Genomic DNA, 55,583 nt, shown 5'->3' on the forward strand with positions numbered 1-55,583 from the left:
GGGGTTGTGCCCAGTGTGTAGCCCCCGCCCGCGCCCCGCGGGGCGCCGCCACCACACACCGCGCCACCCCCCCCGCCCGCGCCCCCCCCCACCCCCACCCCCGGGGGGGGCGCCGCCCCCCGGCCCCCCCACCCAACCACAGGGCGGCCCGGGCAACCGCCCCCGCCCCCCCCTTTCCCGTCGGGTCCCTCTCACAGGGGTGTCAGATGCCCCGGGTTCGTGAGATGTCCCGGGTCCGGCTGGTTCGGGATCAACGAGGGCGCGTACTTGGCGGCCTCGGCCTCCAGCGCCAGAACCGCGGCGACCGGGTGCTCGTCGTCCTCGAAGGGCTCGGGCGCGGCGGCGACGGGCTCCGGCGCCGACCGCGACAGCGTCACCACACCCCACGACGCGACTCCCGCGCCGAACGCCGCGAGCAGCAGGCCCGCCGGGCCTCCCTGGAGCTGCTCCCCGAGCAGGCAGAGGCCTATCACCGCGGCGGCGACCGGGTTGGCGAGCGTCACGACGGCCAGGGGGGCGCCGAGTCCGCCCCGGTAGGCGGTCTGCGACAGCAGGAGTCCGGCGGTCGCGAAGGCCGCCATGAGCAGGGCCACCACGACGACCTGGACGCTGAGGATCGGTCCTGACCGGTCCGTCACGGCCACCGTCACCGTCTGGGTGAGCGCGGAGGCGACACCCGAGGCGAACCCGGAGGCGGTCGCGTGCCGCAGCCCCGGCCGGGTGCCGGGCCGCGACAGGACGCCGATCGCCACGGAGGTGGCGGCGGCCACGGCCAGTGCCTGCGGCACGCTCAGCACGTCGTCGGGCGCCGGCCCGGACGCCGTGACCAGCAGCGCGGACAGCCCGACCAGGGTGAGCGCGGTACCGCGCCACTCGACCGCGCTGACCCGTCGCCCGGCCACCCGCGCGCCGAGCGGCACCGCGGCCACCAGCGTGAGCGCGCCGAGCGGCTGCACCAGCGTGAGCGTCCCGTATTTGAGCGCGGCGACGTGCAGCAGCGCGGCGGACGCGTTCAGCGCGACCGACCACCACCACGCACCGTTGCCGAGCATGCTCAGGACGCCCGGTTCGGTGGTCCGGGAGGCGAGCCGTTCCTGTGCCACGGCCGCGGCGGCGTAGGCGACGGCGGAGAACAGGGACAGCACGACGGCGGCGAGCGTGGCGTTCATCGTCCTGCCCCCACGAGCTCCGGTACGGACTCCTTGATGTCACCCGCGACGGCCCGCCCCTGCGCGCGCCCGGCCGTCGTCTCGGTCCGGTGCGGAAGGTGGATCACGGCCAGGGCGACCCCGAGCAGCGCGGCCGCGGCGACGGAGTCGAGCCAGTAGTGGTTCGCGGTGCCGACGATCACCAGCAGGGTGACCAGCGGGTGCAGCAGCCACAGCCAGCGCCAGCGGGAGCGCGTCGCGGCGATCAGGCCGATCGCCACCATCAGCGCCCAGCCGAAGTGCAGTGAGGGCATCGCCGCGAACTGGTTCGCCATCGCGTCGGCGGCCGGGTGCGCTCCGTACACCGTGGGCCCGTACACCTGTCCGGTGTCCACCAGGCCCGCGGCGGCGAGCAGCCGGGGCGGCGCGAGCGGGAAGGTGAGATGTACCACCAGGGCGGCGGCGGTGATCACGGCCAGGACCCGGCGGGCCCAGACGTAGTGCACCGGGCGGCGCAGATACATCCAGACCAGGAAGGCCAGCGTGGCCGGGAAGTGCACGGTCGCGTAGTAGGCGTTCGCCGTGTGCACCAGGGCGTCGCTGTGCAGCAGCGCGCCCTGTACGGCGCCCTCGCCCGGCAGGTGCAGGGTCCGTTCCCAGTCCCAGACGTGGCCGGCGTTGCGGAAGGCCTCGTCCGTGTGTCCGGTGGCCAGTTGCCTGCCGACCTTGTAGACGACGAAGAGCCCTGTGACGAGCAGGAGTTCACGGACGAGCGGCGGCCGCGCGGTGGTGTCGCGCCGCGACGGCCGCCGTGCGGCCGCGGTTGGCTCGGGTTCTGCAGGCTCGGTTCGGGAATCCATCCCCCGGCCCCTTTGCTGACGTTCTTGCGTGAGGTGGTGTGCGGTGAGCCCAGGACAGGCCCCACTCGGCGTCTGTTCGACAGAGGGGTGGATCCTGTCCAAGGCTCATCGATACGACAGTGTACCGATACGAGAGTGTACCGATACCAATGCGTTCCGGTACACTGGCGTATCGATTAGACTCTGTGAGACGGACCACCGCACGAGCGAGGAGAAGAGCCATGACGTCGCAGGCCGCGGAGGGACCGGAGTCGGTCGTCGCCTCGCGCCGCTCCAAGATCACGCCCGAGCGTGAGCAGGAGTTCTACGACGCCGTGCTCGAACAGATCCGTACGTGCGGATACGAGGCGTTCACCATGGACGGAGTGGCGGCGAGCACCCGCTGCAGCAAGTCCACGCTGTACCGGCAATGGAAGACGAAGCCCCAGTTCGTGGCCGCCGCGCTGCGCGCCAACCAGTGCCCGCGGTTCTCGGGAATCGACACGGGCTCGCTCGTCGGGGATCTGCGTGCGATGGCGCGGGCCGCCGGGGACTGGTCGAGCCGTGACACCCAGCTGCTCCAGGCTCTCGGCCACGCCGTGCTGCAGGACAAGGAACTGCAGGAGGCCCTGCGCGAGGCGCTCATCGAGCCCGAGATCAGCGCGGTCAAGGAGATCATCGCCCGCGGGATCGCCCGGGGCGAGGTGCCCGCCGACCACCCGGCGCTGGAGTTCATCCCGGCGCAGCTGTTCGGGGTCGTGCGGGTGCGTCCGGTTCTGGAGGGCGAGTACGCGGACGCGGCGTATGTCACACAGTTCGTGGAGGCCGTGGTGATCCCGGCACTGGGACTGACCTGAGACCCAGGTCGCCGTCCGCGGGATGACCGGACGTCGGCCTGCTCGCGCCGCACCGTGGGGACGGGGGCGGCGCGCACCCCCCGGCCGGGTGGGGCTCCTCTTGAGCGGAGAGGTGCTCCACCCGGCCGATCTGTGTCCGGGGGCGGGCGAGGGAGGCGCGGGCGCCGCGGTCAGACGTTCTGTCCGTCGCCGCCCACTCCGGCCGCCGCCTTGATGCCCTTGGTGATGTCGTCGATCACGGACTGCTGAGGGCCCTTGGGGCCGGCGTCGACACCGAAGCGGACGACGACCAGCGACTTGGGGTCGGCGGGGGAGGGAAGGACGAGCGATTCGACGTAGCCGTCGTCGCCCTTGCTGGTGACGACCTTCCAGCGGACGAGATAGCCCTTCTCGCCGGCCACGGTGACCGCCCGGGAGGCGAGTTCCGTGTGCGACGTGATCTTGCCGTAGCCCTTGCCGTAGGACTCCTGGGCGTTCTTGGGGATGTCCTCCTTGGCCGCCGCCTCCGGCGTGGTGGACTTGATGCCCTGGTAGCGCGCGGGCGCCGAGTACGCGCCGCCCCGCTGACACTTCTGCGAGGTGTCGCCGGGACACTTGTAGGTGTCCTTGGTCGACAGCACCGCGCTCCCCATGCCGCTCTGGCCGGTCCAGTCGTCGGGCACCGGAAGGCTGATGCCGCTGTACCCGTCCGTGGCGTAACCGTCCTCGGTCCGGGGCACCCCCGACCGGCCCGGCGCCGGGGTCTGCCCCTCGGAGCCGCCCGGGCCACCGGGTCCGCCCGAGCCGCCGGGAGCGCCGCCCGGACCGCCTTCCGGTCCGCCCGTGCCGCCGGATCCGTCCTGGCCGCCGGGCCGCTGGGCGCCGGCGCTGCTCCCGCCGTTCCCGTCGTTCTTGGTGAGGGCGTACACGCCACCCCCGATGCCCGCGAGGACCGCGATCGCGGCGACGACGGCTATGCCGGTGCGCAGCCCGCGCCGCCGAGGCCCGGGGGGAAGGACCGGGTAGTGCCCGGCGGCCGGCGGCTGTCCCGGGGGACCCCACGCGGCACCGGACCCGAGGGGACGGGTCTGCTCCGTCCATGCCCTGCCGTCCCACCAGCGTTCGGTGGCGGGACTGTCACTTGTCTGCCCGGGGTCGGGATACCAGCCGGGGGGAGTCACCTGCGTCATGGACCCCACCGTATGAGCCCTGGGTGAAAGGCGGATGAGAGGGCCCCGCCGCACCGTCCGCGCAGACCGGAACCCCTGCCCCGGATCCGTCGGTGCGCGCCGAGGCGGGGCCCGCCGCTTCGATCACGCCGTACGACGTCACGCGCGCCCGGCCGGCCACCCGACCCCGTTCAACTCCCCCTCACCGTACGGGGTTTCGACCGGAGGCCCACCGACCCCGACGACGGGGGGACGGCGGCGGCCGGCCGTCCGCGACCCTCCCGCCCCTGCTCGGCGCCGTGCCGCGTCGCCTTCGGGCGCGCCCCGTCACCCGTCCCGGCAACGGGTGCCCCGAGCCACCTCCGCATCGCCTCGGGGAAGGCTAGGCTCGATGTCTGTACGTCGTCCGTGCGGCCCGGGGAGGTAGCGGTATGACGCAGGCGCGGCCGGGACCGGCGGCCCCGGCCTCCCTCTGGGAGCGCGAGACGGAGATCGCCGATGTCGATCAGGCCGTGGAGGCGCTGCGCGCGGACGCCTCGTCCTCGGGCAGTCTGCTGGTGTTCGGCGGAGAGGCGGGCATCGGCAAGACCGCACTGCTCGCGGAGGCCCGCAGGATGGCCGAGGCCAGGGGCTGCACGGTGTGGTCGGCCCGCGGCGGCGAGACCGTCACCTCCGTCCCCTTCAACGTCATACGACAGCTCCTCCAGCCGGCCATCGTCTCGCTGATGCCGGAGGAGGCCCGCGAATACCTGGGCGACTGGTACGACATCGCCGGCCCCGCTCTCGGCATCGCCGAGCCGGGCGACCGCCAGGCCGACCCGCAGGGCGTGTGCGACGGACTGGTCGCGGCCGTGCGGCGGCTGGCCAAGCGCGAGTGGCCGCTCGTCCTGATCGTCGACGACGCGCACTGGGCCGACCAGGAGACCCTGCGCTGGCTGGCCGCGTTCGCCGAGCGCCTCGACGACCTGCCCGTCCTCGTCGTGGTCGCCCGCCGCCCAGGCGAGGTCACCGGCGAGCGGGCCCACCACCTCGACGCCGTCGCCGCCGCGGCCCGCCCGATCGTCACCCTCAGCGCGCTCACCCCCGACGCCACCGCCGGACTGACCCGCGCCACCGTCGGCGAGCACGCCGACGCCCCGTTCTGCCGCGAGGTGTGGGCGGTCACCGGCGGCAACCCCTACGAGACCGTCGAACTCCTCGCCAAGGTGCAGGACACCGAGCTCGCACCGGTCGAGGCGTCGGCCGCAGAACTGCGCGCGCTCAACCGCTCGGCGCGCGGCCGCGGACTCGTCGCCCGCCTCGAAGGGCTCGGCATCGACGCCACCCGCTTCGCCTGGGCGGCCGCGATACTCGGCACCGGCATCTCCCTCGACCTCGCCGCCCAGCTGGCCGGAATGCCACTCGACGAGGCCGAGCGCTGCGCCGAACTGCTCGGCGCGGCCCGCATCCTCACCGACGTCGAACCCGCGAGCCGCCAACCGGCCGCCGGCGAGCTGGAGTTCGTGCACCCGCTGATCGCCAGCGCCGTCTACCGCTCGATCCCCGACGCGTTACGCACCGCCATGCACGGCCAGGCTGCCTGGGCGGTCACCGAGTCGGGCCGCGGCGCCGCGGCCGCCTCCCGCCACCTCCTCGAAGTGCACCCGGACGACGACCCCGAGCTCGTCGAGCAGATGCGCGAGGCGGCCCGCGAACACCTGGCCGTCGGCGCGCCCGACGCGGCCCGCCGCTGTCTGGAGCGCGCCCTCCGGGAGCCCCCGCTCCCCGAGGTCCACGCCCGCGTGCTCTACGAACTGGGGTGTGCCACGCTCCTGACCGCGCCCGCCACCACGATCGGTCATCTGCGCGCGGCGCTCGACCGGTCCGGCCTGGCCGGCGATCTGCGGGTTGACGCCGTCTTCCGCCTCTCCCAGGCACTCGTCCACAACAACCAGTTGGACGAGGCCGTGCGCACCGTCGACGCGGAGGCCGCCCGGCTCGACCCGGGCCCCGCCCGCATGCGGCTCCAGGCCGTGCACCACATGTGGGAGGGCATCCACGCGGGCGAGGACCACGTGCCGGGACGCTCCCGTGGGCTCGCCGAACTCGCCGGGACCTGCACCGGGCGCGACAACTCCGAGCGGGCCCTGCTCATACTGCGCGGCTTCGACGCGATGACCCGGGGCGAGAACGCCGAGGAGGTCGTGGAGCTCTGCGACCGGGCCCTCGTCAACGGCCGTCTGGCCCCCGGACTTGGCTGGACCGACACCGAGTGGGGCGTCGAACTCCTCATGATGCTGGGCAGTTCGTACGTCTACGCGGACCGGCTCGACCGGGCCGAGAGCCTCTTCTCGGAGGCGCTGCGCTCGTACACGACCGCCGGCTGGAGCGGTGGACACCTCTCCCTGGCACACGCCTTCGTCGGTCTCGCCCACCGCAGGCGGGGCCGCCTGCGGGACGCCGAGACCACCCTGCGCGAGTCACTGCGCATCGCCGAGCGGGTCGGGCGCGGGCTGCCCCTGTACTGGTCCGCGACCTGCGGACTCGTCGACACGCTGCTCGCCCGCGGCGACGTCCGGGAAGCCTGGGCGATCGCCGAGCAGTACGGCTTCGCGCCGCCGTACCCGACCACGATCGTGCTGCCCGACACCCGCTCCGTACGCGGCCGGCTGCTGATCGCCGTCGGCCGGGTCAAGGACGGCATCAACGAACTGGAGGCCGCCGAGAAGGCCTCCGCGGTACGGGGGCACCACAACACGGTGATGGCGCCCTGGTCGATCGACCTCGCCCGCGCGCTCGCCTCGGAGGATCCGGTGCGCGCCGCCGCGCTGGCCGTCGACGCGCGGCGCCGGGCCGAGCGCTTCGGCACGGACACCGCCATCGGTGAGGCACTGCGCTGCGCGGCCGCCCTCGAATCGGGTCAGCGTGCGGTACGCCTCGCGGCGCAGGCCGTCGCCTATCTGGAAGCCTCGCCCTGCCAGTACGAACACGCGGCGGCCCGAGTCGAGTACGGCATCGCGGCGCGCTCTGTCTCGGAGCTCAACAAGGGCCTGACGCTGGCGCGTTCGTGCGGGGCCGACGGGCTGGTCGCGAAGGCGGAGGAGGTCCTGGCGACCGGGCGGGGACTGCGGTAGCCCTCCGGCCGCCGCCTGCCGAGAGGGCCGTCCGCCCGTCCTCCGGGCCCACCGGACCCGGTCCGCCGCGGTGGAGGTTTCCGGTCGCGCGTCAGGAGTGGTTGCGGGGCAGATGTGGATGCGGATACGGTGCACGTGCGGTTGCGGCACGTCACCCCCGCGGGGACCGCTCAGACCGCCCCGGAGGCCTCCATCACGTCGCGTTCACCGTCTTCCGTGTCCGTCGTGTCCGTCGTGTTCGCCGAGCGGATCGCGTTCCGCGCCGGCATCGCCATCGGGTGCGCCGGGCCCATCGGGTTCGTCGAGCACCCGCTGGGCCACCGCGAACGCCGAATTGGCCGCCGGGACACCGCAGTACACGGCTGTCTGGAGCAGCACGGCCCCGATCTGCTCGGGGGTCAGGCCATTGCGTCGCGCCGCCCGGACGTGCATCGCCAGCTCGTCGAGGTGGCCGTTGGCCACCAGTGCCGTGAGCGTGACCAGGCTGCGCTCCCGGCGGGACAGCGTCGGGTCCGTCCAGATCTCGCCCCACGCGTAGCGCGAGATGAAGTCCTGGAAGCGGGCGGTCAACGGGGTCTGCCGGGCCTGCGCGCGGTCCACGTGCGCGTCGCCGAGCACCTCGCGGCGGACCCGCATGCCGCGTGCCGCGAACCCGTCGAAGTGCCCGCGCAGCGCGGCGGTCACCGCCTCCGGCCGCTCCGCGGGCGCCAGGTGCGAGGCACCCGCGATCTCGGTGAGCGAGGCGCCGGGCACCGCGTCCGCGATCTCCCGCAGATGCGCGGGCGGCGTCGCCGGGTCCTCGCGGCCGGCGACCAGCAGGGTCGGCGCGGTGATCGACGGCAGGCGGTCGCGCAGGTCGAAGGCGGCGAGCGCGTCACAGCAGGCGGCGTACGCGTCCGGGTCCGCGGTCCGCTGGTCCTCGATCAGCCGCGGAACGCTGAAACCGGGTGTGAACCAACGGGAGTTCGCGCTCTGTACGAGCGCGGCCAGTCCGTCCCGGCGTACGGTCCGCGCGCGCTCCTCCCAGGGCCTGGAGCCGTTGAAGTGGGCCGAGGAGCAGATGACGGCGAGGGCGGCCACCCGGTCGGGATGGTGCACGGCGAGATGCAGACCCACCGCGCCGCCGAGCGAGACACCGGCGTAGGCGAACCGGTCGACGCCGAGCGCGTCGGCGAGGGCGAGGACCAGCCCGGCGAGGTCGGCGACGGTCGCGCCGGGCCCGATCAGGTTCGCGGGCGAACCGCCGTGCCCCGGCAGGTCCCAGCGCACCACCCGGTGGGTGACGGAGAGTTCAGGCGCGACCGCGTCCCACAGGGCCACCGACGTGCCGAGCGAAGGGCCGAGAAGGAGCGGAGGAGCCGTGGCGGGCCCCTCGACGCTGTGGTGGGGCAGTCCGCCCTCGGGCCGGATCTTCAACGTCGCTCCAGAGCACGGTCGGTGAGGGCTCCGGCGGAGCCCGTGTAGTGGGTCGGGTCGGTGAGGTCCACCAGGTCGACGTCCTTGAGCCCCGGCTCCTCGCCCAGTACGTTCCCGAGGGGACGGCCCTCGGCGACAGCCCGTTCGGCGGCCCGGGTCAGCAGTTCCCTGGCACGGGCCCGTCCCAGCACGGGCGCGAGCGTGACGGCCAGCCGCTCGGAGACGATCAACCCGTGCGTGAGGCCCAGGTGTTCACGCATGGCGTCACTGTTCACCCGCAGCCCCTCGGCCAGTTCGGCGGCGCCGCGGGCCGCGCCGCCGACCAGCCGCAGCAGCTCGCGCAGCGGCTCCCACTCGGCGTGCCAGGCACCGGCCGGCCGTTCGTCCTCGGCGGCCATCGACGCGTACAGGGTGGCCGCGAGCCCCGGCGCACGGCGGGCGGCGGCGGCGATCAGCGTGGCGGCCACCGGGTTGGCCTTGTGCGGCATGGCCGACGAGCCGCCGCCGCTCCCCTCGGCGACCTCGCCGATCTCGGTACGGGAGAGGACGAGCACGTCGGCCGCCGTCCTGCCGAGGGCTCCGGCCGTCAGGGCCAGCGCCCCGGCGAGATCGCCGATCGGGGTACGAAGGGTGTGCCACGGCAACTCCGGTTCCACCAGCCCGAGTTCCCGGGCGTACGAGGCCACGAGAACCTGCGGGTCGTCGGCGCCGAACGCGGTGAACGCGGCCAAGGTCCCCGCAGCGCCCCCCAGTTGGGCGGGAAGGCGGAGGGCCGCCAGCCGGTCCCGCGCGTCCAGGACCAGCGTGCGCCACCCCGCGACCTTCAGTCCGAAGGTGGTCGGCACCGCGTGCTGGGTCAGCGTCCGCCCCGGCAGCACCGTGTCCCGGTGGGCGGCGGCGAGCCCCCGCAGCGCCCGTGCCGTCCGGTCGAGGTCTTCCAGGACCGGCCGCAGGGTGCGCCGGGCCACCAGCATCATCGCGGTGTCCATGATGTCCTGACTGGTCGCGCCCCGGTGGACGTACGGGCCGTACTCGCCGCCCACGGCCGCCGTCAGATCCGCGACCAGCGGGATCACCGGATTGCCGCCGTCCCGGGCGCGGAGCGCGATCGACCGCGTGTCCAGGTCCGCGGCGGTGACGTCGGACAGGGCGGACACGGCGGCGGCCGGCGCCAGGGCGAGGTCGGCCCAGGCGCGGGTCAGCGCCGTCTCCGCGTCGATCAGCGCCTGTAGGAAGGCCCGGTCCGAGGTCGAGGACGACGCGGGGGAGCCGGCCCATCCGGGCGCGAGCAGACCGACGTCGGTGTCGCCACGGTCGGCGGTGCCGTCACGATCGCCACGGCTGGCGGTGCCGTCACGATCGCCCCGGTCGCCGGTGTCGTCACGATGGCTCCGGTCTCCGGCTGCGTCACGAGGGCTCCGGTGGCCGGGGCCGGTGGGACGGGTGGGGCCCGCGGGGTCGGCCGGGTCGGCAGGTGTCACTGGAACTCCAGGAAGACCGTTTCGCCTTCGCCCTGAAGACGGATGTCGAAACGGTACGTGCGGTCCGGCCCGCCGGCCGCGATCAGCGTGGCGCGCCGGTCGGCCGGGAGCGAGTCGAGCAGCGGATCCGCCCCGTCGGCGAGGTACGCGCGGGTGAAGAGGTGGTGCGTCAGACCGCGGGCGAAGACGCACACGCTGAGGTACGGCAGGCCGGCGTTGCCCGGCGGCAGCGTACGCAGGGCCCAGTGCCCGTCGGCGTCCGTACCGACCCGCCCGAAACCCGTGAAGCCGGTGCCGTCGCGGCCGAGGAAGGCACCCGTCGAGGGATCGCGGCGCATCGAGCCCGGGGCGCCCGCCAGCGAGCCGTCGGGCGCCGCCTGCCAGAAGTCCAGGAGGGCGTCGGGTACCGGCCTGCCCGCGCCGTCGGACACGTACCCGTGCACGGTGATCGTGTCGGGGTGTCCCGGGGGCGCCACCTGCTCACCGCCGGGAAAGGGCAGCGCGTGGCCGTAGAAGGGGCCGATGGTGTGGGACGGGGTGGGGAGCAACCGCTCGGTCGTGGTCAACGGCCTTCCTCGATCCAGGTGGCGGAGGGACCGTCGAGGACGATGTCCCAGGAGTAGCCGAGCGAGAACCCGGGCTCGGAGAGACCGTGGTCGTAGGCGGCGATCAGCCGGGCGCGGGCGGCCTGGTCCGTCACGGACCGCAGGATCGGGTCGTACGGGAAGAGCGGGTCGCCGGGGAAGTACATCTGCGTCACCAGGCGCTGGGCGAACGCGGCGCCGAAGACGGAGAAGTGGATGTGAGCGGGCCGCCACGCGTTGGTGTGGTTCCCCCACGGGTACGGTCCCGGTCTGATCGTCGTGAACCGGTACCGCCCCTGATCGTCCGTCAGAGTCCGTCCGACGCCGGTGAAGTGGGGGTCGAGCGGGGCGGGGTGCTGTTCGCGCAGGTGCGCGTAGCGGCCGGCGGCGTTGGCCTGCCAGATCTCGACGAGCTGGCCGCGCACCGGGCGCCCGGCGCGGTCCAGCAGCCGGCCGGAGACGGTGATGCGCTCGCCGAGCGGCTCGCCCCGGTGCTGCCGGGTCAGATCGTTGTCGATCTCGGTGATGTCGGTGACGCCGAAGACCGGACCCGACAGCTCGACCGTCTCGGGGTCACCGCCGCCGACCGCGACGAGCGGCTGTTCGGGATGGCGGAGCAGGGAGCTGCGGTACGGGGGGTAGTCGCGCGCCGGATGATGCCGGACCGGAGCACCCCCGGCGACCGCTTTGTCGTACGCGTCCTGGCGGTCCTTGATCTCGGTGTCGATGTCCGACTGGGTGAGAGCCATGCGGGGGCTTCCTCTCGTTCGAGGACGAGGGTGATGGTGAGGTGAGGTGAGGGCGAGGAGTTCCCGGGCGGTGTGCGCGGCCAGGTCGTACGGGCGGGCGGCGGCCGTCGTGGCGCCGTACCCGTCGAACGGTCGTACCCACCGAACGGGGCGCGGGCGGCGGCGTCGACGACGTGGACGTCCGTCATGGCGGCCCGTGCGGGAAGTGCAGGCGGACGGTCCGGCCGGCGACGTCCGATCCACCGGCCGCGCCGGTGGGGAAACCCCCTCTCTCCGAGCTCCCCGCGCCTTCTTCGAACCGGATGTGGATAGTCAGGGCACTGAGCATTTCTGCGCGGGTCGTTCACGCTGCCATCAGGCCGTGCCGCCGTCAAGGCCTCCCAACTGGGAATGGTGTGCGTTCGATCCGGACAGGAGACACGGCGGTGCGCGGACGGTATCGTTCAGTACACATACCAAAAGATGCTGTGCATACGACCATGCGGACACCCCCTGGAGCGCACATGGCCGCGGTGGATCTCTCCACCCACCCCGGGCACCTGGCCCGGCGGCTTCAGCAGGCCCACTACCTGCTGTGGAACACGATGGTCTCCGAGGAGATCACCTCGCCGCAGTTCGCGGTCCTGAACGCGCTCGTCGCGGAGCCGGGTCTGGACCAGCGCACGGTGGGGGAGCGGGTGGGCCTGGACCGTTCCACCATCGCCGAGGTCATCAGCCGGCTCGGCCGCCGGGGTCTGCTCGACAAGGTGCGTGACCCACAGGACGGCCGGCGCTCCCTGCTGCGCCCGACGGCGGACGGGACGCGTACCCACCGCAGGCTGACCGTGCGTACGGCGCGGATGAACCAGGTCTTCCTGGCCCCGCTGTCCGCCGAGGAGCAGACCGTCTTCTTCGACCTCATCCGGCGCGTGTCGGACGCCGCGGAGGGGCTCCGCAATCCGACGGAACCCCTGCCGGCCCCGCGGTAGGCCGCGGCCCACCGCCCGGCGCGGCCTCGCCGCCGGGGCCGCGCTCACGCCGCGGCGAAGACCACCCACACCTGGCCGCTCGCGAAGTTCATCGGGGCGCCGTCGTTCGTGGTGAACTCCGTGCCGTCGGTCGCGGCGGGCCGCTTCCAGTCGGCGTCGAAGACCCGGCCGTCGCGCAGTACCTTCGCCGTCCCCGAGCCGACCGTCTGTGTGAAGGGCGTGTTGTTGCCGAGGACGTCGTGGTACTTCGACTTACGGAGCTTCACGTACTGCACGACGACGGTCGCCGGAGCCACCCTCTTGCCGTCCGTCGTGACCGTCGGCGTCCCGTCCGTCGACACCAGCCAGCGGTGCGTGCTCGCGGACCAGGAGAAGGTGAAGCGGGCGGCCGGGAACCGTACCGTCCGGGAGGTCTCCGGACTGCCGCCCGCCGGGGCCGCCCCGAAGCGGAACCCGGTGGTGAGGGCGGCGGCGCCGGGGGCCGACGGCAGCAGCTTGCCGGGCCGCACATAGAGATTGTGGGGGGCGGGCTTGGCGGTGCCGCGGTAGTAGGCGTCGGCGTTCCGCTCGGGCGGTGCCGGGTGCAGCGGCGCCTTGTCGATCACCGGCAGCAGCTTGGCCTGCGCGCCCGAGAAGGCGAGTGTCGGCTCGTCGAACTGGCGCAGCAGTTCCAGGTCGGACTCGCGTGCGCTGCGCACCGGCCCGACCGCCTTGGGAAGCCGGGTCGCGTAGATCGCCATCAGCCGGCTCAGGCCGCCCTCGACCTGTTCCGCGTACACGATGTCGGCCGCGTCGAGGCCCGTCTGGGGGCGGGCCGCGGCCACGTTGTCGATCTTCACCGCGAGGAGGGAGCCGACGCCGGCGGGACTGGCGTGGCCAGGTGCCGGCCGGGGGGCCTGACTCTGGGCGGGAGTGCGGGCGCGTCCGTCGGCGGAGGCGTCGCCGCCCGAGCCGCAGCCCGTCATCAAGGAGCCCGCCGACACGACCGTCAGCAGCGCCGCCGTCATCGCGCCGCACCGCCTCGACGCCTTCTGTCGCATGCCCACCATGCCACCCTGTCCCGTGCCATTGATTATGTGTTTATAGGTTCATCAGTGCTCATACCCGTTCGTTGTGAGGTTGTGCGTCGGTTGTGCGAGGTGCGTGGGCCCATCGGCGCACGGAGCGGCGGCCGTCAGCCCGGCGAACCGAGGATCTCCGCGAGGTCGTACCCCACGGGCTCGTCCAGCTGGCCGTACGTGCAGCTCTCGGGGGTCCGGTCCGGACGCCAGCGTCGGAAGCGGGCCGTGTGCCGGAACCGTACGCCGTTCTCCATATGGTCGTACGCCACCTCGGCCACCCGCTCCGGCCGCAGCGGCACCCAGGAGAGGTCCTTCTTCCCCGACCATCTGCTGGGCGCGCCCGGCAACCGGGCGGTCTCGTGCGCCGACTCCTGCGACCACGCGGCCCACGGATGCCGCTCGGCGTCCTCCATGCGCAGTGGCTCCAGCTCCGCCACCAGCTCCGCCCGCCGCTTCATGGGGAAGGCCGCGCTCACCCCCACGTGCTGGAGGACGCCCGCGTCGTCGTGCAGCCCGAGCAGCAGGGAGCCGACGATCGGGCCACTCTTGTGGAAGCGGTACCCCGCCACGACGACGTCCGCGGTGCGCTCGTGCTTGATCTTGAACATGGCCCGCTCGTCCTGCCGGTACAGCAGGGTGAGCGGCTTGGCGATCACCCCGTCGAGCCCCGCGCCCTCGTACTGCTCGAACCACCGCCGCGCCACCTCCCGGTCGGTGGTCGCCGGTGCCAGATGGACCGGCGCCGTCGTCCCGGACAGGGCCGTCGACAGCAGGGCGCGCCGGTCGCCCAGCGGTACGTCGAGCAGTGACCCGTCGGCCAGCGCGAGCAGATCGAAGGCGACGAAGGAGGCGGGGGTCCGCTCCGCCAGCGTCCGCACCCGCGAGTCGGCGGGGTGGATGCGCTCGGTGAGCGCGTCGAAGTCGAGCCGGCCGTCCCTGGCGATCACGATCTCGCCGTCCATCACACAGCGCTCCGGCAGCCGCTCGCGCAGCGCCTCCACCAGCTCGGGAAAGTACCTGGTCAACGGCTTGCCGGTACGGCTGCCGAGCTCGACCTCGGCTCCGTCGCGGAACACGATCGCGCGGAAGCCGTCCCACTTCGCCTCGTAGTGCATGTCCGGCGGGATCTTCGCCACGGACTTGGCGAGCATCGGCTTCACGGGCGGCATCACCGGCAGATCCATGCTTCGATTGTGCGGCGACACGGAGTGGTTCGCCCGGTGTGCGAGGCGGGCGGGCTGCGCCTACCGTGGCCCGCATGGGCGAAGCGGTGGAACTGGAAGCAGCCGGCCGGACCGTACGTCTGTCCAGCCCGGACAAGATCTTCTTCCCGGAGCGCGGGTTCACGAAGCTGGACCTCGCCCGGTACTACCTCGCCGTCGGCGACGGCATCCTGCGCGCCCTGCGCGACCGTCCCACCACGCTGGAGCGCTATCCGGACGGAGTCGAGGGCGAGAACTTCTTCCAGAAGCGGGCGCCCAAGAACATGCCCGACTGGATCCCGACCGCCCACATCACCTTCCCCAGCGGGCGCAGCGCCGACGAGATGTGCCCCACCGAGGTGGCGGCCGTGCTCTGGGCCGCGCAGTACGGCACGCTCACCTTCCACCCGTGGCCGGTGCGCCGCGACGACGTCGACCGCCCCGACGAACTCCGTATCGACCTCGACCCGCAGCCCGGTACGGACTACGAGGACGCGGTGCGCGCCGCCCACGAACTGCGCGAGGTCCTCCACGAGTACGGGGACCTGCGCGGCTGGCCCAAGACCTCCGGCGGCCGAGGTCTGCACGTCTTCGTGCCGATCGCACCGCGCTGGACCTTCACCCAGGTGCGCCGCGCCGCCATCGCGGCCGGGCGTGAACTGGAGCGCCGGATGCCCGACCGGGTGACCACGGCCTGGTGGAAGGAGGAGCGGGGCGAAAAAATCTTCGTGGACTACAACCAGACGGCCCGGGACCGCACCATCGCCTCCGCCTATTCGGTACGTCCCCGTCCGCACGCCCCCGTCTCCGCGCCGCTGCGCTGGGAGGAGGTGGCGGAGGCCCGCCCCCGGGACTTCGACCTGGCGACCATGCCGAAGCGTTTCGCCGAACTCGGCGATGTGCACGCGGACATGGACGAACACGCCTTCTCCCTCGAAGCGCTGCTGGAACTGGCCGCCCGCGACGAGCACGACCACGGCCTCGGGGATCTGCCGTATCCGCCCGAGTACCCGAAGATGCCGGGCGAGCCCAAGCGGGTGCAGCCGAGCCGGGCCAAGCGCGCGGAAGGCCAGGAGTAGAGCGGCGGTCCCGCGACTCTCGACGGCGCGGGTGACGGCCGGGCGGCCGTGCCCGTCGGGCGGGGCGCCCGGCCCGCCGCCGGGAGCGCTCTCATCGTTCGCCGACCGGGGCTATCCTGATCGGCAACCGCCGAGGAGGAGCCCTGAGGTGACCGAGACAGCGTCCCGCCCCACGCTGGAGGCCGTGGCCGCCCGGGCGGGGGTCTCCCGGGCCACCGCGTCGCGGGTGGTCAACGGCGGCGACGGAGTGCGCGAACCACTCGTCGAACGGGTCCGGCGGGCCGTCGAGGAACTCGGTTACGTTCCCAACCAGGCTGCCCGCAGCCTGGTCACCCGGCGGCACGACGCGGTCGCCGTCGTCATCGCCGAACCGGAGACCAGGGTCTTCGCCGACCCCTTCTTCGGTCTCCAGCTCCGGGGCATCAGCAAGGAGTTGACGGCGCACGACTCGCAACTGGTCCTGCTGCTCACCGAGGGTCGCGACGACCATGCCCGGGTCGGCCGGTACCTCGCCGGCGGGCACGTCGACGGCGCGCTCGTCTTCTCGCTGCACCTCGACGACCCGCTGCCCGAACTCATCCACGGCGCGGGCATGCCGACCGTGTTCGGCGGGCGGCCCGGCTGGGGTGACGGCACCCGGGACGCGGCGGCCCCGGTGTACGTCGACAGCGACAACCGGGGTGGCGCCCGCGCGGCCGTACGTCACCTGGTCGCGCTGGGGCGTACCCGCGTCGCACACATCACCGGCGCCCTCGACCAGACCTCCGCGGTCGACCGGCTCGACGGGTTCCGGGACGTCATGGGTGACGCCGATCCGCGGCTCGTGGTCGAGGGCGACTTCACGCCCGCGGGCGGCGAGCGCGCGATGCGCGAACTGCTGGAGCGCTGCCCGGACGTCGACGCGGTGTTCGCCGCCAACGACCTGTCCGCCGCGGGCGCTCTGCGGGTGCTGCGCGAGCGGGGGCGGCGGGTGCCGGACGACGTCGCGGTGATCGGGTTCGACGACATGCTGCCGGTGGCGGAACAGACGGATCCGCCGCTCACGACGGTCCGTCAGGACATAGAGGAGATGGGGCGGTTGATGGCCCGTCTGCTCCTTCGGGACCTCGACCGGCGTACGGCGAAGGAGAGCACGGTGCGCGGCCCCTCCGACGTCATCCTGCCGACGACGTTGGTACGACGGGCGTCCGCGTAGCCGGACCGGAGACCGGCGGCGACCGGAGAACGCCGGAGCCGGGACGACGCGACAACCGCCGGGCTGCCGGGGGCGGCACGGGGCGGTGCGACGGCGGGAGCGGCGAGGGGCGCGGCCGGGAGAACAGGAAGAACCGGGACGGGGTGGGCGGACCCGGGAGAGGCGGGACCGGGGACGCCGGGACGGGATGGGCGGACCCGGGAGAGGCGGGACCGGGGACGCCGGGACGGGATGGGCGGACCCGGGAGAGGCGGAACCGAGGACGCCGGGACTGGAGAAGCGGGGACCCGCGCACGGGCGCGTCAGGACTGCGCGGACAGGTGCGTCAGGAGTCCGCGGACGGGAGCACCGCAGGCCGGTGACGGGCCGGCCCGGGTGCTCCCGCCATCACGCGGCGGGGCTCAGCTCGACCGCGGGGCGCTCTTGATCACCGCGAAGCGTGCCCCGTACGGGTCGGCGAGCTTGGCCATGCGGCCGACGCCCTCCAGGTCCGTGGCGGGCATCCGGACCGTGCCGCCCAGCTCCTGCGCCCTGGCGACGGTCGCGTCCGTGTCGGTCACCTCGAAGTACGGCAGCCAGTACGCACCGGACGCGGCCTCGGTCGGGTCGTCGGCCAGCGGGACGACGCCGCCGAACATGTCCGTCTCCTCGGTCCCGGCGGGATTGACACAGGTGTACGTGCCGCCGGGGAACGGGGCGGCCGAGGTCTCCCAGCCGAACACGGAGTTGTAGAACGCGGCGGCCGCGGCGACGTCCGGGGTGTAGAGCTCGACCCAGCACAGCGAACCGGGGTCGCCCGCCACGTCGACGCCCTTGGTCCGGGCCGGCTGCCAGAGACCGAAGGGCACGCCCGCCCGGTCGGCGAGGATCGCCATGTGGCCCTCGCCCATGACATCCATGGGCAGGAAGACCGCACTGCCCCCGGCCTGCTCGGCGGCCTTGGTGGTGGCCTCCGCGTCGGGGGTCTGGAAGTACACCGTCCAGGAGGGCGGACCCTGTTCGGCGGTGGTCTGCATGCCGCCCGCGACGGTCTTCCCGGCCAGCTGGAAGAAGCCGTAACCGCCGGCGTCGGGCCCCGCCGACTGGAACCGCCAGTCGAAGAGGCCTCCGTAGAAGGAGGTGGCGCCCTCGATGTCGGGCGTGCCGATATCGAGCCAGTTCGGAGCGCCGGGAACGAAGTGGGTGGTGAGCATGAGTGCCCTCCCTTGAAGGGTCTCGTTGTCTGCTCCGCCGAGTGTTGCACCGCCCACTGACAATCGCCGCCGGGACGCGGGGTCCGGCGCGGACCGCGACGCGAGCGGTCGCACCGGTCACCACGGGTGACCGGACATGTTTGTTTTGTTTCACCGCGCCCGCGCGCCGCCGTGCTCACGGGCGGTCGGGAGGAGCATCATCGGGGCCGCCGGAGCGCTCGGAACGTGGCGTTGATCCGGCGTTGATCGAACGTTTTTCGATGCGGGGCAGGCTCTTCGGCATGCACACCGACACCATCATCCCGGCCGACTCCGACTGGCAGGAGCAGGCGCTGTGCGCGCAGACCGGGGCAGAGTTCTTCTTTCCCGAGCCGGGCAGCTCGGTGCGTGAGGCGAAGCGCATCTGCGGCATGTGCGCGATGCGCCCGGCCTGCCTCGAATACGCGCTGAACAACGACGAGCGTTTCGGCGTCTGGGGCGGCCTCTCCGAGAAGGAACGGCTCAGCCTCCGGCGCGCGGACCGGCACTGACCCGGCGCGCTCCGGCGCGTACGGTTCCGGCACACCCCCACCCGTGCTCCGACACACCCTCCACCCCCCTTCGATGACCGCCTCGCGGCCGGTGCGCCGTGCGGCGGTCCGGCGGCCCGGTAATCGATGCGCCGGCGCGGCCGGAGTGCGGTTAGGATCCGCTGGCGCACCCGGGCGTCGAGCAGAGGCAGACTCGCCGCCTTGGCAAGGCGGATACGCCGGTTCGAATCCGGTCGCCCGGGCTGCGTCCGGTCCGGCGGACCGGGGGAACGGGGCCCTGTAGAGCAGAGGCAGACTCGCCGCCCTGTCAAGGCGGATACGCCGGTTCGAATCCGGCCGGGGCCACAGGAGCGCACACGCGGGGCGGGGACACATGGGTGAGGGCGGCGGGATCACGCAGGACGAGCTGGCGGCGTTCCACCGTACGGTCGGCAGGCTGCGCGACCTGCCCGTCGACGACCCGGTGCGGCTGCGGGCGGAACAGGTCGCCGCGTCCTTCGCGCGTGACGGCCGGCTGCGCAGACGCAAGGCGCGCGGCGCCGAAGTGTCCGCCACCGACGCGGCGGTGATGGCCGCGACCGCGACGGGCGCGCTCGACCGGCGCGAGGACGCGCCGCTCACGCACCCCGGAGAGGGCGCCACCGCGGGCGGCGTCTTCGTGAAGTCCCGTACCTGCTACGTCTGCAAGACGCCCTATCGACAGGTCGACACCTTCTACCACCGGCTGTGCCCGGACTGCGCGGCCGACAACACCGCCCGGCGCTCCCTCGCCACCGATCTCGTCGGGCGGCGCGCCCTGCTCACCGGAGGCCGGGTCAAGATCGGTTTCCAGCTGGCCCTGATGATGCTGCGCGACGGCGCCGAGCTCCTGGTCACCAGCCGCTTCCCGCACGACACGGTGCGCCGCTTCCGCGCCGAACCGGGCAGCGCGGCATGGCTGGACCGGCTGACGGTGCTGGCGGTGGACCTGCGCGACCCGCGCCAGGTGCTGGGGCTGTGCGAGCGGTTGCGGCAGGACGGCGAGCCGCTCGACATCCTGGTGAACAACGCCGCGCAGACCGTGCGACGGCCCGTCGCGTCGTACGCCCTGCTGGCCGCCGGGGAGCGCCCCGGACTTCCCGAAGGTGCCCGGCAGGCACCGGGTTTCACACCGATGCGGGCGCTGGGCGACGGCCGTGCGGCACTGCCCGCGGCCCTGCGGGAGGCCGACGAGGCCGGACTGCTGCCCGACCCGTCACCGGAGAACTCCTGGTCGGCGCGGCTGGGCGCTCTCGACCCGGCCGAGGTCCTGGAGACCCAGCTGGTCAACGCGCTCGCCCCGGCGCTGCTCTGCGACCGGCTGCTGCCCCTGCTGCTCGCCTCGCCCCGCCCCCGCCGGTACGTCGTCAACGTGACGGCCGTGGAGGGCCGCTTCGCGGTGCGCAACAAGATGGCGGGCCACCCGCACACCAACATGGCCAAGGCCGCCCTGAACATGCTCACCCGGACCAGCGCGGCCGAACTGGCCGACCAGGGCGTGCACATGTGCGCGGTCGACACCGGCTGGATCACCGACGAGAACCCCGCTCCCAAGAAGGAGCGGATCGCGGGCGCTGGGTTCCGCACCCCGCTGGACGTGGTGGACGGGGCGGCGCGGGTGTACGACCCCATCGTGCGGGGCGAGGCGGGCGCGCCGCTCTCCGGGGTGTTCCTCAAGGACTACCAGGAGGCGGAATGGTGAGCGGGGCCGGAGCGGCGGCGGTGCCACCGGAGCCACACCCGGAGTCGGAGCCCGTACCGGAGTTCGCGGGCGTGCCGTCCGTCGCGCCGCGTCCCACGGCCGAACTCGAGCCGCTGCTCGCCTGGTTGCGCGACGGCCGCCCGGCGGGAGAGCGGCTCGACTTCACGGCGGGTACGGCGCTGCCCGACGGGCGCCTCGACCTGTGCAAGCAGGGGATCGGCGCGCGCGGCGCGGCGCTGATCGCCGACGCGCTCTCCGAGGGCGCCTCCCCCGTACGGCATCTGCTGCTCGGCACCGACGGGCTCGGCGACGAGGGGGCCGCCGCGGTGGCGGGCGGCGCGGAGGTCGAGACGCTGTATCTCGGCTGCAACGGGATCACCGCCGGCGGTGCCTGCCGGATCGCCGACAACCTGCGCGCCTCACCACGGGTCCTCACCGGCGTATGGCTCAAGCGCAATCCGCTCGGCAGCGGAGGAGGGCGCGCCGCCGCCGAACTCGTCGACGTCGCACGGTCGTTGCGCACCCTGGACCTCGTGCAGACCGGGCTCGACGCGGCGGGCGCGGATGTCCTCGCGGACGCGCTGCTCGCCGCGGCGGACAACGGCCGCCGTATCGAGCGGCTGTTCGTGGGCGGCAACCCGCTGGGCGCGGCGGGCGCCGTACCGCTGGCCCGGCTGGTCGGCGGCGGAGCGGTCGACGAACTCTATGTGTCGGCCGCGCGGTTGGGCGACACGGGTGCGCTGTGTCTGGCCGGCGCGCTGGAGCGGGCGCCGTACGGACGCCTCACCCGGCTCTCCGTCGCCAGCAACGGCATCGGGGCCGAGGCCGCCGCCAAGCTGGTGACGGCGGCGACCGCGGCCGGGGTGGCGCTGCTCGACCTCGGCCGGGTGCGCGCGGCCGCCGCGCTCGGCGCGGCCGACAACCACGTCGACCTCGCCGCGGCCACCGCCATCGCGGACACGCTGGCGGGCGCCGAGCACCGGCTCGCCCACCTCGTCCTCACCCACACCGGCATGCGCAGCCGTGAGGCCCACCGCCTCCTCGACACCGCGCCGCGTGCCACCACCGCGACCCGCTTCGTGCTGGGCAGCGGCATCGCGACCACCGTGAAACAACGGCTGGCGGCGCTGAGCGCGCACGTCCCCGCCCCGACGGTGCCGCCGGACGTCGCCGCCGTACGCAGTGTCCACCGCACGGCGACTCCCGGGACGGAGGAGGGCGGCCGCAGCCACCGCGGTGGCTGAGCGCGGCCGGCGCCGGGCGCGGGGCGGCGGCCACCGATGTCTCCCGGGGCCGGACAGCGCGACCGGAGCCTGCCGGGAGCGGGGAGCACCGCCGGCGTCCGCCGGGGGACGGCCGCCCGGCGTGGCGGGCACCGGGCGGCGCGGCGGGGACGCCTCGGGTGTCAGCGCCGTGTGGCCGTGAACACCTCTGTCCAGAAACGCTGTTGCTGCGCCGACGCCCCCACCAGATACGTCGCCCGCAGCTTCGGCGGCAGCAGGGGGACCAGCCGCGCCACCAGCGCCCGGTGTCTCTTCAGCTGGGACAGCTCCGCGTTGGCGAGGATCTGGTGGACGACGTCGCTGTCGTCGGTGCCCTCGTCGGAGTGCCGTGCCGCGCGCCGCAGCCGGGCCTCCCACGCGTCCGCCTCGCGGGCGAGCTCGCGCAGGCCCGTCACCGGGCGTCCGCGCAGCCGGTCGACGAGCGCCGTCAGGGAGACGGGCGCGTACTCGCCGTCGCCGAGGTAGACCGTCGCCATCTCCAGCTCCAGCCCGTGCCGGTGCAGCTTGATGAGCCGCTCCAGGGTGCGCTTGGTGATCCAGGCACGGCCCTCGTCGTCGATGTCGTTCTTCCACCAGTCCAGGACGGTCTCCGCGTCCGCGCCGTATCGCGCGAGCAGCCACTCGTTGGCCGGGATGTCCTGCGGCTCCACCGTCAGGGAGGCCGTGAACCGGCTGGCCTGCGCGATGTTGTTCCGCGCGACCAGGAGCTTGCGGCCCAGGTGGTACGGCGGATTCTGGACGGCGATCTGCGCGCGCAGGTTCTCGATCCGGCGCCCCGCGAGCGACCACTCCTGGGTGATCTCCATCAGCTTGGCGAACGCGGCCTTGTCCTTGGGGCGGTTGTACTCGTCCCAGACGATCGCCTTCGGCTCGGGACCCGTGAAGTTCGCCGCGAGCAGGTTGTCCAGGGTGCCGTCCGCCGACGGGATCGGCGCGCACAGGTCCTCGACGTTGGTCACCGGCAGCGAGAAGTACAGCGGCTCGCGGCCGAGGCCCTCGCGCACCGTCTCCCGTACGAGCTCGGTCTTCCCGCAGCCGGGCGGTCCCTGGAGCAGCACGGTCCAGCGATTGCGCAGGGCCGCCCTGACGACCTGGCGGACCGGGTCCGGGATCGTCGACGGATTGGACACACCGAGCTCCTCGGCGATCCGGTTCAGGATCTCCGAGGTGCGGTTCTGTCCGGGGCGGCCGTCGGGGCGGGGCTCGACGAGACGCAGCCGCTCCCCGCCCACCAGGGGCAGGGCCCAGCGCAGCGGGAACCCCTCCCGGGCGTTGGCCAGGATGTGGTCGAGGGTGCGCGGCGAGAGCAGCTCGCGCAACGCGGGGGAGAGGGACGCCCACAGCGAGAAGACCGGCGCCAGGTCCCATTCCCGGTAGGTGGCCGACAGATGGCGGCGCCACGAGGTGTCGTTCGCCGTGACGCGCAGGGTGACCATGCGGTCGAGGAGCGCGAGGTCGCCGCGCCGCGCCGAGGTCTCGGCCAGCGACTCGTTGTCGGTGAGGAAGACGCCGACGCAGCCCAGGGCGCGCAGATCGTGCTCGCCGAGCGTCCAGTCGCAGGCGATCTGCATCAGCTGGGACTGGACGGTGTCGCCCGCCTGCAACGAGTCGTCGATGAGCAGCACGAAGGGCGTGCCCGGTTTGAGCTGGCTCATCACCAGCTGGCGCAGCACGAGTTCACCGCTGTGGGCGTCCCGTACCGGCGCGTTGACCAGCAGGTCGTCCGGGGTGAGGTTGGCCGCCGGCACGTACACCAGGGTGGCGTCGGGGTGGGCGCGCGCCATGTGCGAGAAGAACGTGGCCGTCTTGCCGATGCCGTGCTCGCCGAAGATCTGGCCCGTCTGCCCCATGGCGATCAGGGCGTCGATGAACGCCTCCAGACGGGAGGGCGCGGGTGCGCCGCGGTCGGTGCGGCCGGGGTCGGTTGCGGTGGTCATCGGTCCTGGTCCTGTGCTGAGAGGGGTCGGTGCGACCCGGTGGTCACGCGATGGCAGTCCATGGCCGGGCTGTGGGTCTCGGGCCAGTCGTTGCCGCCCTCGGTGATCAGCCAGATCCATTTGTCGGGCTCGGCGGGGGTGATCGGCGGCGCCCAGCCGTCGGTGAGCATCACCACGGCGTCCGGACGCACCTCGCAGCGGCGGCCGTTCACCTCCGTGCGTCCCTCGACGTAGTCGGCGACGGCCCGGAAGTCGGTGCCGCCCCCGCCGAGGACGCGGCCGCCCGGCTCGAAGGGCATCACCTCGGCGTCGAAGGACAGCCAGTGCGCCTCGACCCCGTCGATCCTCCCCACGAGGCCGGTGAGCCAGTCGACCACCCGGTCCGGCATGGAGCCCGAGGTGTCGTACGCGATGACGAGCACCTTGTCCCGTACCGGCCCGCGCCGCGAGAGCATCGGCTCCTGCCCGAGCGCCGCGAGCAGCGCGCCCCGCTTCTTGGGGTACACGAGCCGCTCGCCGTCGCGGAGTTTCGAACCGAGTACGTCGACCAGCCAGCGCTGCCACCAGTCGACCGTGCGTGTGCGGACGGTCTCGCCGCGCAGGGCTCCGGCACCGAGCCGCCCCCAGATCCTCGCCGTCCGTTCCGAGGCGTCCTCCGTGCGGCCCATCAGGTCGAGCAGCTCCCGCTCGGCGCCCGTGTGCCCACGGCGGGCCGCGAGCAGGGCGTTGAGCAGCGCGGAGGAGGAGACCTCGTCGACGGTCTCCTGGTCGGCGGGCACCAGGGTCGTGAGATGGACGCACATCCGCCGGGCGGCCACCGGGGGGTGGCGCATGCGCTTCAGCTCGCCGTACACCGTCATGTCCGTCCCGGTGAACTCGTCGTAGCCGACCGGTTCCAGTCCCTGGGCGAGCAGGTCCTGCCGGTACGCCGTGTGGATCAGGCGCGGGTCGACGCCCGTGGGCTGCCCGTCCAGCAGGGGCAGGGATTCCCGGCGAAGCCGCACCAGCGCCACGTGGTTGATCGACACCTCGGTGGCCGTCTCGAAGACCGGGTCCGCGCGCAGCTGCGGGTCGGCGAACAGGTGCCGTTGCAAGAGATGCCGCGCCTCGTGGAACAGTACGAACTTCACGCCGTCCAGGCCGAGTCGTACGAAGAAGTCCGGGTTGTAGAGCAGCAGGCAGGTGCCGTCGCCCGAGGCCACCACGGCCGCCGTGTCCACCGCGGTGGTGGCGAGTTGGTGGTGGCACTTCGCGTACAGCCAGGACGCCACCGCCGACTCGGTCAGTCCGAAGTCCAGCAGCGCGGCCTCCTTGAGCCGCCGCGCCTGCTCGACCACCTCCGGGTCGGCCGGCCGGTACCGGCCGAGCGCCCTGCGGTCCGCCAGATCGACGACGGGCCGCCGCGCCCGCTCCCCGTACGTCATGTCCCCGCCCCCGTGTCCGACGCCGTCCCCGTTCTCCCCCGTCACCTCCTTGGTACCAGGACCCACCGACATCGGGCGAAGGCATTACGCTCGATGCCAAGCGGGGTCGTAGCGCAGAGGCAGGCGCGGCCGGTCTCCCAAACCGGAGCACGCTGGTTCGAATCCAGCCGCCCCGCCCCCTCGCCCCACCGCGCGGTTCAGGCGACGGCCCCCGCGGTCACGAGCAGTTCGGGAACCGTGCCGTAGTACGTGCCGACGAGCTGGGCGAGTACGGCCCAGGCGTCCTCACGGTCGCCCAGGTGCTCGCGCACCAGCGGCCGCAGCACGTCCTCGGCCTCCCGGACCCGGGCCGGGAACATCGTCCGGCCCAGTGACAGCACCCGCAGCACCCGGTCCGCGGGGGTCCACGTCGTCGCGTACCGCGCGGGACCGTCGAGGACGCCCGACTGCCGCACCCGGTGGGTGAACTTCGCGTGCGAGCCGAACCGTTCGCGCAGCGCGGGCGGACAGTCGGGGCGTACGGCCAGTGCCCAGCGCGCGTAACCGGGCAGCGCCCGCTCCTGGTCGGCCACCGCGACCGCCTCCCAGCCGGGGCGTCCCACCACCATGGAAGCGGCCTTGCGTGCCGGGCCCATGGACCGGGAGGCCCGCAGCGCGCCCACGAGCCCGAGCCGGGTGAAGTGCTCGGGCACCGGCGGCTCCGGTTCCCGGCGCACCGACTCGGCCACCGGTACCGAGCGTCCGCGCAGGGGGCCGTACGGCATCCCGCGCACGATCGCGCGGCGCATCGCGTCGTCCGCCGAGAGATGCCGCCACACCAGGGCGTTGAGTTCCGGGTCGTCCTCCTCCAGGACCCACAGCAGCACGGAGGACGGCACGGGCGTGCGCGTCCACCAGGAGTGCACCGCGCGCCGGGCCGCCCCGGCCTCCTCGGACCCACCCGGCTCCCCGTCGGGCAGGGGTGGCCGCAGGCCGATCCGCCGCCGCACCCGCTCGGCCTCCCCGGAGCCGAGCAGACCCAGCAGGAACCCGGTCGCCCGTTCCGACGTGGTGTTGTCGTGCATGGCCGCATGATGCCGCAGTCCGGTGCGGCGCCGCACCCGAGAATCGGTCCACCGCGCGGCAGTCGGCGGGAGGTCCCCGGGGGGACCGCGCTCCCCGCCGGTACGCCGTGAGACCGCCGGTCCACGCCCGTCATCGCCGGGGCGGCCGGGAACACCGCGCCGCCACCCGGTGGCCGACGCGCGGGACGCGGCGCCGGCCGAGGTGACGGCGTACGAGCGGAGTGACGGCGTTCGAGCGGGGTGACGACCGGGGCCGCCGGCCCCGGTCGTGCGACGGGGGAGGTGTCAGCCGGCGGCGCGCGCGGCCATCCGCGCCTTGCGGGCCGCGAGCTTCTCGTCGAACTTCGAGGCCTCCGCGTCCAGGCCGCCCATGAAGAAGCCGAGCTCCTCCTGGGCCTGCAGGCCTTCGGGGCCGAGGCCGTCCATCTCCAGGACCTTCAGGTGGCGCAGCACCGGCATCAGCACGTCGTCGTGGTGGATGCGCATGTTGTAGACCTCGCCGATGGCCATCTGCGCGGCGGCGCGCTCGAAGCCGGGCATGCCGTGTCCGGGCATCCGGAAGTTGACGATGACGTCGCGCACGGACCGCATGGTCAGGTCGGGGGCCAGTTCGAACGCGGCCTTGAGCAGGTTCCGGTAGAAGACCATGTGCAGGTTCTCGTCGGTCGCGATGCGCGCCAGCATGCGGTCGCAGACCGGGTCGCCCGACTGGTGACCGGTGTTGCGGTGCGAGACGCGGGTCGCGAGCTCCTGGAAGGCGACGTACGCGACCGTGTGCAGCATCGAGTGGCGGTTGTCCGACTCGAAGCCCTCGTTCATGTGCGCCATGCGGAACGCCTCGAGCTTGTCGGGGTCGACGGCGCGCGAGGCGAGCAGGTAGTCACGCATCACGATGCCGTGCCGGCCCTCCTCGGCGGTCCAGCGGTGCACCCAGGTGCCCCAGGCGCCGTCACGGCCGAAGAGCGCGGCGATCTCGTGGTGGTAGCTCGGCAGGTTGTCCTCGGTGAGGAGGTTGACGACCAGCGCGATCCGGCCGATCTCCGTGACCTTCGACTGCTCCTTGCCCCAGGCCTCGCCGTCCTCGAACAGGCCGGGGAAGTTGCGCGCGTCGCTCCACGGCACGTACTCGTGGGGCATCCAGTCCTTGGCCACCTTGAGGTGACGGTTGAGCTCGGTTTCGACCACTTCCTCCAGCGCGTACAGCAGCCGAGCGTCGGTCCAGGCGGCGGACGGGCTGCCGAGGTGGGGAGAAGTAATCGTCACGGGTGCTCCAGGGGGACGTGAAAGTACTGAGCGAGTTACTGAGCGTGTTGCTGGACGAGCTGCTGAAACGAAGGGCTGAACGTACGACTGAACGTACGACTGAGCGGGGACGAAACCTACGGCATCGTAGGCTACGTATCCGTAGGTTACGAAACCGTAGGTTAAGTTCGCTGTAAAGAGTGCCTGATCAGCGGGGTCTCCCAGGCGGGTCGGTGCCTCTCGGGGCTCGCTCCGGAGCCCCTCGCCCCGCTCCCGCCTCGCAGGTCCCGGAGCCGGACGGGTGAGTCGTTCGCTCGTTCAGGTGTACAGCTCCCGGAGCCGTACCGAGAGACAGGTCACACAGCCCTCGAGCTTCTCGAACTCGCCGATGTCCACGACGACCGGCTCGTGACCGAGACCCGCGAGCAGCTCCGCGGTCTTCGGGGCGCTCGCCGCCATCAGCAGCTTCTCGCCGCCGAGCAGCACGACATGGGCCCCGGACTCCTCCGGCACCGGCAGGAAGCGCGGGAACAGCGACGGCGTGTCGACCAGCGGTTCATGACCGATCACCGTCCCGTCGGGCAGCGCCGTGACCGCCGACTTCAGGTGCAGCACCTTGCTCACGGGTACGGGGACGACCCGCGCCCCGAGCGGTTCGAGGGCTGCGCGCAGCTGCTGGACCCCGGCCGCGTTGGTGCGTCCGCCGAGGCCCACGTACACCGTGTCGCCGACCTTGAGGACGTCGCCGCCGTCCAGGGTGCCGGGCTCCCAGATCCAGTTCACCGAGCAGCCCAGCCGGGCCACGGCCTCCTCCACCCCGGCGGTCTCGCCGCGCCGGGACTCGGCGCCGGGACGGGAGATCAGGGCGACGTTGCGGAAGACGACGACGGCGTCCTCCACGAACACCGAGTCGGGGCAGTCGTCGGCCGGATCGACCTCGACGGTGTCCCAGCCGTGCGTGCGCAGGGCCTGCGCGTACGCCTCCCACTGCTCCACCGCCAGGTCGACGTCCACCTTCTCGCGCTCGATGTGCGTCACGAGCCCCTCGGCGAGACGGGGGCTGGGCCTGCGGATGAGTGCTTTCTGGCTGGGCACGTGCGGTCTCCGAATCGGCAGGGTGCGTCGGCGCACATCATGCAGCGCCGTTCGCGCGCGCAACAGCCCCCGCCGGACGCGACGCGGCTCCGGCCCGATGACAGGAGGCCGCCGGCCGGCCCCGGGAACCCGGGGACCGGCGCGGGGCGGCCCCCGCGTCCCGACCGACGTTAGCCAGCCCCGTGGGTCCCCGCTATGCGGGATACCCGACAGCTTCCGGCGTGGTTTCTTTCAGTTCTCCTCCTTCCAGCACCAGCCAGCGTGTGATTCCGATCGACTCCAGGAACGGCACGTCGTGGCCCGCGACGATCAGCGCGCCCTCGTACGAGTCCAGCGCCGTGGTGAGCTGCCGGACGCTCGCCATGTCGAGGTTGTTCGTCGGCTCGTCGAGCATCAGGAGCTGCGGCGCGGGATCGGCCAGCATCAGCGCCGCCAGCGCCGCCCGGAAGCGTTCACCACCGGAGAGGGTCGCCGCCCGCTGATCGGCCCGCGCCCCCTTGAAGAGGAAGCGGGCGAGCCGTGCCCGGATCCGGTTGTTGGTGGCGTCCGGCGCGAACCGGGCCACGTTCTCGGCGACGGTCAGGTCGTCGTCGAGGACGTCGAGCCGCTGGGGCAGGAACCGTGTCGGCACATGGGTCCGGGCCTCGCCGGACACCGGCGCCAGTTCCCCGGCGATCGTCCGCAGCAGCGTGGTCTTGCCCGCGCCGTTGCGCCCGATCAGCGCGATCCGCTCGGGTCCGCGCAGATCGAACAGCCCGTCCACCCGCGCGCCGTACCTCAGCTCCAGCTTCTCCAGCGTGAGGACGGTGCGGCCGGGCGGCACGGCCGTGTACGGCAGGTCGACGCGGATCTCGTCGTCGTCCCGGACCGCCTCCACCGCGTCGTCGAGCCGTTCCTTCGCCTCGGCCAGCCGCTCCTCGTGCATGATGCGGTGCTTGCCCGCGGATTCCTGGGCGGCCCGTTTGCGCGCCCCCATGACGATCTTCGGTTCGCGCTTCTGGTCGTTCATCTTCTGGCCGTACCGCTTGCGGCGGGCCAGTTTGACCTGCGCGTCGACCAGCTCGCGCTTCTGCTTGCGCAGATCGGCCTCGGCGACGCGCACCATGCGTTCGGCCGCCTCCTGCTCGTCGGCGAGCGCCTCCTCGTACGCGGAGAAGTTGCCCCCGAACCAGGTGACCTCGCCGGAGCGCAGATCGGCGATCTGGTCGACGAGGTCCAGCAGCTCACGGTCGTGGCTGACCACGACCATGACCCCGGACCAGGCCTCGACGGCCGCGTACAGTCGGCGCCGCGCGTACAGATCGAGGTTGTTGGTGGGCTCGTCCAGCAGCAGCACGTCCGGTCTGCGCAGCAGGAGCGCGGCGAGCCGCAGCAGCACCGACTCCCCGCCCGACACCTCGCCGATGGTGCGGTCCAGTTCGACGTGGCCGAGACCCAGTTCGCCGAGCAGCGCGAGCGCGCGCTCCTCGACGTCCCAGTCGTCACCGACCGCCTCGAAGTGTTCCGCGGCCGCGTCGCCCGCCTCGATGGCGTGCAGCGCGGCGCGGGTCGCGGCGATACCGAGCGTCTCGTCGACCCTGAGGCCGGTGCCGAGGGTGACGTTCTGCGGGAGGTACCCGATCTCGCCGGCGACGCGCACCGTGCCGTCGGCCGGGGTGAGTTCTCCCGCGATCAGCTTCAGCAGGGTCGTCTTCCCCGAGCCGTTGACGCCGACGAGTCCGGTCCTGCCGGGGCCGAAGGCGATCCGCAGGCCGTCGAAGACGGTGCTGCCGTCCGGCCAGGCGAAGGAGAGGGAGGTACAGGTGATGGATACAGACATGGGGCCTCGCGGTTGCTTGAGGGGGTCAAGGGCAACGCGTGTGAGACACCGCGGGGCGACGGCTGAGCACGGAGAGAGGTGAGAGTCCCGTGACAGAAGGGCGGCTCATGCACCGAGGTCGCACGCCACGCACCGACCGGCCGGAAACGGCGGGTCGTGTGGAGCGGTGTCTTCAGACCTCAGTAGAGCAACGTCCTTCTCCGTTCGACGGCAACAGAACCGCTGTACACCGTAGGAACGGGTACTAGGCCTGTCAACGGATTAACGTGGCCGACCCCCGACCGCGCCCGCCCCCCGAAGGAGCCACCGTGCCCAACGGCCCGCTGTCGCTGCCCGCCCGGCTCTACCTGCTGTCCTGGGACACCACACGGCTCAAGGTCACCGGCGAGACCCACCTCCACCACCTGGTCCGCGCGGGCGCGCTCACGGAACTGGCCCAGCGCGGACTGCTCGCCGATGTGGACGGCATCGCCACACCGGTGGACGTCGACGTCCGTACGGGTGACCTCGCCCTGGACGGACTGCTGGAACTCGTCGAGGAGTCCCGGCCGCGGAAGTGGAAGACCTGGGTGACCCTGCGGGCGCGCGTCACCCTCGACGCGGTCCGCGCGCAGCTCGCCGCGGAGGGATATCTGCGGGCCGGGAAGAAGCGGGTGCTGGGGCTCTTCCCGTCGGTGGACTACCGGCTGGAGCGGGTGGAGGCGGTGGACGCGCTGCGGGAGGAGGCGCGGGCGGTCCTGCGGGGGCCCCTGCCCGTCACGGAGGTCTCCGACCGGGACGCGGCCCTCGTCGCCCTCGCGGCCGCCGCCGAGCTGCGCACCCTCGCGCCGGGCAAGGACCGCAAGCTGTACAAGGAGCGCATCGAGGAGCTCACCGAGCGCAGCGGGGCGGCGGCCCCGGCGCTGAAGAAGGTCATCCAGGAAGTACGTACGGCGATGATCGTGGCGGCCACCGCGGCCTCGACCGCGGGAGCGGCGACGGGCGGCTGACCGGGGCGGTGGCGCGGGTCCCCGGGTGCCGTGGAACGGAGCCGCGGCGGGGGAGGGGAGCCGCGGCGGGGGCTCTCACGGGACCGGCCGGATGCGCGTCGTCGTGGCGCGGGGTTCGCGTCGTCGGGGCCGTCGGCCCGCGGACGCTCACGTCGTTCGTGGCGGGCGGAGGCATGCCCGTTTCCGTCGTCCGGGCCGCGTCGTCCCCGTGCCCACCGGCTCGGAAGCACCGTCCGCCCGGGAGGCCGGGTCGTGCCGGGCCGCGGGGGCGCCCGCCCGAGGCGGCGCACCGCCTAGCAGGTGCCCCGCATGAGTTCCGCCAGGTCGTGGTCCAGGTCGACCTGGAGATGTTCGTTCCCGACGGGCACCAGCTCGGTCGTGCGCCGCAGGAAGTCCCGCATCTCACCCGAGCGCACATGCACCACGGCGGTGCCCTCGGGGGCGTGGAACTCCAGAACGGTGCGGTCGTAGCCGTACGGCCGCACCCGTACGTCGCCGTACCCGACGGCGTCCTCCATGCCGGAGGCGAGCAGCTCGCGCGCGAACGTCCAGCACACCTCGACGCCCTCCAGCGTGGCCGGGGCCGGGAAGGTCATGCGGACGGCGAAGGGGTCGCTCCGGTCGTAGTGGAGCGTTGCGGGAATGCTCGGCATCCGCGGCGCGGCGGCGACGAGACGGGCCTCTACGGGCTGCTCGATGACGGTGGACAACGCCTTGCTCCCTTGTGACGGCTGGACGAACTTCGGGCGGATGAGGCCAGGCACATGAAGAGACGAGAGAACGGGCCGTTCAGTGCACCTGGGACCCGAGTGACATCTGTCACCGAGCCCCCCACGCGGTCGCCCGCGGCGGATTGTGATGATCCATTTCCAGTCCCCCGCGTGCCCGCGATACCGGAGAGGACACCAACCGGCGTCCCGGGGTTCCCGCCGAGGACATCTGGACGGCGCCGTGCCGGTGCACTAGCTTCGCCCGCCATGAGGGGCTTGGGGAAGTCGAGACGTACGAGCCGGGCGGTCGCCGTGGGACTGTGCGCGACCGCGTTCGCCGCCGCGCTGACAGCGGCGGCGCCGGCGCAGGCGCACGGGACCGGGAAGGCCGCCCACTGGGAACTCAAGGCCGGCGGTACGGACGTACGGTTCCGCGGACTGTCCGCCGTCAGCCGGAACACCGCCTGGGTGGCCGGATCGAAGGGCACCGTGCTGCGCACCACGGACGGCGGCGCGAGCTGGCGAGACGTCTCGCCACCCGGCGCGGCCGGACTGGAGTTCCGTGACATCGAGGCGTTCGACGCACGGCGCGCCGTGGCCCTGACCATCGGCGAGGGCGAGGACTCCCGGGTCTTCCGCACCGACGACGGCGGAGCCACCTGGACCGAGTCCTTCCGCAACACCGATCCGAAGGCCTTCTACGACTGCCTCACCTTCTTCGACCGGCGCCACGGCCTGGCGATGAGCGACCCGGTGGACGGCAGGTTCCGCATCCTGTCCACGAGCGACGGCGGGCGCTCCTGGAAGGTGCTGCCCGGTGACGGCATGCCCGCCGCGCAGGAGGGCGAGGCGGGGTTCGCGGCGAGCGGGCAGTGCCTCGTGAGCGCGGGGCCGCGAGACGTGTGGCTGGCCACCGGCGGAGGCGCACGCGCGCGCGTGCTGCACTCCGCCGACCGGGGACTGACCTGGAAGGCGGCCGACACGCCGGTCCCGGCCGGCGACCCGGCCCGCGGGGTCTTCGCCCTCGCCTTCCGCGACCGCGCCCACGGCCTGGCGGTCGGCGGCGACTACCGCGCCGACCAGGCGTCTCCCCGGTCGGCGGCCGTCAGCGGCGACGGCGGCCGCACGTGGACCCCGGCCGGCCGGCCGCCGCCCGCCTACCGCTCCGGTGTCGCCTGGCTCCCGCACAGCCGTGCCTCCGCCCTCGCGGTCGGCCCGACCGGCACCGACCTCACGACCGACGGCGGTCGCACCTGGCGGACCGTGGACACCGGTTCGTACGACACCGTGGACTGCACTCCCGACCTGGGCTGCTGGGCCGCGGGTGAGAAGGGCCGGGTGGCGCGCCTGGAGCGCTGACCCCCTGTCCGGGCCGTGCGAGGAGCGGCGGCACCCGGCACCCGCCGGACGCGCAGCGCGGCCCGGACCGGTTCGCCCGCGGGGCGGCCCGTAGGCTCGTCGCCACCATGAAGACCGTACGCATTCCCGCGGGTTGGCCCGCGACGGAGGAGCAGGCCCGCGCCGCGCAGGACGAGCTGCGCGGGCGGGTGGTGCTCGACGAGCCGGGACCGCCGCCCGGCACCGGCACGGTGACGGGGGTCGACGTGGCCTACGACGACGAGCGGGACCTCGTGGTGGCCGCCGCCGTCGTGCTCGACGCGGCGTCACTCCAGGTCGTGGCCGAGGCCACCGCCGTCGGACAGGTCTCCTTCCCGTACGTCCCCGGACTGCTCGCCTTCCGTGAGATCCCGACGGTGCTGGCCGCGCTCGACGCGCTGCCGTGCCCGCCGGGCCTCGTCGTCTGCGACGGTTACGGTGTCGCCCACCCGCGCCGCTTCGGCCTCGCCAGCCACCTCGGCGTGCTCACCGGGCTGCCCACGATCGGGGTCGCCAAGAACCCGTTCGCCTTCGCGTACCAGGAGCCGGGTGCCCCGCGCGGCAGCGCGTCGCCCCTGCTCGCGGACGCGGACGAGGTGGGACGGGCACTGCGCACCCGGGACGGCGTCAAGCCGGTGTTCGTGTCGGTCGGCCACCGGGTGAGCCTGGACAACGCGTGCGCGCACACGCTGGCGCTCACCCCGGAGTACCGCCTGCCGGAGACCACCCGGCGGGCGGACTCCCTGTGCCGGCGGGCCCTCCAGGAGGCAACGCCTTGACGGGCCCGTCCCGTTGACCGCTCACGCGATCTGAGTACATGTACGGATGTGCCGGCACCCCGGTGATCGGCAGGCTGTGCCGTATGACGACGCACCGACCTCCGAAGCCCGCCGCCCGACGAGACCTGCCCGGCCCCGCCCGGCCCGTCGAGCCGGCCGTGACGGCGGCGCTGGTCCTCTCCGTCGTCGCCGGGGTCGGCTGGGTGGGCGGGATGATCTACACGGTGCTGGCGTGGCCGCTGTAGGTCCCGGGGCCGGCTACCGGGTGGCCGCGACCCGGAAGGTGATCCCCGCCGCGCGGAGCCGCGCGATGAGCGCGTCACCCATCGCCACCGCCGTCGTGACCTGACCGGCGGTCGGCGGCAGGTCGTCGAAGGCGAGTGACAGCGCGGACTCGGCGAACATCTTCGCGGTCTCGTCGTAGCCGGGGTCACCGCCCGCGACCTCGGTGAACACCCGCTGCCCGCCGCCCTCGCCGACGAACCGCACGGAGAACCAGCTCTTGGCCCGCCGCGCGGCGCTCGGCCCGTCGCCCGGCTTGATCCGGTCGGACAGCCAGCGCCGCGCGGGCGGCAGCTGGGCCGCCGCGAACACCGCGCCGACGGCGGCGACCCCGCCCACCGCGATCGGCAGCCGCCGGACGGCCGCGTAGTGGCGGTAGCGGAAGTCGGGCCCGTAGCGCCGCAGCGCCCGCGCCGAACGCTGCACGATCTGCGGGTCGATCGTGGGCAGCGGGAGTGCCCAGGCGTCGACCTCCTTGGCGTACCGGGGCGCGCTCACCGGCGCGGACGCGCGCCGTTCCATCAGCCGGGGCTCGTGCCGCCCGCGGTCCCGCGCCGCGGTCAGGATCTGCCGGCCGCGCGCGAACTGGGTGAGCGCGGAGGCGAACGTGCCGCCCGAGAACATCGCCTGGGCGCGTACGAATCCGTCGACCCTCAGGGGCACGTCCTCGGGCAGCTGCCGCACCGTGAAGTACGCGCCCAGGTCGTGCGGGATCGAGTCGAAACCGCAGGCGTGCACGAGCCGGGCCCCCGTCTCCCGGGCGCGCGCGTCGTGCCGCACGTACATCAGGTCCACGAACTCGGGTTCACCGGTGAGGTCCAGATAGTCGGTGCCCGCGTCCGCGCATGCGGCGACCAGCTCCTCGCCGTGCACGATGTACGGGCCGACCGTCGTCGCCACCACGCGCGCGCTGCGGGCCAGCCCGCGCAGCGACGCCGGATCGGAGACGTCCGCCCGGATGATGTCGGGGGCACCGGCCAGCCCGTCGCGCAGCCGCTCCAGCTTCTGCCGGTCGCGGCCCGCGATCGCCCAGCGCAGCCCCTCGGGCGCGTGCGCGTCGAGGTACTCCGCGGTGAGCGCCCCGACGAAGCCGGTGGCCCCGAAGAGCACGATGTCGTACGCGCGATCCGTCTCTTTCGCCCTGCTCATGACACTCCCACTCTCGACCGCGCCCGAGCGGGCGGTGCCCCCGCTGCCGTGCGCGAAGCGCCGTTGTCGGTGGCTGAGGCTAGCGTGAGGTACGAGCAGCCGGACGACGAGGTCGGACGAAGAGGCCGGAGGTGACCGTGGCCGTACCGGGGAAAGCCCCGATCCGGCGTGCACGGGTGCGCGCGTCCGCCCGTCCGCTGCCGGGCGCGGCCGCGTTCGCCGCATCTGCCCACGTCCTGCCGAGCGCCCCGCGTACGCCGGTCTCCGGCCCGTTCGGATCGGGCCGGACACGGATACCCCCGACGCGGTCCGGTGCTGAGGCCCTGGAGCGGGGAAGCCGCTGACCCGCCCGTGCCGGGCGCGTTTCGGCGGGGTTCGCATGGTCTCTCCATGATTTCCTCCCCGGATTTAACTAAGCGCTTGCTCGCCAGGGCTTGCCCGGCGTGGAACACGTTCTTAACATCTCTGATGTCACATCAGTGGTGTCACAGTGCTGGGGGCTTGATGGCAGTGGCAGGGACGACGGCGCACGGCCCGCTGACCGGGGTGCGCGTGGTCGAGCTGGCGGGCATCGGTCCCGGCCCGTTCGCCGCCATGCTCCTCGCCGACCTCGGCGCGGACGTCGTCCGCGTGGACCGGCCCGGCGGCCCGGGACTCGGGATCGATCCGGAGTACGACGTCACCAACCGCAACAAGCGGTCGGTCCTGATCGACCTGAAGTCCGAGGCGGGTCCGGCCCGCGTCCTCGACCTGGTCGACCGCGCGGACATCCTGGTCGAGGGTTTCCGCCCCGGCGTCGCCGAGCGCCTCGGCGTGGGCCCCGGCGACTGTCACGCGCGCAACCCCCGGCTCGTCTACGGACGCATGACCGGCTGGGGCCAGCAGGGCCCCCTCGCCCAGCGCGCCGGGCACGACATCGCGTACATCGCCCCGACCGGCGTCCTCGGCATGTCCGGCAGGCCGGACGAGCCTCCGGCGGTCCCGGCGAACCTCGTCGGTGACTACGCGGGCGGCTCGCTCTACCTCGTCGTCGGTGTCCTCGCCGCGCTCCACCACGCCCGCGCGACCGGCGCCGGACAGGTCGTGGACGCCGCGATCGTGGACGGCACCGCGCACCTCTCCTCGATGATCCACGGCATGGTGGCCGCCGGCGGCTGGCAGGACCGGCGCGGCGCCAACCTCCTGGACGGCGGCTGCCCGTACTACGGGACGTACGAGACGTCCGACGGGAAGTACATGGCGGTGGGCGCCCTCGAAGCCCGCTTCTACGACGAGTTCGTACGGCTGCTCGGCATCGAGGAGCACGCGGACGCCCGCACGGACGTGGCCCGCTGGGACGCGCTGCGCGCGACGGTCGCCGCCCGCTTCAGGACCCGTACCCGGCAGGAGTGGACCGCCGTCTTCGACGGCTCCGACGCGTGCGTGGCCCCCGTCCTGTCGCTGAGCGAAGCCCCCGGCCACCCCCACCTCGCCGCCCGCGGCACCTTCACCGACCACGGCGGCATCACCCAGCCCGCCCCCGCGCCCCGCTTCTCCGTGACCCGCACCTCCGTCCGCTCCGGCCCCGCCCGGCCCGGCGCGGGCGCCGCCGACGTGGCCCGCGACTGGGGCGTACCCCACCTGGCCGAGGCCGAGGCCGAGGCCGAGGCAGGGGCCGACCGGACGAAGGACGGCGTCTGATGGAGCCCTCCCTCCCGGTCGGCCACCCGCGCGCTCCCCGGCCGGCGTTCGCCGAGGCCGCCGCCCGGAAGAAGCGGACCGAGGCCGCCGCCCCGCAGGCGCGCCGCGAACCGATCTCCCCGGGCGGGCCCGCAGGACACGTGCGCGAGCGTGTCGAGGCCCTCCGGCGGACCGTGGCCGACATGCTCGACGTCACCCCGATCGGGGTCCGGAACCGGGCCGGCCGGCCGAGACCGTCACACGCCGGCTCCAGGAGGGGATACGCATGAAACGGCAGATCTTCGGTACCGAGCACGACGCGTTCCGCGCGACCGTGCGCACCTTCCTCGCCAAGGAGGTGACGCCGTACTACGAGCAGTGGGAGAAGGACGGCATCGTCTCGCGCGAGGCCTGGCGGGCGGCCGGGACGCAGGGGCTGCTCGGACTCGCCGTACCGGAGGAGTACGGAGGCGGCGGCAACGCCGACTTCCGCTACAGCGCCGTACTCGCCGAGGAGTTCACGCACGCGGGAGCCTCGGGGCTCGCCCTCGGCCTGCACAACGACATCATCGGGCCCTATCTGACCGGCCTGGGCACCGAGGAGCAGCGGCGGCGCTGGCTGCCCGGCTTCTGCGACGGCTCGCTGATCACCGCGATCGCGATGACCGAGCCGGGCGCCGGATCCGACCTCCAGGGCATCAGGACACACGCCGAGGACCGGGGCGACCACTGGCTGCTCAACGGTTCCAAGACCTTCATCTCCAACGGGATCCTGGCCGACCTCGTGATCGTCGTCGCCCGGACGACCCCGGAAGGCGGTGCCCACGGCCTGTCTCTGCTGGTCGTCGAGCGCGGCATGGAAGGCTTCGAGCGTGGCCGCAACCTCGACAAGATCGGACAGAAGGCGCAGGACACGGCCGAGCTGTTCTTCCACGACGTCCGCGTCCCCAAGGAGAACCTGCTCGGCGAGCTCAACGGAGCCTTCGTGCACCTCATGACGAACCTCGCCCAGGAGCGCATGGGCATCGCCGTCGCCGGGATCGCCGCCGCCGAACACCTGCTGGACATCACCACGCGGTACGTCAAGGAGCGCGAGGCCTTCGGACGGCCGCTGTCCAAGCTCCAGCACATCCGCTTCGAGATAGCCGAGATGGCGACCGAGTGCGCCGTCACCCGGACGTTCCTCGACCGTTGCATCGTCGACCACTCGAACGGGGAACTCGACGCGGTGCACGCCTCGATGGCCAAGTGGTGGGCCACCGAACTGCAGAAGCGTGTCGCCGACCGCTGCCTGCAACTGCACGGCGGCTACGGCTACATGACGGAGTACCGCGTCGCCAGGGCCTTCACCGACGGCCGCATCCAGACCATCTACGGCGGGACCACCGAGATCATGAAGGAGATCATCGGCCGCTCCCTGCTCGGCTGACCCTCCGCACCCTCCCCGAAAGGTTCATCGTGACCACCGAAGCGTACGTGTACGACGCGATCCGCACCCCGCGCGGCCGCGGCAAGGCGAACGGCGCCCTGCACGGCACCAAGCCCATCGACCTGGTCGTCGGGCTCATCCACGAGATCCAGCGCCGCCTCCCGGGCCTCGACCCGGCCGCGATCGACGACATCGTGCTCGGCGTCGTGGGCCCCGTCGGCGACCAGGGCTCCGACATCGCCCGTATCTCCGCGATCGCCGCCGGACTGCCCGACACGGTGGCCGGCGTCCAGGAGAACCGCTTCTGCGCCTCGGGCCTGGAAGCCGTCAACCTGGCCGCGATGAAGGTCCGCTCCGGCTGGGAGGACCTGGTGCTCGCGGGCGGCGTCGAGTCGATGTCGCGGGTGCCGATGGCCTCGGACGGCGGCGCCTGGTTCGCCGACCCGATGACCAACCTCGCCACGAACTTCGTGCCCCAGGGCATCGGCGCCGACCTCATCGCCACCATCGAGGGCTTCTCGCGGCGGGACGTCGACGAGTACGCGGCCCTGTCCCAGGAGCGCGCCGCCGCCGCCTGGAAGGACGGCCGCTTCGAGAAGTCCGTCGTCCCGGTGAAGGACCGCAGCGGGCTCGTCGTCCTCGACCACGACGAGCACATGCGCCCCGGCACCACCGCCGACTCGCTCGGCAAGCTGAAGGCGTCCTTCGCGGACATCGGCGAGCTCGGCGGCTTCGACGCCGTGGCCCTGCAGAAGTACCACTGGGTCGAGCAGATCGACCACGTCCACCACGCGGGCAACTCCTCCGGCATCGTCGACGGCGCCTCCCTGGTCGCCATCGGCTCGAAGGAGGTCGGCGAGCGTCACGGCCTCACCCCGCGCGCCCGGATCGTCGCCGCGGCCGTCTCCGGCTCCGAGCCCACCATCATGCTCACCGGCCCCGCGCCCGCCACCCGCAAGGCGCTCGCCAAGGCCGGGCTGACCATCGACGACATCGACCTCGTCGAGATCAACGAGGCCTTCGCCGCGGTCGTCCTGCGCTTCGTGAAGGACATGGGCCTCTCCCTGGACAAGGTGAACGTCAACGGCGGAGCGATCGCGCTCGGCCACCCGCTCGGCGCCACCGGCGCGATGATCCTCGGCAGCCTCGTCGACGAACTGGAGCGCCAGGACAAGCGCTACGGCCTCGCCACCCTGTGCGTGGGCGGCGGCATGGGCATCGCCACCATCGTCGAGCGCGTCTGACCTTTCCCACGGATCACCGGACCCACGCATCTAACGGAGCACCCCTGATGAGCACTGAGCCCACCACCATCCGCTGGGAACAGGACGAGACCGGAGTCGTCACCCTCGTCCTCGACGACCCCGACCAGTCCGCCAACACGATGAACGAGGCGTTCCGCGCCTCCCTCGCCGCGGTCACCGACCGGCTCGAAGCCGAGAAGGACTCGATCCGGGGCGTCATCCTCACCTCCGCCAAGAAGACCTTCTTCGCGGGCGGCGACCTGCGCGACCTCATCCGGGTCACGCCCGAGACGGCCCAGGACCTCTTCGACGGCGGCCTCGCCATCAAGCGCAACCTGCGCCGCATCGAGACCCTCGGCAAGCCGGTCGTCGCCGCGATCAACGGCGCGGCCCTCGGCGGCGGGTTCGAGCTCGCCCTCGCCTGCCACCACCGGGTCGCCCTCGACACCCCCGGCACCAAGATCGGCTGCCCCGAGGTCACGCTCGGCCTGCTCCCCGGAGGCGGCGGAGTCGTCCGCACCGTACGCCTGCTGGGCATCGCCGACGCCCTCCTGAAGGTCCTCCTCCAGGGCACGCAGTACAACGCGACGCGCGCCCGGGACAACGGCCTCGTCCACGAGGTGGCCGCCACCCCGGAGGAACTGCTCGCCAAGGCCCGCGCGTTCATCGACGCCAACCCCGAGTCGCAGCAGCCCTGGGACAAGCCCGGCTACCGCATCCCCGGCGGCACGCCGTCCAACCCGAAGTTCGCGGCCAACCTGCCCGCCTTCCCGGCCAACCTGCGCAAGCAGACCAACGGCGCGCCCTACCCGGCCCCGCGCAACATCATGGCGGCTGCCGTCGAGGGCTCCCAGGTGGACTTCGAGACGGCCCAGGTCATCGAGGCCCGCTACTTCGTCGAGCTGGCCGCGGGCCAGACCTCGAAGAACATGATCCAGGCGTTCTTCTTCGACCTCCAGGCCGTCAACTCCGGCGCCAACCGGCCGCAGGGCATCGAGGCGCGCCCGGTCCGCAGGGTCGCCGTCCTGGGGGCCGGGATGATGGGCGCGGGCATCGCCTACTCCTGCGCCAGGGCGGGCATCGACGTCGTCCTCAAGGACGTCTCCGCGGAAGCGGCGGCCAAGGGGCGCGCGTACTCCGAGAAGCTCTGCGCCAAGGCCGTGTCCAGGGGCCGTACGACCCAGGAGCAGGCCGACGAGCTCCTCGCCCGCATCACCGCCACCGCCGACCCGAACGACCTGGCCGGCTGCGACGCCGTGATCGAGGCGGTCTTCGAGGACACCGCGCTCAAGCACAAGGTGTTCCAGGAGATCCAGAACATCGTCGAGCCCGACGCCCTGCTCTGCTCCAACACCTCGACCCTGCCGATCACCGTGCTCGCCGAGGGCGTGGAGCGGCAGGACGACTTCATCGGACTGCACTTCTTCTCGCCCGTCGACAAGATGCCGCTGGTCGAGATCATCAAGGGCGAGCGGACCGGGGACGAGGCACTGGCGCGCGCCTTCGACCTGGTACGCCAGATCAAGAAGACGCCGATCGTCGTCAACGACTCGCGCGGCTTCTTCACCTCCCGGGTCATCGGGCACTTCATCAACGAGGGCGTCGCGATGGTCGGCGAGGGCATCGAGCCCGCCTCCGTCGAGCAGGCCGCCGCCCAGGCGGGCTACCCCGCCAAGGTCCTGTCCCTGATGGACGAGCTGACGCTCACCCTGCCGCGCAAGATCCGCAAGGAGTCGAAGCAGGCCGTCGAGGAGGCGGGCGGCACCTGGCAGACCCACCCGGCGGAGGCGGTCATCGACCGCATGGTCGACGAGTTCGGCCGCCCCGGCCGCAGCGGCGGCGCCGGCTTCTACGAGTACGGCGAGGACGGCCGGCGCGGCAGGCTGTGGCCGGGACTGCGCGAGCACTACACCAAGCCCGGCTACGAGATCCCGTTCCGGGACATGCAGGAGCGGATGCTCTTCGCCGAGGCGCTGGACACCGTCCGGCTCGTGGAGGAGGGCGTACTGACCTCCGTCGCGGACGCCAACATCGGGTCCGTCTTCGGCATCGGTTTCCCGGGCTGGACGGGCGGCGTCCTTCAGTACATCAACGGCTACGAGGGCGGCCTGCCCGGATTCGTGGCCCGCGCGCAGGAACTCGCCGAGCGCTACGGGGAGCGGTTCAACCCGCCCGCGCTGCTCGTCGACAAGGCGGCGAAGGGCGAGCGGTTCAGCGACAAGAAGGGCGCGGCGTCACCCGCCGGAAAGTGACCCGCCACTGAGCGGTACGCCGCTCCCGCCGCCCGGGGCGGGGACCGGACGCCGACCGGCGAACCGGCTCCCGCCCCCAGGGGTGCTCACGTGGTGGCGCGGTCCGGCGCACGCGTGAACCACGGGACCCGCGGTCCCGGCCGACGCGCCGTTCCGGTCGACCTGGCGTTCCGGTCGACCTGGCGTTCCGGCCGACGCGCCGTTCCGGCGCACCTGGCGTCCCGGCCGATCCGCTGTCCTGGCCGACAGGCTGTCCCGGCCGATCCGCCGTCCCGGCCGGCCTGGCGTCCGGGCCGGGTCAGGACTCCTCCAGCCACTCCCGCAGCTCCCGCTTGAGGGAGCGCTGGAACGTGGTCAGCAGCGCCTGCACCACCAGCGGCTGCATGTGCGCCGACAGCGAGCGCACCGCCGCCGCGGACTCGTGCCGGCCCACCGCCTCCCGCAGCAGCGTGGACAGTTCGTGCGCCACGGCACGCGAGTGCTCCAGCAGGACGCCCTGCGCGGCGAGGATCGTCCCGTGCGCCAGCGGTACGTCCAGGAGCTGGACGCCGAGTCCCAGCAGCCCGGGGTCGACCCGGAAGGAGTCCCCGGCCCGCTCGACGACGTTCATCGCGACGAGCCGCTCCAGATGCTCCTCCTCCAACGGCCGGCCCGCCCGCCGCTCCAGCTCCTCGCGCGTAACCTCCTCCGCCGCGTCGGGTGCCCAGGAGGCCACCACCGCACGGTGGAGGGCGAGATCGCGGGCGCTCAGGTCGGACGGCAGCTGCCGCAGATGCCGCTCGATGGCGGCCAGGGTCATGCCCTGGCGCTGCAACTCCTCGATGAGCGCGAGCCGGGCCAGGTGCTCCTGGCTGTAGTGCCCCACCCGGCGGGGGCCGATCACGGGCGGCGGCAGCAGCCCTCTGGTGCTGTAGAAGCGGACCGTACGGACCGTGACGCCCGCGCGCGCGGCCAGCTCGTCGACCGTGAGCGCCGGCCCCTCGGTGTCCGTCGTCATGGCAGGTCCTCGCCTCTTCGGTGGTGCAGCGATCAGGTGCAACAGTATTGCTGTCTCACCGGTGTTGTGAAAGCGTCCGGAGCGGTTCCCGCCCGACACGCTCCGTGGAACCACCGGCACGCTCCGTACGTTCATCCGTCATCCCGGCAGGACGGCCGGGACGCGCGATGCCGAGCCGATGGCGCCAGGAGGCGGTCATGACCACGAGCCTGCGACTCCCCGGGGACCCCGCCGAACTCACGCTCCCCGCCCTGCTGTTGCGCAACGCCGAGGACCACGGGGATCTCCCGGCGCTGTCCTGGCGCACCGACGCCGCCTCCGGCTGGACCACGCTCACGTGGCGCGACGTGCGCCGCGAGGCGGCCGCCCTGGCCGCCGGGTACGCGGCCCTGGGCGTCGAGCGCGGCGAGCACGTCCTGATGATGATGACCAACCGCCCCGAGCACTGGCTCAGCGACCTGGCCCTGACCCACCTGGGCGCCGTCCCGGTCACGGTCTACGGCACGGCGGCACCCGAACAGGTCGCCCACATCGCCCGGCACAGCCGGGCGCGCCTCGCGATCGTCGAGGGCGCCCGGGAACGCGACTGCTGGGAGCCACTGCTGGCGGACCCCGGCACCCGACTGGAGCGCCTCGTGGTGGCCGAGGCGGCGCAGGCGGGTCCGCACCGGACGTACGAGTCCCTCAAGGGGCACGAGTTCCCCGGGCCGTTGGGGAATCTGGGCGTCCTGGAGAAGAACGGCGGGGTGCTGGAGAAGAGGGGCCTTCTGAACGCGGGCGTCCGGGAGCGGACGGACCTCTTCGAGAAGGCCTGGCGCGAGACCCGTGCCACGGACCCCCTGACCGTCGTCTACACCTCGGGCACCACCGGAGAGCCCAGAGGCGTACGCGTCACCCACCGCAACGTCGTCCTGAACGCGCACGCCCTGAACCGCGTCGTCGACCTCCCCGACCACGTCGAGCACCTGTGCTACCTCCCCTTCGCGCACATAGCCGAGCGCATGCTCGGCCTCTACCTGCCGGTGTTCCGCGCCTCCCACGTCTACCTGTGCCCCGACCCGGCGCAGGTGGGGGCGGTCGCCCGGGAGCTGCGACCAGCGCAGTTCTTCGGGGTTCCGCGGGTCTGGGAGAAGATGGCCGCGGCCGTACGGACCGCGCTCACGGGGCTCCCGGCACGGCGCCGCGCGGCCGTGGACGCGGCCATGGAGACGGCACGCGCGCGCGTGGCGTGCCGCGAGCGGGGGGAGGAGCCGTCCGCCGGACTGGCGGAGGCGTACCGGACGGCGAAGGAGCAGGTGCTCGACCCGATCCTCGCCCTCGCCGGATTCGACCGCCTGGTGTGGACGGCGAGCGCCTCGGCGCCGATGCCCCCGGACGTGGCGGACTTCTGGGCGGGCTTCGGGCTGGTGATCATGGATGCCTGGGGGCTGACCGAGACCATGGGCGTCGCCACGACCAACAGCCCGGCCGGCTTCCGCCGCGGCTCGGTCGGCAGACCACTGGACGGCCTGGAGGTGCGCACCGCGGAGGACGGCGAGATCCTGGTGCGCGGCGCGACCGTCTTCGACGGCTATCTGCGCGCCGACGGCTCGGTCGAGGACGCCCGCGACGCGGAGGGCTGGTTCGCCACCGGCGACCTCGGGCGGATCGACGAGCACGGCTTCCTCCGCCTGACCGGCCGCAAGAAGGAGATGATCGTGACCTCGACGGGCAAGAACGTCTCACCCTCCCACGTGGAGAACACGCTCAAGGAGCACCCCGTCGTCGACCAGGCCTACGTCCACGGCGACGGCCGGCCGTACCTGGTGGCCCTGCTCGTCCCGGACGCCGCCGCGGCGGGGGATCCGGCGGACCTGGCGGAGGCGGTCGCCCACGCCGTGGCGCAGGCGAACACACGTCTGAGCCGCACGGAGCAGATCCGGCGCTACCGCGTGCTCGACCGGGAATGGGGCCCCGCGACGGGCGAGCTCACGCCTTCACTGAAGCTGCGCCGCGCTGCGGTCCAGGACCGCTACAGGGATGTGATCGAGCAGCTGTACACCCCCTGACCTGCGGCGGGACCGATTTGATCATCATGTGAGATGTCACGCGATGTGAGCTGCGCCATCGCGTACGCCCGGACTCGTGGGGAAGGTGGCTCCTTGGTCCGTGCCGCGACAGGGGAGGTACGGGCCGGGACATGTCCGGACCCGCGTGCACAGTGCGTCGGGCGCACCAGAGAGTGGATCCACCCGTGAGCAAGGACGCCGTAGACACGGCCAAGGCCACCGCAGCCCGCACCGACGTGGCGATGCCGCCCGCGGACGCGGGCGACGCCGGATACAGCAAGGCCCTCAAGTCGCGCCACGTCAACATGATCGCCATCGGCGGCGCGATCGGCACCGGGCTCTTCCTCGGCGCCGGCGGACGCCTCCACACCGCCGGTCCCGCACTGGCGATCGCCTACCTCATCTGCGGAACCTTCGCCTTCTTCGTCGTGCGCGCCCTCGGTGAGCTGGTCCTCTACCGGCCCTCCTCCGGGTCCTTCGTGTCGTACGCGCGTGAGTTCCTCGGTGAGAAGGGCGCCTACGTCGCCGGGTGGATGTACTTCCTCAACTGGTCGACGACCGGCATCGCCGACATCACCGCGATCGCGCTCTACACGCACTACTGGAGCTTCTTCACCGACGTCCCGCAGTGGTTGCTGGCCCTGATCGCCCTCGCGGTGGTCCTGGCCGTCAACCTGATCTCGGTGAAGATCTTCGGCGAGATGGAGTTCTGGTTCGCGATCATCAAGGTCGCCACACTGGTCGCCTTCATGCTCGTCGGCATCTTCCTGCTGGCCACCCAGCACGACGTGGACGGCCAGAAGCCGGGCCTGAGCGTCATCGCGGACCACGGCGGTCTCCTCCCGCACGGCCTGATGCCGGTCGTCCTCGTGATGCAGGGCGTGATCTTCGCCTACGCGGCCCTGGAACTGGTCGGTGTCGCGGCGGGCGAGACCGCCGAGCCCGAGAAGGTCGTCCCGCGCGCGGTGAACTCGATCATGTGGCGCGTCGGCCTCTTTTACGTCGGCTCGGTCGTGCTGCTCGCGCTGCTGCTCCCCGGCTCGGTCTACTCGGCCGACCAGAGCCCCTTCGTCACGGTCCTGTCGAAGATCGGCGTCTCGGGAGCCGGTGACGTCATGAACCTGGTCGTGCTCACGGCGGCCATGTCGTCGCTGAACTCCGGCCTGTACTCCACCGGTCGCATCCTGCGCTCCATGGCGACGGCGGGCTCCGCGCCCAAATTCACCGCGCGGATGAACCGCAGTCAGGTGCCCTACGGCGGCATCCTGCTCACCTGCGCGGTGTGCGTGCTCGGCGTCGGCCTCAACTACCTCATGCCGGACCAGGCCTTCGAGATCGTCCTGAACGTGGCGTCCCTGGGCGTCATCAGCACCTGGGTGATCATCATGATCTGCCACCTGGTGTTCGTCCGCCGCGCCAAGGCCGGTCTGCTCACGCGCCCGTCCTTCCGTCTCCCCGGCAGCCCCGTCACGGAGACCGTGACGATCCTCTTCCTGCTGGCCGTGCTCGCCCTGATGTGGAACGACCCGGAGGTCGGCCGCAAGACCCTGCTGCTCATCCCGGTGATCGCGGCCCTGCTGGTCGGCGGCTGGTTCGCGGTCCGACGCCGGGTCTCGAAGACCGCGGAGGAGGAGCTGAGCGGCCTCATGAAGTAGCGGTCCGGTCGCCGCCCGGCAGCGACCGGGGAGGCGTTGTCGGAGCCGGCGTCTACGGTGGCGTCATGTCGGAGATCGGATACGTCCGGGGTGACGCCACCGTTCCGTCGGTGAAGGGCGTCCGACTGATCGCCCACGTCTGCAACGACATCGGGGGATGGGGCAGGGGCTTCGTGCTGGCCCTCTCCCGCCGCCGGCCGGAGCCGGAGAGTGCCTACCGCGCCTGGCACCGGGACCGCGCGCACAACGACTTCGGTCTGGGCGCCGCCCAGTTCGTCCAGGTCGAGCCGTACGTGTGGGTCGCGAACCTGATAGGCCAGCGGGGCATCCGGACGGGCGGCAAAGGGGTTCCGGTCCGTTACGAGGCGATCGACACGGCACTCGGACGGCCGGCGGACCAGGCCGTCGCCCTCGACGCGTCCGTCCACATGCCCCGCATCGGCTGCGGCCTGGCGGGTGGTACCTGGTCACGGGTGGAGCCGCTCGTCGCCCAGCGGCTGGCGCGGCGGGGGATCGCGGTGACGCTGTACGACCACGAGGGCTGAGCGGCGCGCGCCGGACGACCGTGACGGACGGGACGGTCGCGACGGCCGACCGGGCGGCAGGGGTCGGCCGAGGGGTTGCTTTCGGTCAACTCTGGCGCAGAACCTCGTTGGTTCGCACGCGTGAACGGGTACATCACGGCCATGGACCTCATCCCGTACCCGATCGGCCCACTCAACCCGAAGGTTCAGGATCTGCTCCTCGCGCTGCCGCTGTTCGCCCTCGTCTACGTGCTCATCGCCCGGATACTGCCACGGATGAACCGGGTGCTCGCGGCACGGGACGACGCGATCAACGGCACCAGGGAACGGGCCGACGCCGTGCAGGCCCGCGCCGAGCGTGAGCGCGCCCAGACGGAGGCACTTCTGGCCGAGGCCCGTCATGACGCCGCCCGGATCCGTCAGGACGCCCACGAACGGGGCGCCACCCTGATCGCCGAGGCCCGCGAGGACGGGCAGCGCGCACGCGAGGCCGTCCTCGCCGAAGGCCGCGCCCGTATCGAGTCCGAGCGCGCGGCCGCCGAGGTCGAACTCCGCATATCCGTGTCCGAGTTGGCCTCCGCCCTGGCGAGCCGCATCGTGGGCGAGCGGATCGGAGCCCCCGCGCAGCACGGCAACTGACACCCGCCGTCGAACGGCCGCCCGTCCCGGAAGGGGCGGGCGGCCGCACGGACGCCGGCCCACGGCCGGACTCCTGGACTCAGCCGGAGTGGACGGAGTCGGTCGCCGCGATCTTCTTCCACGACCTGGGCTGCGCGGGGACCCCCTTCTGGGCCCTGGCCGCCGACAGCGAGGCACCCCGCGCGGCGGGCGCCGCCGGCTTCGACGGCTGGAACAGCCAGGTGTCGAAGAGCGCGGCGAGTGACCGCCCGGACACCTGCTCCGCGTACGTGCGGAAGTCCCCTACCGTGGCGTTCCCGTACGGGTGCTGCTTCGGCCACCCCTTCAGCACGGTGAAGAACGCGTCGTCGCCGATCTCGTCGCGCAGCGCCTGGATCGCCAGCGCCCCCCGGTCGTAGACGGCGGCGTCGAACTGGTGGTCCGGACCGGGGTCACCGGGCTTCACCGTCCAGAAGGGGTCGTCCGCCGGGTGCGACGCGTACGTGTAGTCCGCGAGCTCCTGCGTCGTGCCCTCGCCCTCGTGCTCGGACCAGAGCCACTGCGCGTACCGCGCGAAGCCCTCGTTGATCCAGATGTCCTTCCACCCGGCCAGCGACACGTCGTCGCCGTACCACTGGTGCGCCAGCTCGTGGACGACCACGGAGGTGTTGGAACCGTTCGCGAACTGCCGGGGGCTGTAGTACACGCGCGTCTGCGTCTCCAGCGCGTACCCGGTGGTGGTGTCAGGAACGTAACCCCCCACCGAGTTGAAGGGATACGGGCCGAAGTAGCCGGTCAGCCAGTCGACGATCTCCCCGGTCCGCTCGACGCTCGCCCGCGCGGCCCCGTCGTTGTCACCGAGGTCCTTGCTGTACGCGTTGACGACCGGGACGCCGTCCGACGTCTTCCCGGTGGTGATGTCGAACCTGCCGATCGCGAGCGTGGTCAGATAGGTCGCCTGCGGCTTGTTCGAGCGCCAGTTGTAACGGGTCCAGCCGCGCTGTGAACTCGTCGACTGGAGTGTGCCGTTGGAGATGGCCTGGGTGCCGTTCGGTACGGCCACCGAGACGTCGTAGGTGGCCTTGTCGCTCGGGTGGTCGTTGCTCGGGTACCACCACCAGGCCGACTCGGGCTCGTCCGCGGCGACGGCGCCGTCCGGGGTGCGGTGCCAGGTGGAGAAGCCGTACGCGCTCTTCGTGGAGGGCACCCCGCTGTAGCGGACGACCACCGTGACGGGCGTGCCCTTCGGCAGCGGGGTCGCCGGGGTGATCTCCAGCTCGTGCTGGCCCGAGGTGGTGAACGAGGCCTTCGCGCCGTTGACCCGCACCTCGCTCACGTCGAGCAGGAAGTCCAGGTCGAAGCGCGAGAGGTCCTGCGTGGTGGTGGCCGACAGGGTGGCCGTGCCCTCCAGTTCGTCCGTCGTGGGCTGGTAGGTGAGCCGGAGGTCGTAGTGCGAGACGTCGTACCCGCCGTTGCCGTAAGCCGGGTAGTACGGGTCGCCGATGCCCGGCGCCCCGGGGGTGTAGTCGGCCGCCGATGCCGGGACCGCCAGCAGCAGGGAGGCGGCGAGCGCGCCCGGGGCGATGAGTCTGCGGTGCACGTCAAGCTCCAAGTCGTGGGGGCACAAGGACTGTTCGGAGCCTATTGAGTCCCTGTGACCCCGACCGTGTCCATGGCCACCCCTGTCACACGATCGCCATTCGGCCGTCACCTTTCGCGCAACCCCGCATCCGCCCCGCCCGCACCGGACGCTCCCGCTTCCCGCCACACCGGACCCTCCCTGTGCGGGGCTTCCAAGTGCCCCCTTTTGCACAGGAGTTGCCCGGGGTACCGTCCGCGCATGCCGATACCAGCGCGCCGCAGGCGCTTCACGACCTGGAGATCGCTCGCGACGGTGGCCACGGCCGCCCTGATGGCCGCCTTCCTCACCCCCGCCGCCGCGCACGCCACCGTGCGGGAGAGCGCCCCGGTCTACTCCTACGACAACGCGATCCGCGAATCCGTCTGGGTGGACACCGGCCTCGACGGCGACGGCGACGGAAGGCACGACCGTGTCGCCGTCGACATCGTCCGGCCCCGCGAACCCGCCCAGCAGGGCCGCAAGGTGCCCGTGATCATGGACGCCAGCCCGTACTACTCCTGCTGCGGGCGCGGCAACGAGAGCCAGCTCAAGACGTACGACGCACACGGTGACGTCGTCCAGATGCCGCTCTTCTACGACAACTACTTCGTGCCCCGCGGGTACGCCTTCGTCGGCGTGGACCTGGCCGGAACCAATCGCTCCGACGGCTGTGTGGACGTCGGGGGCCGCTCCGACATCCAGTCCGCGAAGGCGGTCGTCGACTGGCTGAACGGCCGGGCCAGGGCCTACACCACCCGTACCGGCGCCGACCCGGCCAGAGCGACCTGGACCAACGGCCGCACCGGCATGATCGGCAAGAGCTGGGACGGCACCATCGCCAACGGGGTCGCCGCCACCGGCGTCAAGGGCCTGAAGACCATCGTGCCGATCAGCGCCATCTCCTCCTGGTACGACTACTACTTCGCCCAGGGCGCCCCGCTCTACGACTCGGGACCGGACTGGCTCTCCGACTACGTCGACAGTCCCGACGCCCGGGCCAGGTGCGCCGCCGTGCAGCAGAAGATCGTCGCGGGGGCACCGCGCACCGGCGACTGGACACCGTTCTGGACCGAGCGCGACTACGTGAAGGACGCCGGCAAGGTCAGGGCCAGCGTCTTCCTCACGCACGGCATGCAGGACCTCAACGTCCGCACCAAGAACTTCGGCCAGTGGTGGAGCGCCCTCGCCAAGAACGGCGTCGAGCGCAAGATCTGGCTCTCCCAGACCGGTCACGTCGACCCGTTCGACTTCCGCCGCGGCGCCTGGGTCGACACCCTGCACCGCTGGTTCGACCATGAACTGCTCGGCTACGACAACGGCATCGACCGGGCTCCCATGGCCGACATCGAGCGCCACCCCGACCAGTGGGTCACCACGTCCGTCTGGCCGCCCCGTTCCACCGGGACGGCCACCCTGCGCCCCGGCACGGGCACCCAGCCGGGCGTCGGCACCCTCGGACTGCGCAAGGGCTCCGGAACCGAGACCTTCACCGACGACCCGACGCTGAGCGAGACCGACTGGGCGGCCCACGTCGACCGGCCCACCGCGGAGAAGGCCGGGTTCGTCACCGGGCCGCTGACCAAGGACCTGCGCCTGTCCGGCTCCTCCAAGGTGACGGTCACCGCCACACCGACCACCTCCAGCGCCCACCTCAGCGCGGTCCTGGTCGACCTCGGCCCCGACACCATCCGTGACTACGCGGGCGGCGGCGAGGGCATCACCACCCTCACCGACCGGACCTGCTGGGGAGCGAGCACCGCCGGCGACAGTTCCTGCTACAAGGTCACCCAGGCCGCGACGACCGGCGTCGACGCCACCGTCCTCAGCCGGGGCTGGGCCGACCTCGGCACCTCCGCGTCACCGGGCAGGGGAGTACCGCTCACCCCCGGCAAGGCCTACACGATCACGCTCGACCTCGCCGCCACCGACCACGTCGTGCCGGCGGGCCACCGGCTCGCGCTCGTCGTCGCGGGTACCGACCGGGATCTCATCGACCCCCCGTCGAGCACCCCGACCCTGACGCTCGACCTCTCCCGTACGTCGGCCCGGGTCCCGGTGGTCGGAGGCGCCGAGGCCTTCGGCAGGGCGACCGCGGGGACCGGCAAGGCCGCCGATCCGTCCGTCCACGACGGCGTCGGCCGTCCCCGCACGGCCCAGCGGGTCCCGGGCGACGGCCACTGACGGCGTCCCGTCCGCAGGCCGGGGCCGTGCCGGTCACCCACCGTCACGGCCCCGGCGACACCGGGCTCCACGCCCGCCGCCGGCCGGAGAACTGCCCGCGCGCCCGTCCCGCGTCCGTCCGTCCCCGACCACCCTTCGCCGGAGGTGCGTCCAGGCGGCCGCACCCGCGGTCACGGACCGTCGGCTACCGGCTACCGGCTACCGGCTACCGGCTACCGGCTACCGGTCACCGGTCACCGCGTCGCGGCCGGGCGGTCGCCCACGGCCACCGGTCAGCGCGTCGCGGCCGGGTCCTCGCCCACGGCGAGCGCTGCCGCCTCCCGCGCGCATCCCCAGGCCACCGTGACCCCCGCGCCGCCATGCCCGTAGTGGTGCACCACGACCTGCCCGTCGGCCCGCACCTCGCGTTCCAGCCGCACCGGGGTGCGCACCGGCCGCAGCCCCACCAGATGACCGAGCACGCGCGCGCCCGCGATCCCGGGGCACAGGGCGGCACACCGCTCGACGATCCGCGCGGCCGCCGCCGGATCGGGCGTGAGCGACCAGTCGTCCTCGTCGGTGGTGCCGCCGAGCACCAGCCGGCCGGGGTGCGGGAAGACGTACGTGCTCGTCCCGGCGGTCTTGTCGGTCGCGACGATCCAAGAGTCGATGCCGGGGTTCTCCGTGATCACGAGCTGTCCGCGCACGGGCCGCACGGCCGGGTCCGGGACCAGCGAGCGCGCCCCCAGCCCGGCGCAGTTGACGACGACCGGAGCCGCCACCCGGGCGAGGTCGGACACCGTGCGGGTCTCGACGGTCCCGCCGGCCGCCGTGAACCTCTCGCGCAGCCACCGCAGATACACCGGCATGTCGATCAGCGGCAGTCGCGCGCACAGCCCGGTCCCCGCGTACTCCTCGGCCGTGGCCGCCCGCAGCCCCGGTACCCGGGCGGCCCACGGGCCCTGCCCGTCCAGCCGTGACCCGGCCAGTACGCCGTCGACCATGCGTACGCCGGTCCGTTCCGGCCGCCGCGCCAACTCCTCGTACACGGCGAGCGATCGGAGAGCCCATTCACCGGCGAGCGCCTCGGGTTCGATGCGGTACGGCCACCACAGCGCGCCGGCGACCGCCGAGGTGGCCCGCTCGGCCGGCTCCCGCGTCCACACCCGCACCCGCCGGCCCCGCTCGGCCAGGACGACGGCCGTCGTCAGCCCGATGACACCACTGCCGACCACGATCACGTCGTCGCTCCGTGTGTTCTCCACGCCGGGACGGTAGCGGAACGGGTCATGTCGTGCGCACCTCACTCCCCGGCCGGGAACACGCACGGCATGCCCACCGAGTACGTCACCTTCGGCCCCGCACCGGCCACAGGGGTCGCGTGACGAGGTCACCGGACGGCTGTCCGCAGGGGCACGGAGAGAGCGCGGCACGGGCGAAAGACGGCGCGGCACGAGTGGGAGGGGGCCGGAGGCGGGAGAGGAGCGGGCGGGAGACGCACGGCGCCCGCGGCGGCGGAGTCACGGCGGCGGCCGCGGGACGCGCGCGGTGCCGAGGACGGCCGACCCGCGTCCACGGGTCGGTGGCGCACGGAACGCGAGGTCTCCGGCAGCCGGACCGGGCCGTTAGGATCGGCCTCCTGATGACTGCCACTCTCGTCGCCAAGAACCTCGCCGCCGGACACGGCGACCGCTCGCTCTTCACCGGGCTCGACCTCGTCGTCGCGCCCGGCGACGTGATCGGGCTCGTCGGCGCCAACGGCGCGGGCAAGTCCACGCTGCTGCGGCTGCTCGCCGGGCTGCTCGCGCCCGAGGAGGGGGAGCTGCGGCTGTCCCCGCCGTCCGCGGTGGTCGGGCATCTGCCGCAGGAGCCGGAGCGCCGTGACGGCGAGACCGTACGGGCCTTCCTCGCGCGCCGCACCGGCGTGGCCGAGGCCCAGCGGGTGATGGACGAGGCGACGCAGGGGCTCGTCGACGGCGCGCCCGGCGCGGACGACGCCTACGCGGAGAGCCTGGAGCGCTGGCTCGGCCTCGGCGGCGCCGACCTCGACGAGCGGGCGGAGGAGGTCACCGACTCCCTCGGCCTCGCGGTCGACCTGGACCAGCCGATGACGGCCCTGTCCGGCGGGCAGGCCGCCCGCGCGGGGCTGGCCTCGCTGCTGCTGTCCCGCTACGACGTCTTCCTGCTCGACGAGCCCACCAACGACCTCGACCTGGACGGCCTGGAGCGGCTCGAACGGTTCGTCTCCGGCCTGCGCGCGGGCACCGTCGTCGTCAGCCACGACCGCGAGTTCCTCACCCGCACGGTCACCAAGGTGCTCGAACTCGACCTCGCGCAGCAGCAGATCACGCTGTACGGCGGTGGTTACGAGGCGTACCTGGAAGAGCGCGACACCGCCCGCCGGCACGCCCGCGAGGACTACGACGAGTACGCGGACAAGCGCTCCGCCCTCGAAGGACGCGCCCAGATGCAACGCTCCTGGATGGACAAGGGAGTGAAGAACGCCCGGCGCAAGGCGAACAACGACAACGACAAGATCGGCCGCAAGTTCCGCAGCGAGGCCAGTGAGAAGCAGGCCGCGAAGGCCCGGCAGACCCAGCGCATGATCGAACGGCTCGACGTCGTCGACGAGCCCCGCAAGGAGTGGGAACTGCGCATGGAGATCGCGGCGGCGCCGCGCTCCGGAGCGGTGGTCGCCACGCTGCGGGACGCCGAGGTGCGGCGCGGCGACTTCACCTTCGGGCCCGCCACGCTCCAGATCGACTGGGCGGACCGGGTGGCCGTCACGGGCGCCAACGGCGCGGGCAAGTCGACCCTTCTGGGCGCCCTGCTCGGCCGCGTCCCGCTGGACGCCGGGCACGCCGGCCTCGGCTCCGGTGTCGTCGTCGGTGAGGTCGACCAGGCGCGCAAGCTCTTCCACGGCCCGGAGTCCCTGCTCGACGCGTTCTGCGCGGCGGTCCCCGACACCGAACCGGCCGAAGTCCGCACCCTGCTCGCCAAGTTCGGCCTGAAGGCGGAGCACGTGCTGCGGCCGGCCACGAGCCTCTCCCCGGGCGAGCGCACCCGTTCGGCACTCGCCCTGCTCCAGGGGCGCGGGGTCAACCTCCTCGTCCTCGACGAGCCGACCAACCACCTCGACCTGCCCGCGATCGAGCAGCTGGAGTCGGCCCTCGACACCTACGAGGGCACGCTGCTGCTGGTGACCCACGACCGCCGCATGCTCGACGCCGTCCGCACCACGCGCCGCCTGGAAGTGGCCGCGGGCAAGGTGACGGAGCGCTGAACAGCCATATCGGGCACGGCACTTACCGGCCCACCGCCAGCCGCCGCGCCATCCTGGGGTAGTCGACGACCAGTCCGTCCGCGTCGAACTCCAGGTCGCTGCGGTGGTCCCCGGAGGAGAAGCGGACCCGCCCGCCCCCGCCACCGGGCCCCAGGTGGGTGTACGTCTGCTGCGACGCCCGCACGGCGAGGTCCGGCACGGAGACCCGGGCCATCAGGAACTCCCGCTCGCCCGGGGCGAGATGGAGCCCGTGACGCAGCACCGGCAGGGAGTTCGTCAGCGGGCACAGGCCCAGGTCGCAGTCGAGGGCGCCGCCGAGATCGGGCAGCCACTCCCCGTCCGCCGTCCAGCGGCCCTCGCCGTCGTGCCGCAGGTCGAGCGTGCGGGTGCCCGAGGCCGTCTCGGCGCTCACACCCAGCCGCCGGGTCACGAACCCGTCGACGGTGTCGAGCTCGTAGAAGATCCAGTACGGCTCGGGAACCGTCCCGACGGCACGCCCGCGGGGCCCCCCCGGGCGGGGGCCGGGGCAGGTGCCAAACGGGGGGCGACCCCCGCCCGCCCCGACAGACCCGGGGGTGTGCCAGCCGCCCGCCCGGCCCACCCCCCCCCCCCCCGGGATCGGGGGGCGAGGCGCGCGCACACACTCTCGCCCTCACTCAC

Annotated in this window: 45 protein-coding genes and 3 tRNA genes; 26 read left to right on the plus strand and 22 right to left on the minus strand. The window is 72.9% G+C overall.

The genetic code is table 11. The features are described 5' to 3' along the window. Window positions 1-191: 191 nt before the first annotated feature. Both ACFV2J_RS27265 and ACFV2J_RS27270 read right to left on the minus strand, forming a co-directional pair. The gene (locus ACFV2J_RS27265) at window positions 192-1,169 is read right to left on the minus strand and encodes a DMT family transporter (RefSeq protein WP_385441101.1); all 978 of its coding nucleotides are present in this window, start codon (window positions 1,167-1,169) and stop codon (window positions 192-194) included. Beyond that, a complete protein-coding gene (locus tag ACFV2J_RS27270; RefSeq protein WP_385083042.1) occupies window positions 1,166-2,008 on the minus strand; it encodes a phosphatase PAP2 family protein in 843 nt (280 codons plus the stop codon). Before ACFV2J_RS27270 ends, ACFV2J_RS27265 begins: the two co-directional genes overlap by 4 nt. Window positions 2,009-2,229: 221 nt before the next feature. Here ACFV2J_RS27270 and ACFV2J_RS27275 point away from each other — a divergent pair, with 221 nt between their 5' ends. Next, window positions 2,230-2,844, plus strand: a complete 615-nt coding sequence (locus ACFV2J_RS27275; RefSeq protein WP_385083040.1) for a TetR/AcrR family transcriptional regulator C-terminal ligand-binding domain-containing protein — start codon at window positions 2,230-2,232, stop codon at window positions 2,842-2,844. A gap of 170 nt (window positions 2,845-3,014) precedes the next feature. Here the strand turns inward: ACFV2J_RS27275 and ACFV2J_RS27280 are convergent, their stop codons facing one another. Then, window positions 3,015-4,013, minus strand: a complete 999-nt coding sequence (locus tag ACFV2J_RS27280; protein WP_385083038.1) for a DUF2510 domain-containing protein — start codon at window positions 4,011-4,013, stop codon at window positions 3,015-3,017. 410 nt (window positions 4,014-4,423) lie between these two features. Between ACFV2J_RS27280 and ACFV2J_RS27285 the strand changes: the two genes are divergently transcribed. Next, window positions 4,424-7,105 (plus strand): ATP-binding protein, encoded by a 2,682-nt coding sequence (locus ACFV2J_RS27285; RefSeq protein ID WP_385083037.1) that lies wholly within the window; start codon window positions 4,424-4,426, stop codon window positions 7,103-7,105. Window positions 7,106-7,309: 204 nt separating this feature from the next. Here ACFV2J_RS27285 and pcaD read toward each other — a convergent pair whose 3' ends face one another. From pcaD to pcaH, 4 genes are all read right to left on the minus strand, one after another. Next, complete coding sequence (pcaD, locus tag ACFV2J_RS27290) at window positions 7,310-8,521, minus strand: 3-oxoadipate enol-lactonase (RefSeq protein ID WP_385083036.1); 1,212 nt, start codon at window positions 8,519-8,521, stop codon at window positions 7,310-7,312. Further along, window positions 8,518-9,813: a 3-carboxy-cis,cis-muconate cycloisomerase gene (pcaB, locus tag ACFV2J_RS27295; RefSeq protein WP_385441157.1), complete on the minus strand. Its 1,296-nt coding sequence runs from the start codon at window positions 9,811-9,813 to the stop codon at window positions 8,518-8,520. Before pcaB ends, pcaD begins: the two co-directional genes overlap by 4 nt. A 185-nt stretch (window positions 9,814-9,998) precedes the next feature. After that, complete coding sequence (gene pcaG, locus ACFV2J_RS27300) at window positions 9,999-10,568, minus strand: protocatechuate 3,4-dioxygenase subunit alpha (RefSeq protein WP_385083034.1); 570 nt, start codon at window positions 10,566-10,568, stop codon at window positions 9,999-10,001. Further along, window positions 10,565-11,335 (minus strand): protocatechuate 3,4-dioxygenase subunit beta, encoded by a 771-nt coding sequence (gene pcaH / locus ACFV2J_RS27305; protein WP_385083033.1) that lies wholly within the window; start codon window positions 11,333-11,335, stop codon window positions 10,565-10,567. Before pcaH ends, pcaG begins: the two co-directional genes overlap by 4 nt. 503 nt (window positions 11,336-11,838) lie before the next feature. Between pcaH and ACFV2J_RS27310 the strand changes: the two genes are divergently transcribed. Continuing rightward, on the plus strand, window positions 11,839-12,303 hold the full coding sequence (locus ACFV2J_RS27310) for a MarR family winged helix-turn-helix transcriptional regulator (RefSeq protein ID WP_385083031.1): 465 nt from the start codon (window positions 11,839-11,841) through the stop codon (window positions 12,301-12,303). Between the two features lie 44 nt (window positions 12,304-12,347). Here ACFV2J_RS27310 and ACFV2J_RS27315 read toward each other — a convergent pair whose 3' ends face one another. Both ACFV2J_RS27315 and ACFV2J_RS27320 read right to left on the minus strand, forming a co-directional pair. Further along, entirely contained in the window at window positions 12,348-13,343 is a 996-nt protein-coding gene (locus ACFV2J_RS27315; protein ID WP_385083046.1) for a DUF3048 domain-containing protein, read from the minus strand. A gap of 134 nt (window positions 13,344-13,477) precedes the next feature. Continuing rightward, window positions 13,478-14,548 (minus strand): ATP-dependent DNA ligase, encoded by a 1,071-nt coding sequence (locus ACFV2J_RS27320; RefSeq protein WP_385441109.1) that lies wholly within the window; start codon window positions 14,546-14,548, stop codon window positions 13,478-13,480. 74 nt (window positions 14,549-14,622) lie between these two features. On the opposite strand from ACFV2J_RS27320, the gene ligD reads away from it, so the two are divergent. Beyond that, window positions 14,623-15,645: a non-homologous end-joining DNA ligase gene (ligD, locus tag ACFV2J_RS27325; protein WP_385083029.1), complete on the plus strand. Its 1,023-nt coding sequence runs from the start codon at window positions 14,623-14,625 to the stop codon at window positions 15,643-15,645. A gap of 148 nt (window positions 15,646-15,793) precedes the next feature. Beyond that, the gene (locus ACFV2J_RS27330; protein ID WP_385083027.1) at window positions 15,794-16,840 is read left to right on the plus strand and encodes a LacI family DNA-binding transcriptional regulator; all 1,047 of its coding nucleotides are present in this window, start codon (window positions 15,794-15,796) and stop codon (window positions 16,838-16,840) included. Window positions 16,841-17,241: 401 nt separating this feature from the next. On the opposite strand, the gene ACFV2J_RS27335 is transcribed toward ACFV2J_RS27330, so the two are convergent. After that, window positions 17,242-18,033 (minus strand): VOC family protein, encoded by a 792-nt coding sequence (locus ACFV2J_RS27335; protein WP_385083026.1) that lies wholly within the window; start codon window positions 18,031-18,033, stop codon window positions 17,242-17,244. 281 nt (window positions 18,034-18,314) lie between these two features. Here ACFV2J_RS27335 and ACFV2J_RS27340 point away from each other — a divergent pair, with 281 nt between their 5' ends. From ACFV2J_RS27340 to ACFV2J_RS27360, 5 genes are all read left to right on the plus strand, one after another. Then, window positions 18,315-18,563: a WhiB family transcriptional regulator gene (locus ACFV2J_RS27340; RefSeq protein ID WP_194280530.1), complete on the plus strand. Its 249-nt coding sequence runs from the start codon at window positions 18,315-18,317 to the stop codon at window positions 18,561-18,563. Between the two features lie 170 nt (window positions 18,564-18,733). After that, window positions 18,734-18,805: transfer RNA gene (locus ACFV2J_RS27345), tRNA-Ala, on the plus strand. A gap of 31 nt (window positions 18,806-18,836) precedes the next feature. Beyond that, a tRNA-Asp gene (locus ACFV2J_RS27350) sits at window positions 18,837-18,908 on the plus strand. A 28-nt stretch (window positions 18,909-18,936) separates the two neighbouring features. Further along, the gene (locus ACFV2J_RS27355) at window positions 18,937-20,283 is read left to right on the plus strand and encodes an SDR family NAD(P)-dependent oxidoreductase (protein ID WP_385083025.1); all 1,347 of its coding nucleotides are present in this window, start codon (window positions 18,937-18,939) and stop codon (window positions 20,281-20,283) included. Continuing rightward, window positions 20,277-21,527 carry a ribonuclease inhibitor gene (locus ACFV2J_RS27360; RefSeq protein ID WP_385441116.1) on the plus strand — a complete coding sequence of 417 codons (1,251 nt, stop codon included), beginning with the start codon at window positions 20,277-20,279 and terminating at the stop codon, window positions 21,525-21,527. The genes ACFV2J_RS27355 and ACFV2J_RS27360 overlap by 7 nt, the downstream gene beginning before the upstream one ends. A gap of 161 nt (window positions 21,528-21,688) precedes the next feature. On the opposite strand, the gene ACFV2J_RS27365 is transcribed toward ACFV2J_RS27360, so the two are convergent. Continuing rightward, the gene (locus tag ACFV2J_RS27365) at window positions 21,689-23,503 is read right to left on the minus strand and encodes an AAA family ATPase (RefSeq protein WP_385083023.1); all 1,815 of its coding nucleotides are present in this window, start codon (window positions 23,501-23,503) and stop codon (window positions 21,689-21,691) included. Next, a complete protein-coding gene (locus tag ACFV2J_RS27370) occupies window positions 23,500-24,927 on the minus strand; it encodes a hypothetical protein (protein WP_385083044.1) in 1,428 nt (475 codons plus the stop codon). The genes ACFV2J_RS27365 and ACFV2J_RS27370 overlap by 4 nt, the downstream gene beginning before the upstream one ends. Before the next feature lie 100 nt (window positions 24,928-25,027). On the opposite strand from ACFV2J_RS27370, the gene ACFV2J_RS27375 reads away from it, so the two are divergent. Then, a tRNA-Gly gene (locus ACFV2J_RS27375) sits at window positions 25,028-25,104 on the plus strand. 20 nt (window positions 25,105-25,124) lie between these two features. On the opposite strand, the gene ACFV2J_RS27380 is transcribed toward ACFV2J_RS27375, so the two are convergent. From ACFV2J_RS27380 to ACFV2J_RS27395, 4 genes are all read right to left on the minus strand, one after another. Continuing rightward, complete coding sequence (locus ACFV2J_RS27380; RefSeq protein WP_385083022.1) at window positions 25,125-25,991, minus strand: hypothetical protein; 867 nt, start codon at window positions 25,989-25,991, stop codon at window positions 25,125-25,127. Between the two features lie 285 nt (window positions 25,992-26,276). Next, window positions 26,277-27,254 carry an acyl-ACP desaturase gene (locus ACFV2J_RS27385; protein WP_385083021.1) on the minus strand — a complete coding sequence of 326 codons (978 nt, stop codon included), beginning with the start codon at window positions 27,252-27,254 and terminating at the stop codon, window positions 26,277-26,279. A gap of 297 nt (window positions 27,255-27,551) precedes the next feature. Beyond that, window positions 27,552-28,328, minus strand: coding sequence for a dimethylargininase (gene ddaH, locus ACFV2J_RS27390; RefSeq protein WP_385083020.1), 777 nt, complete (start codon window positions 28,326-28,328; stop codon window positions 27,552-27,554). Window positions 28,329-28,521: 193 nt separating this feature from the next. Next, a complete protein-coding gene (locus tag ACFV2J_RS27395; protein WP_385083019.1) occupies window positions 28,522-30,147 on the minus strand; it encodes an ABC-F family ATP-binding cassette domain-containing protein in 1,626 nt (541 codons plus the stop codon). A gap of 308 nt (window positions 30,148-30,455) precedes the next feature. On the opposite strand from ACFV2J_RS27395, the gene ACFV2J_RS27400 reads away from it, so the two are divergent. Then, window positions 30,456-31,136 carry a GPP34 family phosphoprotein gene (locus ACFV2J_RS27400; RefSeq protein ID WP_385083018.1) on the plus strand — a complete coding sequence of 227 codons (681 nt, stop codon included), beginning with the start codon at window positions 30,456-30,458 and terminating at the stop codon, window positions 31,134-31,136. Window positions 31,137-31,429: 293 nt separating this feature from the next. On the opposite strand, the gene ACFV2J_RS27405 is transcribed toward ACFV2J_RS27400, so the two are convergent. Beyond that, the gene (locus tag ACFV2J_RS27405) at window positions 31,430-31,846 is read right to left on the minus strand and encodes an SsgA family sporulation/cell division regulator (RefSeq protein ID WP_385083017.1); all 417 of its coding nucleotides are present in this window, start codon (window positions 31,844-31,846) and stop codon (window positions 31,430-31,432) included. Between the two features lie 267 nt (window positions 31,847-32,113). Here ACFV2J_RS27405 and ACFV2J_RS27410 point away from each other — a divergent pair, with 267 nt between their 5' ends. The 3 genes from ACFV2J_RS27410 (at window position 32,114) to mmpA (ending at window position 34,247) form a co-directional block, all read left to right on the plus strand. Continuing rightward, a complete protein-coding gene (locus tag ACFV2J_RS27410; protein ID WP_385083016.1) occupies window positions 32,114-33,205 on the plus strand; it encodes a WD40/YVTN/BNR-like repeat-containing protein in 1,092 nt (363 codons plus the stop codon). A gap of 107 nt (window positions 33,206-33,312) precedes the next feature. After that, a complete protein-coding gene (locus ACFV2J_RS27415) occupies window positions 33,313-34,002 on the plus strand; it encodes an endonuclease V (protein WP_385083014.1) in 690 nt (229 codons plus the stop codon). An 83-nt stretch (window positions 34,003-34,085) separates the two neighbouring features. Beyond that, entirely contained in the window at window positions 34,086-34,247 is a 162-nt protein-coding gene (gene mmpA, locus ACFV2J_RS27420) for a morphogenic membrane protein MmpA (protein ID WP_385083012.1), read from the plus strand. 13 nt (window positions 34,248-34,260) lie between these two features. On the opposite strand, the gene ACFV2J_RS27425 is transcribed toward mmpA, so the two are convergent. Then, on the minus strand, window positions 34,261-35,433 hold the full coding sequence (locus tag ACFV2J_RS27425) for a saccharopine dehydrogenase family protein (RefSeq protein ID WP_385083011.1): 1,173 nt from the start codon (window positions 35,431-35,433) through the stop codon (window positions 34,261-34,263). A 504-nt stretch (window positions 35,434-35,937) separates the two neighbouring features. Here ACFV2J_RS27425 and ACFV2J_RS27430 point away from each other — a divergent pair. Genes ACFV2J_RS27430 through ACFV2J_RS27450 form a run of 5 tightly spaced genes read left to right on the plus strand, consistent with a single transcriptional unit; the run spans window position 35,938 to window position 42,017 of the window. After that, the gene (locus ACFV2J_RS27430; RefSeq protein ID WP_385441125.1) at window positions 35,938-37,113 is read left to right on the plus strand and encodes a CaiB/BaiF CoA transferase family protein; all 1,176 of its coding nucleotides are present in this window, start codon (window positions 35,938-35,940) and stop codon (window positions 37,111-37,113) included. Continuing rightward, window positions 37,113-37,382, plus strand: coding sequence for a hypothetical protein (locus ACFV2J_RS27435; RefSeq protein WP_385091223.1), 270 nt, complete (start codon window positions 37,113-37,115; stop codon window positions 37,380-37,382). Before ACFV2J_RS27430 ends, ACFV2J_RS27435 begins: the two co-directional genes overlap by 1 nt. Continuing rightward, window positions 37,379-38,521 (plus strand): acyl-CoA dehydrogenase family protein, encoded by a 1,143-nt coding sequence (locus ACFV2J_RS27440; RefSeq protein WP_385091226.1) that lies wholly within the window; start codon window positions 37,379-37,381, stop codon window positions 38,519-38,521. Before ACFV2J_RS27435 ends, ACFV2J_RS27440 begins: the two co-directional genes overlap by 4 nt. 29 nt (window positions 38,522-38,550) lie before the next feature. Then, window positions 38,551-39,765, plus strand: a complete 1,215-nt coding sequence (locus tag ACFV2J_RS27445) for an acetyl-CoA C-acetyltransferase (protein ID WP_385091229.1) — start codon at window positions 38,551-38,553, stop codon at window positions 39,763-39,765. A gap of 47 nt (window positions 39,766-39,812) precedes the next feature. After that, entirely contained in the window at window positions 39,813-42,017 is a 2,205-nt protein-coding gene (locus ACFV2J_RS27450) for a 3-hydroxyacyl-CoA dehydrogenase NAD-binding domain-containing protein (protein WP_385091232.1), read from the plus strand. A gap of 298 nt (window positions 42,018-42,315) precedes the next feature. On the opposite strand, the gene ACFV2J_RS27455 is transcribed toward ACFV2J_RS27450, so the two are convergent. Then, window positions 42,316-43,014: a MerR family transcriptional regulator gene (locus ACFV2J_RS27455; RefSeq protein ID WP_385091235.1), complete on the minus strand. Its 699-nt coding sequence runs from the start codon at window positions 43,012-43,014 to the stop codon at window positions 42,316-42,318. A 197-nt stretch (window positions 43,015-43,211) separates the two neighbouring features. Between ACFV2J_RS27455 and ACFV2J_RS27460 the strand changes: the two genes are divergently transcribed. The 4 genes from ACFV2J_RS27460 (at window position 43,212) to ACFV2J_RS27475 (ending at window position 47,880) form a co-directional block, all read left to right on the plus strand. Further along, entirely contained in the window at window positions 43,212-45,062 is a 1,851-nt protein-coding gene (locus ACFV2J_RS27460; RefSeq protein WP_385441131.1) for an AMP-dependent synthetase/ligase, read from the plus strand. Window positions 45,063-45,247: 185 nt separating this feature from the next. Beyond that, window positions 45,248-46,717, plus strand: a complete 1,470-nt coding sequence (locus ACFV2J_RS27465; protein ID WP_385091240.1) for an amino acid permease — start codon at window positions 45,248-45,250, stop codon at window positions 46,715-46,717. A gap of 65 nt (window positions 46,718-46,782) precedes the next feature. Further along, on the plus strand, window positions 46,783-47,262 hold the full coding sequence (locus tag ACFV2J_RS27470; RefSeq protein WP_385091243.1) for a macro domain-containing protein: 480 nt from the start codon (window positions 46,783-46,785) through the stop codon (window positions 47,260-47,262). A gap of 120 nt (window positions 47,263-47,382) precedes the next feature. Further along, window positions 47,383-47,880, plus strand: a complete 498-nt coding sequence (locus ACFV2J_RS27475; protein ID WP_385441133.1) for a hypothetical protein — start codon at window positions 47,383-47,385, stop codon at window positions 47,878-47,880. A 79-nt stretch (window positions 47,881-47,959) separates the two neighbouring features. On the opposite strand, the gene ACFV2J_RS27480 is transcribed toward ACFV2J_RS27475, so the two are convergent. Next, entirely contained in the window at window positions 47,960-49,459 is a 1,500-nt protein-coding gene (locus tag ACFV2J_RS27480) for a M1 family metallopeptidase (RefSeq protein WP_385441136.1), read from the minus strand. A 240-nt stretch (window positions 49,460-49,699) separates the two neighbouring features. Here ACFV2J_RS27480 and ACFV2J_RS27485 point away from each other — a divergent pair, with 240 nt between their 5' ends. Further along, on the plus strand, window positions 49,700-51,661 hold the full coding sequence (locus ACFV2J_RS27485) for a Xaa-Pro dipeptidyl-peptidase (RefSeq protein WP_385441138.1): 1,962 nt from the start codon (window positions 49,700-49,702) through the stop codon (window positions 51,659-51,661). Between the two features lie 272 nt (window positions 51,662-51,933). Here the strand turns inward: ACFV2J_RS27485 and ACFV2J_RS27490 are convergent, their stop codons facing one another. Then, the gene (locus ACFV2J_RS27490; RefSeq protein ID WP_385097044.1) at window positions 51,934-52,905 is read right to left on the minus strand and encodes an FAD-dependent oxidoreductase; all 972 of its coding nucleotides are present in this window, start codon (window positions 52,903-52,905) and stop codon (window positions 51,934-51,936) included. 377 nt (window positions 52,906-53,282) lie between these two features. Between ACFV2J_RS27490 and ACFV2J_RS27495 the strand changes: the two genes are divergently transcribed. Continuing rightward, window positions 53,283-54,923, plus strand: coding sequence for an ABC-F family ATP-binding cassette domain-containing protein (locus ACFV2J_RS27495; protein ID WP_385097047.1), 1,641 nt, complete (start codon window positions 53,283-53,285; stop codon window positions 54,921-54,923). Between the two features lie 22 nt (window positions 54,924-54,945). Here the strand turns inward: ACFV2J_RS27495 and ACFV2J_RS27500 are convergent, their stop codons facing one another. Beyond that, window positions 54,946-55,563 (minus strand): putative glycolipid-binding domain-containing protein, encoded by a 618-nt coding sequence (locus ACFV2J_RS27500; RefSeq protein WP_385441144.1) that lies wholly within the window; start codon window positions 55,561-55,563, stop codon window positions 54,946-54,948. Window positions 55,564-55,583 lie beyond the last annotated feature (20 nt).

It is taken from the genome of Streptomyces sp. NPDC059668, assembly GCF_042734135.1.
Classification (GTDB): domain Bacteria; phylum Actinomycetota; class Actinomycetes; order Streptomycetales; family Streptomycetaceae; genus Streptomyces.

Excerpts from the sequence above, each read along its gene's own strand:
- ACFV2J_RS27460 (WP_385441131.1), top strand. The coding sequence starts at position 43,212 with ATGACCACGAGCCTGCGACTCCCCGGGGACCCCGCCGAACTCACGCTC.
- ACFV2J_RS27335 (WP_385083026.1), bottom strand. The coding sequence starts at position 18,033 with ATGCTCACCACCCACTTCGTTCCCGGCGCTCCGAACTGGCTCGATATC.
- ACFV2J_RS27310 (WP_385083031.1), top strand. The coding sequence starts at position 11,839 with ATGGCCGCGGTGGATCTCTCCACCCACCCCGGGCACCTGGCCCGGCGG.
- ACFV2J_RS27410 (WP_385083016.1), top strand. The coding sequence starts at position 32,114 with ATGAGGGGCTTGGGGAAGTCGAGACGTACGAGCCGGGCGGTCGCCGTG.
- ACFV2J_RS27275 (WP_385083040.1), top strand. The coding sequence starts at position 2,230 with ATGACGTCGCAGGCCGCGGAGGGACCGGAGTCGGTCGTCGCCTCGCGC.
- ACFV2J_RS27370 (WP_385083044.1), bottom strand. The coding sequence starts at position 24,927 with ATGACGTACGGGGAGCGGGCGCGGCGGCCCGTCGTCGATCTGGCGGAC.
- ACFV2J_RS27285 (WP_385083037.1), top strand. The coding sequence starts at position 4,424 with ATGACGCAGGCGCGGCCGGGACCGGCGGCCCCGGCCTCCCTCTGGGAG.
- ACFV2J_RS27365 (WP_385083023.1), bottom strand. The coding sequence starts at position 23,503 with ATGACCACCGCAACCGACCCCGGCCGCACCGACCGCGGCGCACCCGCG.
- pcaH (WP_385083033.1), bottom strand. The coding sequence starts at position 11,335 with ATGGCTCTCACCCAGTCGGACATCGACACCGAGATCAAGGACCGCCAG.
- ligD (WP_385083029.1), top strand. The coding sequence starts at position 14,623 with ATGGGCGAAGCGGTGGAACTGGAAGCAGCCGGCCGGACCGTACGTCTG.
- ACFV2J_RS27435 (WP_385091223.1), top strand. The coding sequence starts at position 37,113 with ATGGAGCCCTCCCTCCCGGTCGGCCACCCGCGCGCTCCCCGGCCGGCG.
- ACFV2J_RS27495 (WP_385097047.1), top strand. The coding sequence starts at position 53,283 with ATGACTGCCACTCTCGTCGCCAAGAACCTCGCCGCCGGACACGGCGAC.
- ACFV2J_RS27265 (WP_385441101.1), bottom strand. The coding sequence starts at position 1,169 with ATGAACGCCACGCTCGCCGCCGTCGTGCTGTCCCTGTTCTCCGCCGTC.
- ACFV2J_RS27355 (WP_385083025.1), top strand. The coding sequence starts at position 18,937 with ATGGGTGAGGGCGGCGGGATCACGCAGGACGAGCTGGCGGCGTTCCAC.
- ACFV2J_RS27440 (WP_385091226.1), top strand. The coding sequence starts at position 37,379 with ATGAAACGGCAGATCTTCGGTACCGAGCACGACGCGTTCCGCGCGACC.
- ACFV2J_RS27415 (WP_385083014.1), top strand. The coding sequence starts at position 33,313 with ATGAAGACCGTACGCATTCCCGCGGGTTGGCCCGCGACGGAGGAGCAG.
- ACFV2J_RS27360 (WP_385441116.1), top strand. The coding sequence starts at position 20,277 with ATGGTGAGCGGGGCCGGAGCGGCGGCGGTGCCACCGGAGCCACACCCG.
- ACFV2J_RS27450 (WP_385091232.1), top strand. The coding sequence starts at position 39,813 with ATGAGCACTGAGCCCACCACCATCCGCTGGGAACAGGACGAGACCGGA.
- ACFV2J_RS27485 (WP_385441138.1), top strand. The coding sequence starts at position 49,700 with ATGCCGATACCAGCGCGCCGCAGGCGCTTCACGACCTGGAGATCGCTC.
- ACFV2J_RS27430 (WP_385441125.1), top strand. The coding sequence starts at position 35,938 with ATGGCAGTGGCAGGGACGACGGCGCACGGCCCGCTGACCGGGGTGCGC.
- ACFV2J_RS27280 (WP_385083038.1), bottom strand. The coding sequence starts at position 4,013 with ATGACGCAGGTGACTCCCCCCGGCTGGTATCCCGACCCCGGGCAGACA.
- ACFV2J_RS27320 (WP_385441109.1), bottom strand. The coding sequence starts at position 14,548 with ATGGATCTGCCGGTGATGCCGCCCGTGAAGCCGATGCTCGCCAAGTCC.
- ACFV2J_RS27470 (WP_385091243.1), top strand. The coding sequence starts at position 46,783 with ATGTCGGAGATCGGATACGTCCGGGGTGACGCCACCGTTCCGTCGGTG.
- ACFV2J_RS27395 (WP_385083019.1), bottom strand. The coding sequence starts at position 30,147 with ATGTCTGTATCCATCACCTGTACCTCCCTCTCCTTCGCCTGGCCGGAC.
- ACFV2J_RS27425 (WP_385083011.1), bottom strand. The coding sequence starts at position 35,433 with ATGAGCAGGGCGAAAGAGACGGATCGCGCGTACGACATCGTGCTCTTC.
- ACFV2J_RS27380 (WP_385083022.1), bottom strand. The coding sequence starts at position 25,991 with ATGCACGACAACACCACGTCGGAACGGGCGACCGGGTTCCTGCTGGGT.
- mmpA (WP_385083012.1), top strand. The coding sequence starts at position 34,086 with ATGACGACGCACCGACCTCCGAAGCCCGCCGCCCGACGAGACCTGCCC.
- ACFV2J_RS27270 (WP_385083042.1), bottom strand. The coding sequence starts at position 2,008 with ATGGATTCCCGAACCGAGCCTGCAGAACCCGAGCCAACCGCGGCCGCA.
- ACFV2J_RS27455 (WP_385091235.1), bottom strand. The coding sequence starts at position 43,014 with ATGACGACGGACACCGAGGGGCCGGCGCTCACGGTCGACGAGCTGGCC.
- ACFV2J_RS27340 (WP_194280530.1), top strand. The coding sequence starts at position 18,315 with ATGCACACCGACACCATCATCCCGGCCGACTCCGACTGGCAGGAGCAG.
- ACFV2J_RS27315 (WP_385083046.1), bottom strand. The coding sequence starts at position 13,343 with ATGCGACAGAAGGCGTCGAGGCGGTGCGGCGCGATGACGGCGGCGCTG.